Annotated in this window: 27 protein-coding genes and 1 pseudogene; 22 read left to right on the top strand and 6 right to left on the bottom strand. The window is 71.6% G+C overall.

Going from position 1 to position 50,849, the window contains the following annotated elements:
- The coding region (locus tag GT354_RS26620) for a type I polyketide synthase (RefSeq protein ID WP_161358904.1) at positions 1–3,132 on the bottom strand (3,132 nt) is incomplete at its 3' end.
- A 282-nt stretch (positions 3,133–3,414) separates the two neighbouring features.
- Between GT354_RS26620 and GT354_RS26615 the strand changes: the two genes are divergently transcribed.
- The 3 genes from GT354_RS26615 (at position 3,415) to GT354_RS26605 (ending at position 8,853) form a co-directional block, all read left to right on the top strand.
- On the top strand, positions 3,415–4,956 hold the full coding sequence (locus tag GT354_RS26615; protein ID WP_161358903.1) for an FAD-binding oxidoreductase: 1,542 nt from the start codon (positions 3,415–3,417) through the stop codon (positions 4,954–4,956).
- A 318-nt stretch (positions 4,957–5,274) separates the two neighbouring features.
- Entirely contained in the window at positions 5,275–8,076 is a 2,802-nt protein-coding gene (locus GT354_RS26610; protein ID WP_161358902.1) for a LuxR family transcriptional regulator, read from the top strand.
- Positions 8,077–8,202: 126 nt separating this feature from the next.
- Positions 8,203–8,853, top strand: a complete 651-nt coding sequence (locus GT354_RS26605; protein WP_346012185.1) for an NAD(P)H-binding protein — start codon at positions 8,203–8,205, stop codon at positions 8,851–8,853.
- Between the two features lie 64 nt (positions 8,854–8,917).
- On the opposite strand, the gene GT354_RS26600 is transcribed toward GT354_RS26605, so the two are convergent.
- On the bottom strand, positions 8,918–16,804 hold the full coding sequence (locus tag GT354_RS26600; RefSeq protein WP_161358901.1) for a type I polyketide synthase: 7,887 nt from the start codon (positions 16,802–16,804) through the stop codon (positions 8,918–8,920).
- A gap of 694 nt (positions 16,805–17,498) precedes the next feature.
- Between GT354_RS26600 and GT354_RS26595 the strand changes: the two genes are divergently transcribed.
- The 12 genes from GT354_RS26595 (at position 17,499) to GT354_RS26540 (ending at position 37,522) form a co-directional block, all read left to right on the top strand.
- Positions 17,499–18,977: an MFS transporter gene (locus tag GT354_RS26595; RefSeq protein WP_237535477.1), complete on the top strand. Its 1,479-nt coding sequence runs from the start codon at positions 17,499–17,501 to the stop codon at positions 18,975–18,977.
- Between the two features lie 413 nt (positions 18,978–19,390).
- Positions 19,391–19,627 carry a DUF5988 family protein gene (locus GT354_RS26590; protein ID WP_161358900.1) on the top strand — a complete coding sequence of 79 codons (237 nt, stop codon included), beginning with the start codon at positions 19,391–19,393 and terminating at the stop codon, positions 19,625–19,627.
- A gap of 706 nt (positions 19,628–20,333) precedes the next feature.
- The gene (locus tag GT354_RS26585; protein WP_161358899.1) at positions 20,334–22,391 is read left to right on the top strand and encodes an ATP-binding protein; all 2,058 of its coding nucleotides are present in this window, start codon (positions 20,334–20,336) and stop codon (positions 22,389–22,391) included.
- Between the two features lie 408 nt (positions 22,392–22,799).
- Positions 22,800–24,263 carry an acyltransferase domain-containing protein gene (locus GT354_RS26580; RefSeq protein WP_237535480.1) on the top strand — a complete coding sequence of 488 codons (1,464 nt, stop codon included), beginning with the start codon at positions 22,800–22,802 and terminating at the stop codon, positions 24,261–24,263.
- Entirely contained in the window at positions 24,260–30,343 is a 6,084-nt protein-coding gene (locus tag GT354_RS26575; protein WP_161358897.1) for an SDR family oxidoreductase, read from the top strand. The genes GT354_RS26580 and GT354_RS26575 overlap by 4 nt, the downstream gene beginning before the upstream one ends.
- Positions 30,344–30,360: 17 nt before the next feature.
- A complete protein-coding gene (locus GT354_RS26570) occupies positions 30,361–31,374 on the top strand; it encodes a 3-oxoacyl-[acyl-carrier-protein] synthase III C-terminal domain-containing protein (RefSeq protein WP_161358896.1) in 1,014 nt (337 codons plus the stop codon).
- A gap of 8 nt (positions 31,375–31,382) precedes the next feature.
- Entirely contained in the window at positions 31,383–32,849 is a 1,467-nt protein-coding gene (locus GT354_RS26565; RefSeq protein WP_161358895.1) for a cytochrome P450, read from the top strand.
- Positions 32,850–32,859: 10 nt separating this feature from the next.
- Positions 32,860–34,005 carry a Rieske 2Fe-2S domain-containing protein gene (locus GT354_RS26560; RefSeq protein ID WP_161358894.1) on the top strand — a complete coding sequence of 382 codons (1,146 nt, stop codon included), beginning with the start codon at positions 32,860–32,862 and terminating at the stop codon, positions 34,003–34,005.
- Between the two features lie 26 nt (positions 34,006–34,031).
- The gene (locus GT354_RS26555; RefSeq protein ID WP_161358893.1) at positions 34,032–34,925 is read left to right on the top strand and encodes a 3-hydroxyacyl-CoA dehydrogenase family protein; all 894 of its coding nucleotides are present in this window, start codon (positions 34,032–34,034) and stop codon (positions 34,923–34,925) included.
- On the top strand, positions 34,922–35,251 hold the full coding sequence (locus GT354_RS54520) for an acyl carrier protein (RefSeq protein ID WP_161358892.1): 330 nt from the start codon (positions 34,922–34,924) through the stop codon (positions 35,249–35,251). Before GT354_RS26555 ends, GT354_RS54520 begins: the two co-directional genes overlap by 4 nt.
- Positions 35,244–36,353, top strand: a complete 1,110-nt coding sequence (locus GT354_RS26545) for an acyl-CoA dehydrogenase family protein (protein WP_161358891.1) — start codon at positions 35,244–35,246, stop codon at positions 36,351–36,353. The genes GT354_RS54520 and GT354_RS26545 overlap by 8 nt, the downstream gene beginning before the upstream one ends.
- A 59-nt stretch (positions 36,354–36,412) precedes the next feature.
- The gene (locus GT354_RS26540; RefSeq protein WP_161358906.1) at positions 36,413–37,522 is read left to right on the top strand and encodes an HAD-IIIC family phosphatase; all 1,110 of its coding nucleotides are present in this window, start codon (positions 36,413–36,415) and stop codon (positions 37,520–37,522) included.
- A gap of 36 nt (positions 37,523–37,558) precedes the next feature.
- On the opposite strand, the gene GT354_RS26535 is transcribed toward GT354_RS26540, so the two are convergent.
- Entirely contained in the window at positions 37,559–38,221 is a 663-nt protein-coding gene (locus GT354_RS26535; protein WP_161358890.1) for a class I SAM-dependent methyltransferase, read from the bottom strand.
- A gap of 411 nt (positions 38,222–38,632) precedes the next feature.
- On the opposite strand from GT354_RS26535, the gene GT354_RS26530 reads away from it, so the two are divergent.
- The 6 genes and pseudogenes from GT354_RS26530 to GT354_RS26505 all read left to right on the top strand — a co-directional run.
- Positions 38,633–41,521 carry a LuxR family transcriptional regulator gene (locus GT354_RS26530; RefSeq protein WP_161358889.1) on the top strand — a complete coding sequence of 963 codons (2,889 nt, stop codon included), beginning with the start codon at positions 38,633–38,635 and terminating at the stop codon, positions 41,519–41,521.
- 119 nt (positions 41,522–41,640) lie between these two features.
- The gene (locus tag GT354_RS26525; protein WP_161358888.1) at positions 41,641–42,333 is read left to right on the top strand and encodes an alpha/beta hydrolase; all 693 of its coding nucleotides are present in this window, start codon (positions 41,641–41,643) and stop codon (positions 42,331–42,333) included.
- Positions 42,334–42,448: 115 nt separating this feature from the next.
- Positions 42,449–43,777: an FAD-dependent monooxygenase gene (locus GT354_RS26520; RefSeq protein ID WP_202512322.1), complete on the top strand. Its 1,329-nt coding sequence runs from the start codon at positions 42,449–42,451 to the stop codon at positions 43,775–43,777.
- A gap of 408 nt (positions 43,778–44,185) precedes the next feature.
- Positions 44,186–45,094, top strand: a complete 909-nt coding sequence (locus GT354_RS26515) for a hypothetical protein (protein WP_161358887.1) — start codon at positions 44,186–44,188, stop codon at positions 45,092–45,094.
- A 49-nt stretch (positions 45,095–45,143) separates the two neighbouring features.
- Positions 45,144–46,649, top strand: a complete 1,506-nt coding sequence (locus tag GT354_RS26510; RefSeq protein ID WP_161358886.1) for a hypothetical protein — start codon at positions 45,144–45,146, stop codon at positions 46,647–46,649.
- 11 nt (positions 46,650–46,660) lie between these two features.
- Positions 46,661–46,858: pseudogene (locus GT354_RS26505) on the top strand (hypothetical protein); the annotation flags it as partial.
- Positions 46,859–46,958: 100 nt separating this feature from the next.
- Here GT354_RS26505 and GT354_RS52795 read toward each other — a convergent pair.
- From GT354_RS52795 to GT354_RS26495, 3 genes are read right to left on the bottom strand one after another with little or no spacing between them, the layout of a single operon-like run.
- Positions 46,959–47,939 carry an acyl-CoA dehydrogenase family protein gene (locus tag GT354_RS52795; protein ID WP_202512321.1) on the bottom strand — a complete coding sequence of 327 codons (981 nt, stop codon included), beginning with the start codon at positions 47,937–47,939 and terminating at the stop codon, positions 46,959–46,961.
- Positions 47,936–49,078: an acyl-CoA dehydrogenase family protein gene (locus GT354_RS52790; protein ID WP_346012184.1), complete on the bottom strand. Its 1,143-nt coding sequence runs from the start codon at positions 49,076–49,078 to the stop codon at positions 47,936–47,938. Before GT354_RS52790 ends, GT354_RS52795 begins: the two co-directional genes overlap by 4 nt.
- A gap of 1 nt (position 49,079) precedes the next feature.
- Complete coding sequence (locus GT354_RS26495) at positions 49,080–49,868, bottom strand: enoyl-CoA hydratase-related protein (RefSeq protein ID WP_161358885.1); 789 nt, start codon at positions 49,866–49,868, stop codon at positions 49,080–49,082.
- Between the two features lie 700 nt (positions 49,869–50,568).
- On the opposite strand from GT354_RS26495, the gene GT354_RS52785 reads away from it, so the two are divergent.
- Positions 50,569–50,805 carry an aldehyde dehydrogenase family protein gene (locus tag GT354_RS52785; RefSeq protein WP_202512319.1) on the top strand — a complete coding sequence of 79 codons (237 nt, stop codon included), beginning with the start codon at positions 50,569–50,571 and terminating at the stop codon, positions 50,803–50,805.
- Positions 50,806–50,849 lie beyond the last annotated feature (44 nt).

The raw sequence follows: 50,849 nt of genomic DNA, 5'->3' as shown, positions 1-50,849 counted from the left end.
GACGAGCAGCGCCAGGCCCTCCTGGGTCCGCCCGCTCTCGCACGCCCGGCGGAACAGCCCGACCAGCGGCGCCGGGGCCGGCGGGGCACCGAGGTCGGCGGTGAGCCCGTCGTACAGCCGCCGGGTGAGGGCGGCCACGGTGGGGTGGTCGAACACGGCCCCGGCGGGCAGCCGCAGTCCGGTGGCGGCGTCCAGGCGCAGGCGCAGCTCCGAGGCGGTGAGGGAGTTGAGGCCGAGTTCGGCGAACTCGCGCTCCGGGTCGGGCTCGTCGTCGCTGAACCCGAGGACGGCGGCGACGCTGGAACGCACGATGCGTTCCAGTTCCTCGGTCCGGGCGTCGGCGTCCAGCTCGGCGAATCTTGCGCGCAGGGTGGCCGGTTCGGGCTCGGTGGACCCGCGGGGTTCTTGCGGTACGTGATCGTCGCGGGTGCCGGTGGCGGCCCCGTCGAGCCAGTAGCGTCGGCGTTGGAAGGCGTAGGTCGGCAGGTCCAGCGGCGCGAGGCCGCTGCCCACGACCGCCGGCCAGTCCGGGTCGATCCCGCGCGTGAACAGGCGTGCCAACGCGGCCAGTGCGGCCCGGGGTTCGTCCTGGTCGGCGCGCTGGGTCGGGATCGCGTGGAGTGCGGCCGGGTCGGCGGCGCTGTCGGTGGTCATCGGCGTCAGCACCGCGTCCGGTCCGACCTCCAGCACGGTGGTCACCCCCTGGGCCTCCAGGCGGCGTACCACGTCGGCGTACCGCACCGGCCGGCCGACGTGGGCGGTCCAGTGGTCCGCCGTGGCCGGATCCGCGTCCTCGGTCAGCGCCGAGACCACCGGGATCCGGGCCACCCGAAAGGCGATCCCCGCCAGTCCCGCGCGAAAGTCCGCGAGCATCGGGGTCATCAGCGGTGAGTGGAACGCGTGCGACACCCGAAGTCGCTTCACCCGTCGTCCCGCGGCGCGCATCCGGTGTTCCACGTCGGCGAGTGCGTCCGCAGCGCCCGAGACCACCACCGACGACGGGCCGTTGACCGCCGCGAGCCCCGCCCGATCCGCGTAGGGGGCCAACAGCGGGGCCAGTTCCGCCTCGGACGCCTCGACCGCGAGCATTCCGCCGTCCCGGGGCAGCGCCTGCATCAGCCGGCCGCGGGCCTCCACCAGGCGCACCGCGTCCGCCAGGTCCAGCACGCCGCCCACGTGCGCCGCCACGATCTCGCCCACCGAGTGGCCGGCGAGCAGGTCCGGTCGCACGCCCCACGAGGCCACCAGACGAAACAGCGCGACCTCGAACGCGAACAGCGCCGGCTGGGTGTAGCAGGTGCGGTCCAGAGCGGCGCTCGACGCGGTCACCTCGCGCAACGAGCGACCCAGCAGCGGGTCGAACAGCGCGCACACCTCGTCGTGGGCCCGGGCGAACACCGGGAAGGCCGCCCGCAACTGCTCGCCCATCCCGACGCGTTGCGCGCCTTGGCCGGTGAACACGACGGCAAGTCGGCCGCGCACCGCCCGGCCGGTCGGCACGTCGACGCAGGGACGGTCCGCGGCCAGGGCCGCGGTGCCGGCGAGCAGGTCGTGCCGGTCGGTACCGAGCACCACGGCGCGGTGTTCGAACACCGAACGGGTGGCGGCCAGCGAGCGGGCCACCTGGACCGGGGTGGCGCCGGTCGAGGCGGCGAACCGGGCCAGCCGGGCGGCCTGGCTGCGCAACGCGCCGGCCGTCCGACCGGAGAGCACCCACGGCGAGGGGCCGATGTCGTCGGAGGCGGGGGCCGGCTCGACCGGGTCGCCCTGCTCCAGCACGACGTGCACGTTGGTGCCGCTGATGCCCAGTGCCGAGACCGCCGCCCGCCGCGGGCGACCGGTGTCGGGCCACGGGCGTGCCCGGGTCAACAGTTCGACCGAGCCCGTCGACCAGTCCACGAGCGGGGTCGGTTCCTCGACGTGCAGGGTGCGCGGCAGGACGCCGTGCCGCATCGCCAGCACCGTCTTGATCACGCCCGCGACTCCGGCGGCGGCCTGCGGGTGGGCGATGTTGGACTTCACCGAGCCCAGCCACAGCGGCCGTTCGCGGTCCTGCCCGTAGACGGCCAACAGGGCCTGGGCCTCGATCGGGTCGCCCAGATCGGTGCCGGTGCCGTGCGCCTCGACCGCGTCGACCTCCGCCGGTCGCAGTCCGGCGGCGGCCAGCGCCTGCCGGATCACCTGTTGCTGGGCGGGGCCGTTGGGCGCGGTCAGCCCGTTCGAGGCGCCGTCCTGGTTCATCGCCGACCCGCGCACCAGCGCGAGCACCCGCCGGCCGCGCCGGCGGGCTTCGGACAGCCGCTCGACCACCAGTACGCCGACGCCCTCGCCCCACCCGGTGCCGTCGGCCCCCGCGGCGAACGCCTTGCAGCGCCCGTCGCGGGCGAGTCCGCCCTGCCGCGAGAACTCGACGAACGCGGTGGGGGTGCTCATCACGGTCGCGCCGCCCACCAACGCCGTCTCGCAGTCGCCCGCGTGCAGCGCCCGGATCGCGAGGTGCAACGCGGTCAGCGACGAGGAGCACGCGGTATCGACGGTCAACGCCGGTCCGGTGAGCCCGAGTTGGTAGGCGATCCGACCCGACGCCACACTCGCGGCGTTGCCGGTCAACACGAGACCCTCGACGTCGTGGGGCGCGTTGGCCAGCAGTAGCGCGTAGTCCTGGCTGTTGCAGCCGATGTAGGCGCCGGTGCGGGTGCCGCGCAGCGACCGGGGGTCGATGCCGGCGCGTTCGATGGCTTCCCAGGCGGTCTCCAGCAACAGCCGCTGCTGCGGGTCCATGCCGAGCGCCTCGCGCGGAGAGATGCCGAAGAAGTCGGCGTCGAAGTCGGCGACGCCGTCCAGGAAGCCGCCGTGTCCGGTGACGCTGCGCCCGCCGCCGTCGGGGTCGTACAGGTCCTCGGGCCAGCTGCGGTCCCGCGGGAAGGGGCCGACGGCGTCCGTGCCGTCGGCGACCAGCCGCCACAGGTCCTCGGGCGTCTCGACCCCGCCGGGGAACCGGCACGCCATGCCGACGACGGCGACCGGTTCGCTGGTCGCGGCGAGGAGTTCGCGGTTTTGTCGGCGCAGCCGGTCGATTTCCTTCAACGACGATCTGAGCGCGTCCGCATACTGCGCGGTGGATGCGGTCATGAGGTTCTCCCCAGTGTCCGACGGCCGCCTTTTCCCCTCCTGAGGAACGGTCGCGATAGGTCATGGTGCAAGGCCGCAAAGGTTGTCATCAACCCCCTACCGGCCGCCCATAGAAACCCCTACCGCTATTCGTCTCGAATACAACGCGGCGATATCCGGGTACGTTCTCCGGCGGGCCGCCGATATTCCTCGGCTATCGCGTCCCGGTGCCGCCGGCGCCGCGCGATCCACGAATTCCCGCGGCGAATTCCGCTCTGCCGCCATGCTCGGAGGGTGATCCGGATGTCCAGTTCCACACGCACGGTCGAACCGGTCGTCGTGACCCGAGACGACCCCCGCTACGCCGCTCTGCTCGACCGGGGCTACAACCGGCGAAGTCGGGCCAGCCCCGAGCGGATCAGCGTGGTCGGCAGCACCGAGCACGTGGTCGAGGCCGTCGATCGGGCCGTACAGGCGGGGCAACGGATCGGGGTGCGCTCCGGTGGCCACTGCCTGGAGACCCTGGTGGACGACGTCGAGCACCTGATCGACTTCACCAGGATGCGGTCGATCTCCCACGACCCGGCCAGGAACGCGATCGTGATCGAACCCGGCGCCACCATGGGCGAGATCTATCAAACCCTGCACCACACCTGGGGCGTGACGCTGCCGGGCGGCGACTGCAACGCGGTGGCCGCGGGCGGCCACATACCCGGCAACGGCTTCGGCACCATGGCCCGCCGACACGGCCTGATCGCCGACCACCTGTACGCCGTGGAGACCGTGGTGGTGGGTGCCGACGGCGTACCGCGTGCGGTCGTCGCCACGCGCGAGGAGGACGACCCGAACCGCGACCTGTGGTGGGCCCATGTCGGGGGCGGCGGCGGCACGTTCGGCGCCGCGACCCGGTTTTGGATGCGCTCCCCGGGCGCCGTCGGCACCGACCCCGCTCGCCTGCTGCCCACCCCGCCGCGCGCCCAGTGCGCCGTGCAGGCGGTGTGGGACTGGGCGGACCTGGACGAGGACCGATTGGTGCGACTGGCCGCGAACTTCGGTGCGTGGTGCGAGGAGAACAGCGCGCCCGGCTCCCCCGGTACCCGGTTGTACGGGACGCTGGGCATGCGCCGGGTCGAAGCGGGTCAGGTGCGGGTCACCGCGTTCATCGACCCGACCGAGCCGGGCGCCGAGGCGGTGCTCGCGGACTTCCTGGCCCGGGTTTCGGCCGGACTCCTGGTGACACCGAGGGTGTCCCGTTCGGCCTCGGCGGCCTGGCTCACCGCGGCGCTGGCCTTCCCGGACTCCTCGGTCGCGCAGGGTGTTTTGGGCCCGCCCCGGTGGAAGTCGAAGATCGCGATCCTCAACCGGCGGTACACCGACGAGCAGATCGCGACCGCGTTCGGCCATCTCACCCGCCCCGATTACGCCGGCCCGTCGTCGGGGCTGTCCCTGACCACCTACGGCGGCCGGATCAACGCGCCGGCGCCCGGCGCGACCGCGTTTCCCCATCGCGCGGGAACCGTGCTCGCCGGCTTCTTCAGCGTGTGGGACACGCCGGCCGACGACGAACGGCACCTGGAGTGGAACCGGCGGCTGTACCGGGACGTGCACGCGGCCACCGGCGGAGTGCCGGAGCCCAACGGGCACACCGACGGCATTGCGCCGAACTGGCCGGACCTGGACCTGTTGGATGCCGCCTGGAACAGTTCCCCGCTGCCGGTGGGTGCCCTGTACCACAAGGAGAACCTGCTGCCGCTGCGCCGGGCGAAGGCGGCCTGGGACCCGCACTCGGTGTTCCGGCACCCCCTCTCGACGCAGCCGCACGCGGACCCGGCGGCGCCGCTGTGACCTGGGAGGAGTGGGCAACTCCCCTCCCCTACACCCCTATCCGTGCCTACCACGTCACAGAAGGCGACCTCGGTCGACCGGCTGTGTCACACTTTGGAAGTCGTACGGGTCGAGCCGGTCCTTCCACCGCTCGTTTCGGACCGAATGGCTGATTCTCGCCGGCCGGGCCCGTACCGGCGCTGCTCCGTGTCCGCTCGACGACCAGCGACGCTCGTGGCATGTCGCTCCGCCTCTTCCGATTTCACGGACACGGTCCGCCGTCGCCCGTCCTTCGGGCGGAGGGCCTCTCCGGCGTCGTGAATCTGGGGGGTACATCCATTGTCGACCAGCCATTCCGTTCAGGAAATCGTCCTCGCCGAACGTGTCGCCGAACTCGCCGTCCTGCACGACGCCTTCCGGCGATGTGCGGACGGCAAGGACGGGGTGGTCGTCGCAGTGGAGGGGCCGCCCAGCACGGGCCGGACCAGCCTGCTCCGGGCGTTCACCCGACAGATCGCCGCATCCGGCGCTCTGGTGTTGACCGCGACGTGTTCCCGGCTGGAGCGCGACCTGCCGCTTGCGGTCGTGCACCAACTCCTGCAGGGCGGCGAGGCGGACACCCCGGACACGTTGACCGGGCTGGTCGAGGGCGCGATGGGCGAGCCGAACGCGGTGGACCGGCTCATCACGCCTGCGCGGCAGGCGACCCTGGCCCTGCTCCGGCGACTGGTGACGCGGCGCAGACTGGTCGTGGTGATCGACGATGCCCACCACATGGACGCCGCCTCCGCGCACTGCCTGCTGTTCGCGCAGCGCCGGCTGCGCCCGGCCCAGGTGCTGTTCGTGCTGTCGCAGACCGACTCCGCCGCGCACCGCAGGCCGCCCACCCAGAAGGAGTGGGCGGCCCAGCCCGACTACCGCACGATCCGGCTGCGTCGGCTCACCGAGAGCGGGGTGCGCAAGGTGGTCGCCTCCCGACTGGGCGACGTACGACCGCACTTCGCGGCGTCCTGCCATGCGATCACCGGCGGCAACCCCCGGCTGGTGCAGGCGGTGCTCGACGACCACCTGGCGCAGGCCGAGTCGTCCTGCGATCCGGTGGGCCTGCGCGATCCGGAACCCGGCGAGTTCTACGACCGGGCGGTTTTGAACTGCCTGCACCGGGCGTCGCCCGCCGCGCTGCGGATCGCCCGTGCCACGGCGATCCTGACCGACACGTGCGAAAGCGCGCTGCTGGGCAAGCTGGTCGGCCTGCAACCGAACGCGGTCGAGGCCGGTTCGGCCGAGTTGACCGCCACCGGCCTGCTGCACGAGGGCCGCTTCCGGCACGACCGGAGCAGACCGGCGGTCCTGGCCTCGATGACCGCGGTCGAGCGCGCCGAACTGCACCGGCGGGCGGCGGAACTCCTGCACTACGCCGATGCGTCGAACCGCACCGTGGTGGAGCACGTGATCGCGGCGGGCACACCGGCCGCGCCCTGGGCGATCGACGTCCTGATCAAGGCGGCACGGGTGGCGGCGTCCGAGCACGACGCGGAGTTCGCCAAGCACTGCCTGGAGTTGAGTGCGTGCTCGACCACCGACGAGCGGCTGCGCGCCAGGACGCACACGATGCTGTTGGACATCATGTGGCGGATCGACCCGCGGGCCGCCGAACCCTACGTCGCGAGTCTGACCGCGACGATGCGCGCCGGCCGGCTCGACGTGGACGACACCGTGACGCTGATCAAGCACCACTTGTGGTGTGGTCGGATCAGTGCCGCTGCGGACGCCCTGACCTGGTTGAACACCCGGCTCGACGATCCGGAGGCGGCGGCCTCGTCCAGCGTGCGGATCCTGTGGTTGTGGTTGGCGCACTCGTTCCCGAAGCTCGCGCCGCTGCTGCGCGCACCGAGCAGCCGAGCCGACGGCGAGCCCGTCCGCGGCGCGCTGCTCAACGGGATCGACGCCCGGCTGCGGTCGGCCGACACGCTGACTCTGGTACTGGCCAACCGTTCGAGCAGACACGTCCTGTTGGACAGCCGCCAGGTGTTGCAGAGCCAACTGTGCCACGACCTGAGCTTCGAGACCGTGCACTCGGCCCTGCTGACCCTGCTCTACGCCGAGCATGTGGCCGAGTCCGCCGAGTGGTGTGATCTGCACCTGACCAACGCGGCCAAACGCGACGGGTCGCCGTGCCACTTCATCCTGATGGCCCTGCGGGCGGAGATCAGCCTGCGGTCGGGCGATCTGCCGGCCGCCGAGGAACTCGCGCGGACCGCGGTGAGGCTGTTCCGGGAGGGCCGCGGGAGCGCGGTGTCCGAGCTGCCGTTGTCGACCCTGCTCACCGCGCTGGTGCGGTTGGGCCGACTGGACGATGCTGCGGAAGTGGTGCACCGGCCGGTGCCGATGGGGTTCCTGCCCAGCCGTGCCGGGCTCACCTACCGGTGCGCGGTCGGCCAGTTCCGGCTTGCCACCGACGCCCCGAAGGCGGCCTTGGAGGACTTCCTGGACTGCGGAAGTTCCGCGGTGGCCTGGAACCTGGACGCGCCCACGCTGGTGCCGTGGCGCGAGGGTGCGGCGGAGGCACTGCACCGGATGGGGCAGACCGCCCGCGCCGAGGAGTTGCTGCGCGGGCAACTGGAGCTGATCGGCGACCGCTTCCCGCGGGTGCGCGGCACGACGCTGCGGGTGCTCGCGGGCATGTCGCCGCGTGTGGCCGAACGCAAGGAGTTGTTGACCGAGGCCGTCGAGCTGCTGCGCGGGGCGGGCGCCGGGTACGAGTTGGCCCGGGTGATGCTCGACCTGGCAACGGTGTACGGCACGCTCGGCGCGGCCCGTCGGGCCCGGATGGAGACCCGGTTGGCGCACGAGGTCGCGAACGAGTGCGGTGCCACCACGCTGGTGCCGTTCCCGCGCCTGACGCCGTCCGCCGTGGCCGCGCCGGAGCGGCAGCACGAGGGGTTGAGCCACGCCGAGCGACGGGTGGCCTTCCTGGCGGCACGCGGGCACACGAACCGCGAGATCGCCGAGCAGTTGTTCATCACGCGCAGCACCGTCGAACAGCACCTGACCCGGGTGTTCCGCAAGCTCAAGGTCCGGCAGCGGGAGGATCTGCCGCTGAGCCTGGGGCTGCACAAACCCGACCGGGTGTGCCGGTAGGGGACGTCGAACCTGCACGTCGAATCTGCACGTCGAATCTCTACGTGGAATCTCCACGTCGAACCTTCAAGTCCGACTTTCGATTCGAACCTTCGAGTCGAACCTTCAAAGGGACGGGATGACCAAGTGGCCAAAATCTTGATTTTCGGTGCGGGCGGTCGTGCGGGGAAGCGGGTCGTGGCGGAGGCCCTGGCGCGCGGCCATCGGGTGACGGCGGTCGTGCGCGACCCGGCAGGGCATCCGGGGTTGACGGGCGAGGGTGTCGAGGTCGTGGCCGGTGACGTCACCGACGCCGACTCGGTGGCGACGCTGGTCGCGGGCCACGACGCGGTGGTACAGGCCGCGTGGCAACGGGACCTGCCTGTGGTGGAGTTCTTCGGTGGTGCGGCGCGCGCGCTGCTGACCGGGCTCGACCGCGCGGGTGTGGACCGCCTGGTCCTGGTCGGCATCGGCTTACTGCTGGAGACCGAGCCGGGGGTGCGTCTGCTGGACGCCGAGGGTCTGCCCGAGGCCGCCCGCGAATTCTCCCTGGGGCACCTGGCCGAGTTGGAGGTGCTGGCGGACACCGAGTCGGCGGTGGACTGGGTGTTGCTCGCGCCGCCGCCCACCGCACTGGACGAGGAGGCCGAACGCACCGGCGAGTACCGCACCGGCGACAGCACCGTGCTGCCGGCCGCGGCGGGCGACCGACTGTTCTCCTATGCCGACTTGGCGGTGGCCGTGGTGGACGAGGTGGAGCAGGGCAAGCACCACCGCGCCCTGGTTGCGATCGGCTGACGCCCTTCCCACCCGTGAACGAGGGGTGGGTGACCTTCCCGGGTCACCCACCCCTCGTTTCATGTCAGGGCGCGGAGTTCTCGATCGCCAACCGCAGCAGGGACTCGTCGTCCAGGGCGTCGATGTCGACCACGTCCTCGTGCGCCGCCTCCGGCCGGTCCGGCTCGGCCAACCGCAGCACCGCCGCCAACAGCCCCGAGCGGCGCAGTCGTTCGATCGGGATCGTCGACAGCACTCGACGCAGCCCTGCCTCCGCGTCGTCCGCCTCGACCGGCCCGGGCAGCAACTCGGCGCGCAACCGGCCGGTCAGCTCGGCGGGCGTGGGGTGGTCGAACACCACCGACGCGGGCAGCGCCAGACCGGTCGCGGCCTTGAGCCGATTGCGCAGTTCCACGGCGGTCAGCGAGTCGAACCCGAGATCCTTGAACGGCCGATCGGGGTCGACCGCGTCGGGGTCGGCGTGGCCGAGCACGGTGGCGACCTCGCCGCGCACCAGGTCGAGCACCAGCCGGGCCCGTTCCGATTCGGCGACGGCGGCCAACCGGTCGACGAACACGGGCTTCCCGGTGGTCGCCGCCGTGGCGGCCGCCCGCCGGGTGACGCCGCCGACCAGCCCGCGCAGCAGGGCGGGTACCCGGTCGCCGAGCTTGCGCAGGGCGGCGATGTCCAGGCCGGCGGGCGACAGCACCGGGTGGTCCAAGGCCAGGGCCGCGTCGAACAACGCCAACCCCTCCTCGTCGTCCAGGGGCCGAATGCCGGCGCGCGCCATGCGCTGGAAATCCGCGTCGGTGAGCCCGCGCAGCAAGCCGCCGGAGCGCGCCCACAGCCCCCAGGCGAGCGAGGTGGCGGGCAGGCCGCGGACGTGTCGGTGTTCGGCGAGCGCGTCGAGATACGCATTGGCCGCCGCGTAGTTGCCCTGTCCCGCGCCGCCGAGCAGTCCGGCCACCGACGAGAAGAGCACGAAGGCGGACAGGTCCAAGTGCTCGGTGAGCTCGTGCAGATGCCGCGCCGCGACCGCCTTGGCCCGCAGCACCCCGTCGATCCGCTCGGGTGTGAGCGCCTGTACCGTGCCGTCGTCCAGCACACCCGCCGCGTGCACCACGGCGACCAACGGGTGCTCCGCCGGCACGCCGGCCAGCACCTCGGCGAGCGCGTCGCGGTCGGACACGTCGCACGCCGCGACCGCGACGCGGGCTCCGAGACTGGTCAGTTCGGCCCGCAGCTCGGCCGTGCCCGGCGCGGCCGCGCCGCTGCGGCTCACCAGCAACAGGCTGCGCACGTCGTGCCGCACCACGAGGTGCCGGGCCACCAAGGCGCCCAACCCGCTCGTGCCGCCGGTGATCAGCACCGTGCCGCGCGCGTCCCACCGGACGGGCCGCGCCGCGGGGTTCGCCCGGACCAGTCGCGGCACGAACGCCTCGCCTGCGCGGATGCGCAGTTCGGGCTCGTCCAGGGCCTGCACGAGCGGCAGCACGGCCCGCGAGCGCGGGTCGTCGTCGGTGTCCACCAGCACGAACCGGCCGGGGTTCTCCGCCTGCGCGGACCGCAGCAGCCCGCGAGCCGCGGCGCCGGCCGGTGCGGCGGGGGTGGTCACCACCAGTCGCCCACTCCGGGTCAGCCAGTCCTGGGCCAGCGCCAGCGCGCGGTGCGCCGCCTCGTGCAAGTCGCCCTCCAGGGCCACGAGTTCGTAGGGCTCCCCGGCCCCCTCGACCGGCCGCACCAGTACCCACTCCACCCTGAACAGGGCATCGCTACGCCTGTTCGGCGCGGGCTCGGGTGCCTGCCGGAGCACGACCGAGTCGGCGGTGAGAATCGGCCGGCCCGCGCAGTCCGCCAGCAGGACGGACACCGTGCGCTCGGGGGTCGTCGACAGTCGCACCCGAGCGGCGGTGGCGCCCGTGGCGTGCACGGTGACGCCGGACCAGGACACCGGTGTGCCGCCGGCGGACACCGGGCCGCCCGCCGCGTCCAGCAATGCCGGGTGCACGGTGAACCCGTCGCCGTGGCGTTCGGCGGGCAGGTCGACTTCGACGAACAGATCGTCGTCGCGCCGCCAGACCCGAGGCTCGATCTCCGTGGCGCCGGCGGGCGGCCACACCGCGAGTTCCGCGGTCACCGGTGGGCTCCCGATCGCGAGCACGCCGGCGGCGTGCCGCGTCCACACCTCGTCCTCCCCCGCCCGGGAGTGGATCGCCACGGCTCGATCCGCGCCGACGACCACCCGTACCTCGGCGGGCAGCAGCAACGGGGCCTCGCACGCGAACTCGGCCACCCGATAGCAGCCGACCTCGTCACCGGCGGCCACCGCGAGTTCCAACAACGCGGTGTCGGGCAACACGTCGTGCCCGGCCAGCCAGGGGTGCGTTGCGGCCGTCAGCCTGCCGGTCAACACCAGCCCGCCGTCCGGCAGTTCGACGATCGCACCCAGCAGCGGATGCCCGGCGGCGGCCAACCCGGCCGAACCCACGTCCGCCGCCCGACCCGACGCGGTCAGCCAGTAGTGCTCGCGTTGGAACGGATAGGTCGGCACGTCGGCGGGCCGCACACCGTCGAACAGCACCGACCAGTCCACATCGACGCCGCGCACCCACGCCGCGGACACCGACGACAGGAACCGATCGAGCCCACCGTCGTCACGGCGTAGCGATCCGACCACGACGGTGTCGGTGTCGGTGTCGATCGTGTCGACGGTCTCCTCGATACCGACCGTCAAGACCGGGTGGGCGCTGCACTCCACGAACGCGTTGTGACCCTCCGCCACCAGACCCCGGATCGCGTCCTCGAACAACACCGTTTGCCGCAGATTCCGATACCAATAGCCCGCGTCCAACTCCGCCGTGTCCACCCACCCCGCCGTCACCGAGGAGAAGAAAGCCACCTCACCCGACCTGGGCCGAACCTCCGCCAACACCTCTGCCAGTTCGGCTTCGATCGCCTCCACCTGCGCCGAATGCGAGGCATAGTCCACCGGCACGAGCCGGACCCGTACATCCTCCGCAACCAACTCGTCCCGCAACCGCAACAACTCGTCGACCCCACCCGAAACCACCGTCGACGAAGGCCCGTTCACCGCCGCAACCGACAACCCCGCACCCAACCGACCCCGCACCACCCCCACCGGCAACGGCACCGACAACATCCCACCCGAACCCGCCAACGCCACCAACGCCCGACTACGAAACACCACCACCCGCACCGCGTCCCGCAACGACAACCCACCCGCCACACACGCCGCCGCGATCTCACCCTGCGAATGCCCCACCACCGCCACCGGCACCACACCCAACGACCGCCACACCGCCGCCAACGACACCATCACCGCCAACAACACCGGCTGCACCACATCCACCCGACCCAACGCCACCCCGTCCCCCAACACCTCCGACAACGACCAATCCACAAACTCCGACAACACCACCCCACACTCCGCCATCGAAGCCGCGAACACCGGAGACGACTCCAACAACCCCGCCGCCATCCCCACCCACTGCGAACCCTGACCCGGAAACACGAACACCACACGCCGGTCGACAGCCACCCCCGACACCACCGACCCCGACACCAGTTCCGGGCGAGTCGAACCCACCACCACCGACCGATGCCCGAACACCGACCGACCCGCCAACGCCGCACCCACACCCACCACATCGGCGGTATCGAGCCCGGCCAACCGCTCGCCCTGAGCGTGCAGGGCCGCCTCGGTACGCGCCGACAACACCCAAGGAACAGAGGGGAGTTCGCGCGGCCGAACCTCCAGCTCCACCGCCACCGGATCGACGTGCTCCAACACCACATGCGCATTCGTCCCGCTCACCCCGAACGACGACACCGCAGCCCGGCGAGGCTGTTCGCCGGACCACTCGTGGGCCTCGGTCAGCAACGCGACCGAACCGGCCGACCAGTCCACCAGCGGGGAGGGTTCGTCGACGTGCAGCGTCTTCGGCAACAACCCGTGCCGCATCGCCATCACCATCTTGATCACACCCCCGACGCCGGCCGCCGCCTGGGTGTGCCCGATGTTCGACTTCAACGACCCCAACCACAACGGCTTCGCGCGGTCCCGGCCGTACGTGGCGATCAGCGCTTCTGCCTCGATCGGGTCGCCCAACCTCGTACCGGTGCCGTGCGCCTCCACCACGTCGACCTCCGACGCCGACAACCCGGCATTGGCCAGTGCCTGCCGGATCACCCGCTGCTGGGCCAAACCGTTGGGGGCCGTCAAACCGTTCGACGCGCCGTCCTGGTTCACCGCCGAACCGCGCACCACCGCCAGGACCCGATGGCCGTTGCGCCGGGCGTCGGACAGCCGCTCCACCAACAGCAGGCCCACCCCTTCGCCCCAACTCGTACCGTCCGCGGACGCGGCGAACGCCTTGCACCGACCCTCCACCGACAACCCACGCTGCCGGGAGAACTCCACGAACATCCCGGGCGTGGACATCACCGCCGCGCCGCCGGCCAACGCCAACGAGCACTCGCCCGAGCGCAGCGACTGCGCCGCGAGGTGCAGCGCGACCAGAGACGACGAGCACGCCGTGTCGACGGTCAACGCAGGTCCGAGCAGACCCAGTTGGTAGGCGATCCGGCCCGACATCACGCTGGAGGTGGCGCCGGTCAGCACGTAGCCCTCGACCGGGTCGGGCGCCTCGGCCATCCGGGGCCCGTACTCGTTGGCGGTGGCGCCGACGAACACGCCGGTTCGGCTGCCCCGCAGCGACTCGGGATCGAGGCCCGCCCGCTCCAGCGCCTCCCAGGCGACTTCCAGCAACAGGCGCTGCTGCGGATCCATGGCCAACGCCTCGCGCGGGGAGATGCCGAAGAACCCGGCGTCGAACTCGGCCGCGTCGTGCAGGAAGCCGCCCTCGCGCGCATAGGTCTTGCCGGGGCGCTCGGGGTCGCTGTCGAAGAGCGCGTCCAGGTTCCAGCCGCGGCCGATCGGGAACGGCGATATCGCGTCCTTCTCGTCGGCCACCAGCCGCCACAGGTCCTCCGGGGAGGCCACGCCGCCCGGGAACCGGCAGGCCATGCCGACGATCGCGATCGGCTCGTCCAGCGCGACCGCGCCGGGTGTGGCCTCCTCGATGTCGTCGCCGTCCGACAGCAGTACGTCCAGGTGTTCGGCGAGTGCGGCCGGCGTCGGGTAGTCGAAGAGGACGCCGGCGGGCAGGCGCAGGCCGGTGGCCTCGGCGAGGCCGGTGTGCAACTCGACCGTGGCCACGGAGTCCAGGCCGAGCGCGGAGAAGGGCGCCCGGGGGTCGATCGCGTGATCCGGTACACCGCCGAGCACGGCCACGACATGCGCGGACACCAGGGCGGTCGTGTCGACGGAGGTGCGGGCGGGGCGGGTTCGGCGCGGACCGGGCGCCCGGACACCGGCGACCGGCGCGCCGCCGCCGCCGTCGCCGTCGCCGTCGCCGTCGCCGTCGAGCCAGTAGGACCGGCGTTGGAAGGCGTAGCTGGGCAGGTCCGCGCGGCCGGCGCCGCCGACCAACGTCGACCAGTCGACCTCGACGCCGCGCGCGTGCAGGTGACCGAGCGCGGTCACCACGGATTTCGCCTCGGGCCGGTCCACGCGCAGGGAGGGCACGGCGCGGGTCCCGATCAGCGGGGTCAGCACGGGCTGCGGGCCCAGTTCGAGCACGGTGGTGACGCCCGCGTCGTCCAACGCGCGCAGGCCGTCCGCGAATCGCACCGTGTCCCGGACGTGCCGCACCCAGTACTCGGGTGAGGTCGGCCGGCCGACACCGCCCGCGACCATGGACACCACCCGGATGCGCGGCTCGTGGTACGTCACGCTCTCCAACACCGACCGGAAGTCGGTCAGCATCGGGTCCATCAGCGACGAGTGGAACGCGTGTGACACGGGCAGCCGCTTGTACCGGGTCCCCTCCAGGCTCCGGACGAGGGCGTCCAACTCGGCTTGGTCGCCGGCGATCACCACGGCTTCGGGGCCGTTGACGGCCGCGATGCCGACCCCGGGGGTCAGCAGGGGGGTGACGTCCTCCTCGGCGGCTTCGACCGCGACCATGGCGCCGCCGTCGGGCAGCGCTTCCATCAGGTCCGCGCGGGCCCGTACCACCCGGCACGCGTCCGCCACCGACCACACGCCCGCCACGTGCGCGGCGACGATTTCGCCGATGGAGTGACCGCCGACGAACGTCGGCCGCACGCCCCACGACTCGAACAACCGGTAGAGCGCGACCTCGACGGCGAACAGGGCGGGTTGGGCATACCCGGTGCGCCCCAAGGACTTCTCGGTCCGGTCGAACGACACGTCCAGGTGCGCGGCGATGTCGTCCCATGCTCGCGCGAACACCGGGTATGTCTCGTACAACTCCTCGCCTGCGCCGGATCGTTGCGAGCCCTGGCCTGAGAACAGCACTGCCGTCGGGCCGTGTTGCGCCGTCCCGGTCACCGCGTCGGGTGACGGGAGGCCCGCGGTCACGGCATCGAGACCGGCCAGCAGTTCGTCCCGGTCGGCGCCGACGACGACCGCGCGGCGGGCGAACGACGTGCGTTCGCCGGTCAGCGCCCGGCCGATCGCCGCGGCGGAGCTGTCGGCGGTGGTCACGAACTCGCGGAGTTTGCCGGCCTGGGCCCGCAGCGCGGCGTCGTCGGGGCCGGAGACCACCCACGGCACCACCGGCGGTTCCCCGGGCTGCTTGACGTCCGGTCGGGCGCCGTCCGTCCATTCGGCAACGATCACATGGCAGTTCGTACCGCCCATGCCGAACGAGCTGACCCCGGCGGTGAGCGGACGGTCCGGCGCGGGCCACGCGGTGAGTTCGCGTTGCACCGACAGCCGCAGTTCGTCCAGCGGGATATCGGGGTTGCCCCTTTCGTAGTTCAGGCTCGGCGGCAGCCTGCGATGGCCGATGGCCAGCGCGGTCTTGATCAGCCCGGTGATGCCGGCCGCGCCCTCCAGGTGGCCGAGGTTGGTCTTGACCGACCCGACGGCCAGTGGCGTCGCGCGCTCGCCGTAGGCGGCTCCGAGGGCGGCGGCTTCGATCGGGTCGCCGACGGGAGTGCCCGTGCCGTGCAGTTCGACGTACTGGACCTCGTCGGGGGTGACCCCGGCCCGGCGACCGGCGGCCCGCAGCACGTCGCGCTGGGCGGCGACGGTCGGGGTCGTCATCCGCTTGTCGCCGCCGTTGTTGACCGCGCTTCCGCGGATCACGCACAGCACCCGGTCGCCGTCCGCCACGGCGGCGGACAGGCGCTTGAGCAGCAGCGCGCCACCACCCTCGCCGCGCACATAGCCGTTCGCCCGCGCATCGAAGGTGTAGCAGCGGCCGTCCGGCGACAGGCTCCCCCAAATCCCGGACAGGTCCGTGTTCTCCGGAAGGAGAACCAGGTTGACCCCGGCGGCGATCGCCGCTTCGGACTCGCCCGAACGCACGCTCTGCGCCGCCAGGTGCACCGCGACCAGCGACGACGACTGCCCGGTGTCCACGACCATGCTCGGGCCGGTGGCGCCGAGGAAGTGCGACAGGCGGTTGGCGATGATGCCTCGATGCACACCGGTCATCGTGTGCCCGTTCGCCCGGCCCAGACGGTGGGCGAGTTGGGCGTAGTCGTCCCAGATCGAACCGACGAACACCCCGACCCGGCGACCCGCCGCCGACTCGGGCAGTAGGCCCGCGTTCTCCCACACCTCCCAGCCCAGTTCCAGGACCAGCCGCTGGCGCGGATCGGTGGCCGCGGCCTCGCGCGCCGACATCCGGAAGAACGAGGCGTCGAACTCGTCGACCCGGTCGAGGAACGCGCCACGCCGGGTGCTCGGTTCGCCCGCCGGCCACCGGTCCGCCGGGGCTTCGCCCACCGCGTCCCGACCTTCGCTGAGCAACTGCCAGAACGCGGCCGGCGTGTCCGCCCCGGGATATCGGCACGACACGCCGACCACCGCGATCGGCTCGTCCCACGGGCCCAACCCGGTCGCGGCGATCTCCATGACGTTCCTTTCCGCTGTCGGAAGCCTGCACCGGTTCACCGGCGGTGCTCCGTCTCCCCGGCCGCGCCCGATCGGGTGCACCACAGCGCGCAAGTCCCTTCCGTCGGGCCTGCGGACCGGCTCCGCCCACACCCGACGCCCACCCGGATGGTCATCCTTGGCCCGCCCGCTCACCTGTCACAAGCCCCTAACGACCACCCTTGAAAACCCCGATTGCCCCTGTTCACCCCCCTCATCCGGCCCGGCGGCAGCGCCGGTTCAAGGGTTCCGACCACCGGATCGACGGCCCTTGCACCCGGGTCGCGGTCCGCGGCAACCAGGCATCGAACCGCACGCCCACGCCCACGCCTCGGCTGCGCTCACGCGGGGGCCGGGCGGCATGGTCCGGGCGATCGGCGCTACCAGTGGCGTCGGTGACGCGGATTGCGGGTCTCCTCACCCGACGCGGATTGCGGGCCTCCTCACCCGACGCGACGTCGACGAGGTTTCCTTCGCAGCGCGGCGGGAGGCGGCCCGTCGGGCGTCCGCCTGTCGGCGCCGTCGATGTCGCGGGAGGGGGACCGGGTTGGGGGCTCGCACTATCGTTGCGGATACCGAGGAGTCGCCGGATACCTTCGAATTCCCAGCCCGTTATACGGCCCGGCTCCGCGGTGTGTGGTGGAGCCGGGGCCTCCAGGCTTGCGAGGAAACCGGGATGACCGAGATGATTCGCGACACCGACCAGGTCTCGGACGCCGCCGCGGCGCGCCGGGGCAGGCCCGCGATGGCGATCGTGCCGCTTGTCACGGCGCAGCTGATGATCACCCTCGACTCGACGATCGTGTCCGTCGCGTTGCCGTCGATTCAACCCGACGTCGGGCTGAGCGACGCCGATCGGGCCTGGGCGGTCACGGCCTACACACTGGCCTTCGGCGGCTTGTTGCTGCTGGGCGGCAGGATCGGCGATCTGATCGGGCGCAAGCGCGCGTTGGTGATCGGCGTGATCGGCTTCGCGTTGTCCTCGGTGCTCTGCGGGGCCGCGCAGAACGCGGTGATGCTCGTCGGCTCGCGCGGGTTGCAAGGCGTGTTCGCCGCGCTGATCGCACCTTCCACGCTCGCGCTGATCACCTCGACGTTCACCGAGCCGCGTCAACGAACCAGGGCGGTTGGGGTGTACGCGGCGACCGCGATGTCCGGTGGTGCACTCGGGCTGGTCGTCGGCGGCCTGCTCACCGACTACCTCGACTGGCGGTGGTGCATGTTCGTCAACATCCCGATCGCCGCGGTCGTGGTGCTGGGCACCTTTCGGTATGTGCCGAACCTGCCGCGGCATCCGGGCGTGAACCCGGATCTGCCCGGGGCGGCGCTGGTCACGCTCGGCCTGGTCGGCGTCATCTACGGCTTGGGCGTGGCGAGCGATTACGGCTGGGCCTCGGGTCGCACCGTCGGCGCGCTCGTCGCCGGGGTGTTGCTGCTTGCCGCGTTCGGGTGGCGCCAGTCCCGCGCGGCCGACCCGCTGGTGCCGTTGCGAGTGGCGAAGAACCGGGTCGGCGCGGGGTCGTTCCTGGCGATGATGATCTCGGCGTTCTGCACGTTCGGCATGATGCTGGGGATGACCTACCAGTTGCAGACGGTGTCGGGTTACTCGCCGCTGCAGGCGGGGTTGGCGTTCGTCGCCTTCGTGGGCACCGCCGTGCTCTCGTCCACCCAGGTGGGCCGCCGGCTGACGCCGAGGATGCGACCGGGACTGATGATGGCGGCCGGTCTGCTGCTGTACGCGGTGGCCCTGTTGCTGATCGGCCGGTTGACGCCGCACTCGTCATACCTGCCGGACGTCCTTCCCCCGCTGGCCCTGATGGGGTTGGGCGTCGGTGTCCTGACGGTACCGGTGGTCGGTACGGTGATGTCGGCCGGCGAGCCGCGGGACGCCGGCGTGGTGGCGGCGATCGTGAACACCATGCAGCAGGTGGGTGGTTCGGTGGGTGCGGCGCTGCTCAACACGATCTCGATCAGTGCGGCGGCGACGTACCTGGCCGCGCGGCCGAACGATCCGGCGGCCGAGGTCGGCGCGAAGGTGCACGGTTTCGTGGTGGCGTCCCAATGGAGTGCGGGCATCGCGCTGGTGGGCGCGCTGGTCGTCGCCGTCGCGGTGAACGCCCCGGCACCACGTGCCGAGCAGCCGACCGAGGACTGACCCCGGTCGTGGTGGTACGGGTGACCCCGTTCGCGGTCTCCGCCACCCTGACGGACTGCCCGTACAGCCCGTGATCCCTTGTCGCCACACGAGACGCCCGCATGCACCGACCAACGCGCCTGCGCCGGTCGAGCCACGCGACAACCTTCGGTCGTACGCCGGCGCTCGCGACGTGCGCGCTGGTCTTTCGGGCACGAAGAGCGCGGGGAAGCGGTAGTCGACAGCTGTCGCGCCCCTCTCCGGCCGTCCATGCGCCTGCCGTGCGTTCGTACGCCCTGTGCTCGACACCCTGCGTGTTGTTTTCCTTGCAGGACGATCGGCTCCCCGTCCATCCCGTTGTATGGCAACGCACTCCGGGAGTGGCCGCGACCGGGCCGACCCCTTGCGTGGTGACGCATGATGCGAGGTGGACCATGAACAGTGGCATCATTCCCGCACATCCGGACAACGAGCTGCGGGTGGCTCTTACAGGCGGGTTTCCCGAAGTGCCGGCGGTGCTCGTGGTGACTGGGCCCGGCATACCGGAAAAGGTATCCGTAGCTTTTCGAAACGGCCGTGAACACTACGAGTACACCGGCGACATGTTGGACCTGGAGGGCGCGATCCTGCCGCTCTTCCGGTGGAGCTACTCCACGAGGATCGCCGAATAGCCTTTGGGTGATCGGCTGTTCGCCGCTTCGCCGGAGCGCCGCCTTCGCCGGAGCCCCGGAGCGCCGGTTCACGTGGTCCGACCGGACCGCGCGTTCCGGTGCTCCGGGGCTCCGCCGTTGCGCAGCTCCCGGCTCCGGCACTCCGCCGCTTCGGCGTGAGGTGACGGGCCGCCGCTGCCGGTTCCGCAACGGCGACGACGTACGTGCGTGAGACGCCCGGCGGTTGCCCGCCAGGATCGCCCGCCGCCCGAGACGGTTCATCAAGTCCGGGTGCCACGCTCGGCTCGCCTGTCGAAATGGCGACGACGCGAAGTTGCGGGGCGCCACCGAGGCGCCGCCCACCGGCACCGCGTACCACGCGCCGGGCCACCGACTCGTGCCCGCCGGGTCGATCGCGCCTCCTCCGGCAAATCGTCTCCTGTGTGGGTCGGTTCGAGCGACCCGAGCCGCACACGCGTGCCCGGCGTGCGCGCCGGGGTGCGATCGTGAGCCGGTGACCATCTGCGAGAGCAGAGGTACTGTGAGTTGTGAGGGGAATCGTCGAGTTCGCCTTTGGACGCGGGCTCCGCTCGTCGGCGCCGGCCGACCACGACCGCCCTTCCGGCATTGACGAACGTCCGGGGCATTCCGGGGTCCACAGGGGCGCCTTGCCGCCTTGGGGCGCATCCGGTCTGCGCATTGCCCCTCAGCACACAGGAGTCCCACATTGCAGTGCACGCCGGCCGCCGACGGCCACTCGTTCCCCAGCCTCGCTCGACATCTCGAGGCAGCCCGCAACCGCGCCTTCGTCGGGAGGGCACGGGAGTTGGCGCTGTTTCGACGCGCCCTCGCAGGCGAGGCGGGTTCGTTGGCCGTCCTGTTGGTCCATGGGCTCGCGGGCGTCGGCAAGTCGTCCCTGTTACGGCAGTTCGCCGTGGACGCACGTTCGGCCGGGCGGGCCGTGATCGAGATCGGCGGGCGCGTCGGCTCGTCGCCCGCGGCGTTCGAGCTCGCCGCGGCGGAGATGTTCACCCACGACAACGCGGTGCTGTTGGTCGACGACTTCGAGCGCTGTCAGGTTTTGGAGTGCTGGTTGCGGGACCACTTCCTGCCCCGGTTGCCGGTCGGAGCGCTGACCGTCTTCGCCGGGCGCCGGGCACCCGCGCCGGTGTGGGAGACCGACCCGGGTTGGGCCGAAGTGGTGCGCGTGGTGCGGCTCGAAGACCTGTCGCCCGAGGACGCCGCAGCGCTGTTGGAGTCGCGTGGCGTGCCGCACGAACCGTTGCTCGCGTTCGCCGGCGGACATCCGCTGGCGCTCGCCCTCACCGCCGAGGTCGCCCTCCAGGTCGCCCCGTCCGCAGGCGAACTCCCGGCGCAGGAGGTGTACTCCAAGCTCGTGGAGCACTTGGTCGGCGACCTGCCGTCCGCGGCTCATCGGCATGCCTTGGAGGTCTGCTCCCACGCACGGGCCACGACGGAGGAGTTGCTCAGGGCCGCGCTCCCGGGCGAGGACGCGGGGGCTCTGTTCGCCTGGCTTCGTCGGCTGCCGTCCGTGGAGGCCGGGACGGAAGGCTTGGCCCCGCACGACGTCGTGCGCAACGCCGTGGACGCGGATCTGCGCTGGCGTGATCCGCAGTGCTACGCCGCCATGCACGGCCGGATCCGTGATCACCTGCTCAAGCGCGCCGTCGAGGCACGCGGCGTGGACCACACCGACGCCGTCGCTCCGATCATGTACCTGTACCGGGGCGGCGGCTTCCTGGGCGACCTGGTCACGTGGCGAAACCGGGGTGAGGTCCACGAAGAGGAACTGCGACCACCGGACCACACGGCAATCGCGCGGATGGCGGAGCGGGCGGAAGGGCCCCGTTCGGCCACGATCGTACGGCTCTGGCTGGCCCGGCAACCGGAGGCGTTTCGCGTGTACCGGCGCCCCGAGACGGGGGAACCGGTGGGATTCTCCGCGTGGTTGACGCTCCGGGATCCGGACGAGCAGGAGTTGCGTGCGGACCCGGTCGCGGCGGCGGTGTGGAGTCACGTCCAGGCAGCGGGCGGCCTTCGGCCGGGGGAGCACGTGGGGATCGCACGATTCATGGTCTCGTCACGGCCACACCCTTGGCCCTCTCCCGTCATGGACTCGATGGTGCTGCGGATCGCGGCGCAAGTGCTGCTCGTGCGGGGGGCGGCCTGGTCGTTCGTCGCCTCGGCCGACCCCGACCTTCGGAGATCGGCCGCGGCTCACGGCCCCTTCCACCCGACGGGAACGGACGTGGTCGTCGGACGCCACACCCACCGGGTCTTCGGACACGACTGGCGGGCCGAACCGCTGGAATGCATCCTCGACCACACCGGACCACCCCGGAACCTGCGCCCGACGGCGGAGTCGGCCTCCTGCGCGCACAGGGCGGCCGTCATGGCGCGGCCCGAGTTCGACGAGGCCGTCCGCGAGGCGTTGCGGTGCTGGCATCGGCCCGATGCCCTGGCCCGTAACCCCCTGTCGCGCAGCGGGTTGCTCACCGACGCGAGCGGCTCCCTCCGGGACGCACTCGAGCGAGCGATCGACACGCTCGGCGGCGACCCGAGGAGTGTGAAGGCGCACCGGGCCCTGACCGTGACGTTCGTGGACGGCGCCCCGACCCAGGAGGCGGCGGCCAGACGCGTGGAGTTGCCGTTCAGCACCTACCGCAGACACCTCACGCTCGGCATTCGGTACGTCAGCGAACTTCTGTGGCATCAGGCGATGCGGAGCATGTCCCCTGTCGCTCCTGTCATCGCCCGGTCCTGACCTCGGTGCGGACGCGGCTCGCAGGTGCCGTGACAACGCCGTCCTGGCCGGTGTCCCGGCCTCCTCGGCCGGTCCGTCCGTCCGACCCGCCGCAGTGGCGGTCGAGTCGGGCGGGCTCGCGGTGAGCAGAACCGAGCAGCGGATGAGCACAGGATGGTCTGGTCACCTTCCGACGGCGAACCCGAGACTGATGTGCGGCATGGGGATGGCAACCCATTCCCGGTGGCGACAAGGAGTTCGGGACAACGGCGCCGCGTACCCGATCGCGATTCGGCGGCCCTGCCGCCCGGGTATCGCACGACGAATGTCCGCGTGCCGTCGACTTCGTCGCACCGACGTGGCGTTTCAGGACTCCGGCCGCCGGTGAAGCCGTCGGCCGTCGGGACGGAAATGAGGGTGACGCACGTGATGGATTCTGTCTTCGTCATGCCCGGTACGGTGCCTGCCCCGCGCGCAGGCATCCTGAGCGAACTCCACCAGCGCTACGAGACGGTACGCGAATCGTTGTCCCGCATCGACAAGGCGGCCCGGGACATGGGTTTGCCCGAGATCAGTCCCCGGCTGATCGAGGACAACGGGACGAGTGACCGCCGCGGTCCCGAGGTGCAGTATCTGGAGATCTACGCGGTCAGCCTCGCGACGCACCACATGCTGGTCGCCGAGGGGGTCCGGCCCATCGCGATCGTCGGACAGAGCATCGGGGAATTGTGGGCCCTGGCCGCCGCCGGGCACCTGGCCGTGGAGGACGCCGCGCGCCTGGCCGTGGCCCGATCCCAGGCGCTGACCCGACAGGGCTGGGGCGGCAAGATGCTCGCGGTCGGCGTCGACGGCCGCCGAGCCCAGGCGCTCGCCGGGTTGCTCGACCACCCCCACCTGGTACTCGCCTGCGAGAACGCTCCCCGGCAGAGTGTGCTCAGCGGCCCCGAGCCGTTGATCGAGTTCGTGGAACGGGTGGCGGACACCCTGGGTTGGCCGAGTCTGCGGCTGGATGTCCCGCATCCGACGCACACCCCGGCGATGGTGCACGCCGCGCGCGATCTGCGGGCGAGCGCGCCGCGGGTACCGTACGGCACCGGTCGTTGGCGAGTGTGCTCTCCGTGGCTGGGTCGCGACGTCGGCGACGACGACCCGGTCGACCTGGTCGCGGGCGCGCTCACCGCCCGAGTGCGGATGTTGCAGACGATCCGTGACCTGCACGCGGGGGGTGTCGACGCCTTCGTGGAATGTGGCGAGTGGCCGGTCGTCACCAAGTTCGTCGAGGCGTCGGTTCCGGGTGTGCGGTGTGTGGTTCCGCTGAGCGAGGACGATCCGTTCGAGGCGGTACGGGTGTTGGCCGCCGGCCCGTCGCAGGGTGGGCTGTTCCGCGAGCGGGTGTCGGCATCCGCGCCTTCGGCCATCGGCCGCACCGCTCACGCGAGTGTGCCTGCGACCGCCGCGGCGGTCACCGTCCCCGCCTCGCCTCCGCCGCGCTCTGCCGTGGTGCCGGCGCCGACGCCTGCCGTGACCTGCGTGAGCCGCGTCGCCGAGCCGGTGCGCACGATTGCGGCGCCTTCGGTCCCGGCACCCGTGCCGCTCGTCGCCCCACGTGCCCAATCCACGCCCAGCGGGCTCGACTACGAATCGGTACTGGACCAATTGCGGGTCCTCTACGGTGACTTCCTGGGTTACCCGCCGGATTTGCTCGGCGAGGACGACGGCCTGGAGTCCGAGTTGGGGGTGGAGTCGCTCAAGCAGGTGGCCCTGCTCGGGCGGGTGTCCGACCGGTTCGACCTGCCCGATCTGCGGGCGGATACCTCGCTGTTGACCCTGGCCACCCTGCGCCGGATCGCGGAGACAGTGGTACGCGCCCGAGCGGGGGTCGCCGCGCGATGACCGACACCGACCACCTGCGCGGCAAGGTCGCCCTGGTCACCGGCGCGGCGAGAAGCCTCGGCGCGGACATCGTGCGCCGACTGGCGGGCGACGGCGCCCATGTGATCGTCAACTACTTCCACTCCGTCGAGCAGGCGAAGCTGCTTGAAGCCGAGCTGGAACAGGCGGGCCACAGCTTCGAGTTCGTTCGTGCGTCCGTGGCCAAGACCGGGGAGATCGACCGCATGTTCGATCTGGTGGGCGAGCGGCACGCCGGCCTGGACATCTTGATCAACAACGCCGCCGGCGGGGCGTTCCTCCCCCTGCTCGAAATCGACGACACGTACTGGCAACGAGCGTGGTCCACCAACGTGATGGCGGCCTATCACTGTTCACGCCGGGCGGCCGAGTTGATGGTCGGCCGGGAGAACGCGAACATCGTGTGCCTGTCCAGCGTCGGGGCACACCTGCCGATCCCGGGGTACGGCCCCGGCGGGGTCACCAAGGCCGCCATGGAGTCGCTGGTTCGCTACCTGGCCCTCGAACTCCGCACCCGGGGCATTCGCGTCAATGCCGTGCAACTGGGGACCGTGCACAGTGATTTCGTCGACAACCTGGACGATCCGGCGGCCCTCCGCAGCCCCGCCGAGGTGGGCGAATTGATGAGCCGTGCCCTCTCGACTCCGGAGGCGGCGAAGTTGATCGCCCACCTCCTCCACCCGGATTCCGCCTTCGTGACCGGGCAGACCGTCGTCGCCGACGGCGGCATTTCCATCGGCGGCATGCAGGGCGTCCGCCTGCACAGCAGGCTGGCGGACCGGGTGGGCGTGCCCGCCCGCAGCCGGCCCGTGGCGCCGTCGAGCACGTCGCCCGAGGCGAACGAGCCCTCCGTCGACACACCGGAGCCCCTGGTCACGAAGCCACCTCCGACACCGGTCGCCGCACCCGATCCCGCACCCGACCAGGCGCCGTCCACCGACCCGGAAGCCGTCGCCGTGGTCGGCCTGGGCCTGGTCCTGCCCGGCGCCAACTCGACGGACGAGTTCTGGGACCGGCTGCGCGAGGGCACCTTGATCCGCAGCGAGCCGTCCGCGTTCGACCTGACGCACTTCTGGGCCCCCACCCGCGAGGACACCGACGCCTTCTACGTCCGCGAGGCCGGCTACGTCCAGACCTTCGTGCCCGATCCCGCCTCGATCACCGAACCGGACGGCAACGTCGACCATCCGGGGTGGCCGCGCACCAATCGCTGGCTGCGACACTGCGCTGTCCGGGCCCTGGCCGGAGTACGCCGGCGCCCGACCGACCGCTGCTTCGTGGCGACCACCGGGATTCACGACCAGACCGGGCTCGGCCCGCAGGCCGTGGTGCTCGGCGACGAATATCGGCGCATGGTGCGCGAAGCCGTTCCCGCCGATCAGGAGGGTGACTGGCTGGCCGAGTTGGCCGACCACGCGATCAACGCGCACTACGCCGGCGACGGCGGAAACCCGCAGGCGTACCTGCCCGCGTCCGTCTCCCGCAACGCGCTGCGTGGACTGATCCCCGACGACGCACAACACCTCACCCTCGACTCCGCGTGCGCGAGCGGCCTGTTCGCCCTCGACGCCGCGGTCAAGGCGCTGCGTGACGGCTCGTGCGACGTGGCGTTCGCCGGTGGCACCTCGGTGATCGAGCCGATCGGGTTCACCCTCTTCTGTCGGGCCCAGGGCATCTCGATGAGCGGCGACGTACGCCCGTTCGACCAGGCGGCCGACGGGACCGTGATCGGCGAGGGGGCGGTGATGCTCGTCCTGAAGCCGTACGCGCGGGCCGTCGCGGACGGCGACCCGGTACTCGGGGTGGTCAGGGGCAGCGGTCTGGCCGCCGACGGGCGGGGCAAGGGCATTCACGCCCCGGCCACCCGCGGCCAGGAGTCGGCGATCGCGCGGGCCTGGGCCGACGCGGGTGTCGAGGCCGACGACGTGGACTGGATCGTGGCCCACGGCACCGGAACGCCGGTGGGCGACGAGATCGAACTGCGCTCGCTGCTCTCCCGGTTGGGGCCGCGGCGGCGGGCGTGCCTGGTGACGTCCAACAAGCAGGTCTTCGGGCACACCGGGGTGCTGGCGGGCCTGGTCTCGGTCGCCCACGCGCTGGTCGCGTTCGAACGCGAGGCGATTCCCGGGCAGTGTGTGGTCACCGATCCGCACCCGGTGCTCGGCGACGGCTCGCGGCTGACCGTGCCGCTCGTCGACGCGCCCTGGCCGACGGACGACACCCGACCGCGCGTGGTCGGGGTGTCGGCGTTCGGCCTCGGCGGCGCCGACGCACACGTGGTGCTCGCCGACCGTGTGCCACAGGCCGCCCCCGCGACTCGACGCGGCGGGGCGGACATCGCCGACACCGAGGACCTGGTCGTCGTCGGCTGGAACACCCATCTGCCCGGCCTGGATCCGGCGGACGTGCCCGCCTGGCTCACCGGTGGCGGCCCGCACCCGGAGGCCGGCTTCGGGCTGCCGTACCCGCTGCCGTCCCCGCGCCAGGTGCGCATCCCACCGTTGACGATGCGGCACATGGACGCCGCCCACCTGATGACGCTCCAGGCCCTGGGTCCGCTGCTGGACCGGCTCGGCGAGCCGGGCCACCGGCTGCGACCCACGACCGCGGTCGTCGTCGGATCGTCGCTGCCCACCACCCACAACACCCGGGCCGCACTGCGCGTGCACGCCGCGGAGTGCGCCACCGCGTTCGACATCCTGCCCGACCCCGAGCAGGCGCAACGGCTGAAGGAATACCTCGCGAAAGGCATGGCGGAGGCCGCGGGGGTGATCCCCGGCGACCTCAACGAGGACGACTTCACCGGGGCGGTCTCCTGCATCCTGTCCGGCCGGGCCGCGAATTACTACGACTTCCGTGGCATGGGCGTCAGCGTCTACGCGCACCGGGACTCCGCGCACACCGGTGTCGACCTGGCCCTGCGCCAACTTCGGCACCGGGCCTGCGATCTCGCTCTCGTCGGCGCGGTCTGCCTGCGCCCGATCAGCGGTTGGGACCGCCACCTCGCCCACGTGGTGCCCAAGGGTCGATCCATCGCGGAGGGTGCCGCCGTGCTGGCAATCGCTCGACGCTCCACCGCACGCGAACACGAACTGCCGATCCTGGGCACCCTGTCCACCGCACTCACCGGCGACGATCGCACCGCCGCCCCCGCGCACACGCTGCCCGTACTGACCGACGCCGGGCGCACCTACCTCTCACTCGACGCCGTGTTGAAGGTCTTGGCGGCCGTCGTCACCGGAACCGACACCGTCGTCACGCCGGCCGCGTCCGGATCACCGCCCATCCGGTTCACCCCACCGACCACCCCGCGACGGACCCCGTCCCACAAGGCCGCGGAACACACCGACCGCCCGGAGCGCAAACACTCCACCCGTGCCGGGGCCGCGCCGAAGGAACACACCGCGCCGCAGGCACACAGCACCCCGAACGACACCACGCCGAACGCGCACAGCACCCCGGGTCACACCACGCCGGAGCCGCACGCCACCCCCGACCGGGCCGAGCCGAACGCGCACTCCGAGCAATACCTGGGCCGCCGCCAAACCATCCGCCTGGTCCCGACCGCCTCACCCCCCGCCGCGACGACGCCCGCGATCCCCCCGGGCACCGTCGTCATCACCGACTCCCCCGACCTCGCCGCCGCCGCGGCCGGCCCGGACGTCGCCGTCTGGGCCCCGACGCCGGGCATCGGCGCCACCACCCACGTCTCGCCCGAGGAGGCGCCCACCGCGCTGGCCCGCCTTGCCTTCGTCCCCCGCCACGTCCGGATCCTGACCCGACTGCCCGAGGACGACGGCAGCCCCGACGGCGACGGCACCGACGACGCCGAGACCGCCCGGATGGAGGCCCTCCAAGACCTCACGTTCACCACGGTCCAGGGCGTACTGCCCGCACTGCGCAACGGCGGCTCGCTCGCCGCGGCCCTGCTCGGGGCGATCCCGGACGACCTGCCGTCCCCGTCCGGCGCGCTGATCGTCGGCCTCGTCCGTTCCGTCCGAGCCGAGATCCGCCAGTGCGGCGGCGCGGCCCTGCTCACCGACACACCGGACGCGGCGACCGCCCTGGCCCGGCTGGCCCGAGCGGCCGCAGCCCAGGTCCCCACCCACACGCTGGCCTGCCGCGCGGGCACCTGGCTCACCATGGCGGTCGTCGACGACAGCACCGCGCCGACCCCCACCACGCAAGCCCAACTTCCGCCCGGCGCGGTCGTGGTCGCCTTCGGCGGAGCGCGGGGCATCACCCCCGAGATCATGCACGCGCTGGCGAGCGCCGTGGACCGACCCCACGTGTACGTCGTCGGCCGCACCCCGCCCCCGGAACCGGGCGAAACGCTGCCGGCGCAGGCCGAGTTCATCATCGCCGGGCGCCGCGAACGCCCCGACGCGTCGGTAGGCGAGCTCCGCGCCGACTACGAGAAGGCCCAAGCGCGCCTGGAGGTGGGCCGCACGATGCGCCGGCTGGCCGACCTGTGCGGCGCCGATCGGGTGCACCACCGGGTGTGCGACGTCCTCGACGCCGAGCGCACCACCGCGGTCCTCGGCGAAGTCCTGGACCGGCACGGGCACATCGACCTCCTCGTCAACACCGTCCTGGAACTGCGCTCCCGCGCGCTGCACGCCAAGACCCTCGACGACTTCCGGGCGGTCCGGGCCACCAAGGCGACCGGATACCGCAACCTCAAACGCGCCCTGGCCGGCCGGCCACCCCGTACCTGGGTCAACTTCAGCACCCTCGCTGCGCTCGCACCCGCGCCCGGCGACGTCGACTACTGCACCGCCAACGAATACCTCGCGTACGCGAGCGCCCGGGCCCGCCGGCACGCGCCGCCCGAACGGCACGAGTTCGCGATCCTGTGGAGCGGCTGGCTCGAAGCCGGCGTGGCCAGCAGCGTCACCATGCGCGAGACGCTCAAACGCAACCGCATGGACGCGTACATCGACAACGCGCTCGGCTGCGCCCAGTTCCTGGCCGCCGTTGCCCGCCCGCCCGCCGGCGGGGTGACGTTCTTCGTCCGTGCGGAGGAACGCACCCTGCTGCACACCCGCGGGATCGCCGCGCACGGCTCACCCGACGACCTCCCGATGCCCGCCCCCGACGTACCGCCGCCCGCCGCCCCGGATCCGGGCCTGAGCACACCCCTGCTCGACGGCGTCCTGCAGCGCGGCACGAACTGGATCGTCCTGACCAAGACCTGGGATCCGCGCACCCTGGCCGAGCAGGACGGCCGCTGGATGCGCCACCACCGAGTCAACGGCGCGTACACGCTGCCGGGCACGTTCACCCTCGAGGCCGCCGCCGGCGCCGCCGCACTCCTGTGCCCCGAACTCGTGGTCACCGGATTCCGCGACCTCGTCTGCCGCACCTCGATCACGGTCGGGCTCACCGGTGCGCCGCGCACCGTCGCGGTCGAGGCGCGGATCACCAACCGACACCGGGACCACGCCGAGGTCGCCGTCAGGATGACGACCCATCGGATCGGCCGCAACGGACACGTCCTGCGCTTCAACGACCCGCTGTGCGAGACGAAAGTACGCCTGGCCCGGCGGTATCCCACCCTCGACCCACCCCCCGACACGTCGAGCCACGTACCCGAACCCGACTTCGCCATGCCCGTCTACACCCCCGACCCGCCGATCTCGCTCACCGGTCCCTTCGCCGGCACCCGCGATTACGCCCGCGGACCCGACGGGAACAGCGCGTCGTACCGTTTCGACCACGTCACCTGGGCCCCGGCCCTGGCCGGCGCGATCGTGCCGGCCATCCTCCTCGACGCGATGGTGCACCTGCTGTTGCTGCCGCCGGCCGACGAACTCCCGCCCCGGTTCGGCCCGATGGCCGGACTCGGTGAGGTCGACCTCGGCGGGCCGGGCAACGACTGCCGGCTCGGCGCGGAGCATCCGACCATCGACCTGCATTGCGACTTCGCCACCGGCGTACTGACCGCCGCCGCCGACGGTCGCATGCTCGCCCGGATCGCCTCCGCCGGCGCCCACGACCCCGACCATCACGGCGAACTCGTGCGGCCCTTCGCCGACATCCGCCGATCGACCGTTTCGTGACCGCCGAGGAGACAGCGATGTTGTGGCAGGACATCACGATCGCGGGCACCGGCGCCTGGATCCCACCCATCGTCCCGGTACCCGACCCGTTGGAGGCGTCGGCTGCCGCGCCGCGGCAGGCCGCGCTCAACGGATTCACCTCGGCCGCCATCGCGACCGATCACACGCCGACCCGCATGGCCGCCCGCGCCGGCCTCAAGGCGCTGCGGCACGCCGACGTCGCCACCACCGACCTGAGCCTGCTGGTACACGCCAACTTCCAGGACGAGGACCACTACACACCCGGGACCTACCTACAGCGGGTGCTCGGCGGGCCGCACACCACCGGCTACGAACTGTGCGCGGCCAGCGACGGCGGGGCCGCCGCGCTGATCGCCGCCGCCGAACACCTCACCGCCCGTCCCGCCGCGAAGGCCGCCCTGGTCACCGTCGGCGCCCGATTCCCCGAGCAACGCTGGGGCGGCGCCCGGAACATGGGCTATGTGGCCGGCGACACGGGAGCCGCCGCCGTGCTCACCCGAGGCACCGGCTTCGCCCGACTGGCCGCGACCGCCCAGGCCGTGGAGCCGCAGTTGGAAGTGCTGACCCGGGCACGAAAAGCGCACAGCGGGGGCGGCCGGCCGTTTCCCGTCGAGGACAGCGGGCTCATGCCGCACATGGACACGTTGCAACGCGCGACCCGCCGGTGCATCGAGAACGTCCTCGACGAGACCGACACGAAACCCGCGGACGTCACACACGTGGTGGCCATCGCGATCGGATCGATCGTGCTCGACCTCGTACTCGCCGGATCACCGCTGAACCTGCGCTGCCAGGACACCAGTTGGACCTTCGGCCGACACCTCGGCCACGCCGGGCCGTGCGACATCCTGCTCGGCCTCGACCGCCTGTTCCGCTCCGGCACGTCGCGGGCGGGCGACCGCGTTCTGGTGCTGAGCTTCGGGCTCGGCTTCCGCTGGACCACCGCACTGATCGAGGTCACCCGCGACACCACCCCCGGGGTCTCGGCCGCCGGGACTCACCCGGAATGAGGTCGTCCATGCCGGACACGAAAACGGCCACCGCCGCATCGATCCCGTTGGCCCCGCGAGCCCTGCCCCTGCTGGGCCACGCGTTGCAACTGCTGCGTGATCCACTGGCGTTCATCACGTCCCTCTCGGGCTACCGCCGGATGGTCCGCGTCCGTCTGGGACCGAGTTCCGCCGTGATGATCTGCGACCCGGGACTGACTCGGCAGGTGTTCCTCAACGACCGCGTCTTCGACAAGGGCGGCGCGATCTACGACCGCATCCGCGAGGTCATCGGCGACGGCCTGTCCACGTGCGCGTACCCACTGCACCGGCGCCAGCGACGCCTGTGCCAGCCGTCCTTCCACCCCACCCGACTCACCGGATACGGGGAGGTGTTCGCCCGGGCCGCCCAGGCGAAGGCGAGCACCTGGCGCGACGGCGAGGTCGTCGACGTCACCCAGGACATGATGACGCTGACCACACGGGCGACCATGGAGACGATGTTCAGCGGTGCCCTGCCGGAGGAGACCATGCGGCGGGCTTTGACCGACACCTCCACCGTGGTCAGCGCGTTCTTTCGTCGGATGATGACGCCGGCCCTGCTGCGCGGGCTGCCGACGCCGAAGAAGCGACGCTACGACGAGGCCCGACACCGGCTCTCGGCCACCATCGAGGAGATCATCGCCGAGCGGCGCGCCGATGCCACCGACCACGCCGACCTGCTCTCCGCGCTGATCGGCGCGGTGGACGAGGAGAGCGAGGGCGGCGAGATGCGACTCAGCGACTCCGAACTGGCCGACGAGGCCCTGACCTTCTTCCTCGGCGGGATGGAGACCACGGCCATCACCCTGGCCTGGGCACTGCACCTGCTGGCGACCAACCCGCACGTGCAGCACCGCCTCCAGGCCGAGACCGACGAGGTCCTGGCCGACAACGACGGCGCACTCGACACCCGGCACCTGCCGTCGCTGGGTCTGGCGAGCCGGGTGGTGACCGAGACGCTGCGGCTGTACCCGCCCGCCTGGATGATGACCCGCACTCTCCGCGAGGACGCCGAACTCGGCGGCGTACGCCTCAAGGGCGGCAGCACCATCGTGCTCAGCCCCTACCTCCTGCACCGCCGCTCCGACCTGTACACCGAGCCGAACCGGTTCGACCCGGACCGCTGGCTCGGCGTCAACCCCGATCGGGCCACCTACATCCCCTTCGGCGCCGGCCCCCGCAAATGCATCGGGGACCAGTTCGCCCTCACCGAGGCCGTCCTCGCGCTGACCGCCATCGTCGCCCGCTGGCACCTGGCCCCAATCGGTGACGAACCCTTCCGACCCAAGGTGGAGACCAGCCTGAGCTCGCGCGGGCTGCACCTGCGCCTGCACGAACGCCGTGCGAGCGACGCCGACACCACCACCACCGGGGCGCGGGCGCACGCGTCGCGGTCGGCGTCCACCCCGTCCGCCACGAAGCCGGGCGCCGGCGGCTGCCCGATCGACCAGTAGGAGCGATGCCATGAGGCCGCACGTGAAGCCGTTGGTGAAGGGGCTTTTGCGGGCCCGCCGGGTCGGCGCTTGCGGGGCGGCAGCGGCCGACACCCTGCATGCCCCCACCCGCCCGCACCCGAACGGCTGGTTCTGCCTGGCCTTCTCGGACGAGGTACGCCCCGGCACCGTCACCACCCGCACGCTCGCGGGCGCCGAGGTCGTCCTGTACCGCACCACCAAGGGCGTGCTGCGGGCCGTCCACCCCCGGTGCCCGCACCTGGGCGCACACCTCGGGGTCGGCGGGTCGATCGAGGGCGAGGACATCGTCTGCCCCTTCCACCGGTTCGCGTTCGACCCGGCCGGCACCTGCGTGCGCACCGGCTACGGCCAACCACCGCCGAAGGCGTCGCTGACCCGCCACCCGGTGTGCGAGGCCAACGGCTCGATCTACGTCTGGCGGCACGCCCTCGGCCTGCCCCCACAGTGGCAGGTCCCGGTGTTGCCCATGGACGACCGGCAACCGTACAGCCACGACACCTTCGACATCGCCGGCCACCCGCAGGACGTCATCGAGAACGCCTTCGACTGGGGCCACCTGCCCGCGCTGCACGGCCTCGAGGATCTCGACATCGACGGCAAGCCGATGCCCGGGGAGCCGATCGCCACGGTCACCGCGACCGCGCGCGGCACCGTGCTGCGCGGCTTCCGCCAGTCGTACACGCTCACCGTGATCGGCCTGGCCACCATCGCCGCCCGTACGGTCCTGCCCCGGGGCGCGGGCAACCTGTACGTGATGCTCCACGCGACGCCGACCACCCCGGGCCGTATCGACCTGCGCTTCGGCACCAAGCTGGAACTGGGCGGCGTGCCGGGCCTGCCCGAACGGATCGGGCGCGCGGCCACGCTGCCCGTCGCCCGGCTGAGCAGCGTCCTCATTCAGCGGGTGGCGAGTCTGGACACCGGCGCCGACCTGCTGATGTGGAACCACCAGGAACACGTCGAGCAGCCGAAGCTCGCCAAGGGCGACGGACCGATCGGGCGATACCGGCTGTGGGCGCAGCAGTTCTACGCGGGAGTCGAAGGTGTCCGCATGGAGTGCACGGACGCCGAAGACGTCGCCGCGCCATCGGAGGCGGTGGACGCGAAACCTGCGGGCGGCCTCGTGTCCCCGTGACTCGCCGGGAGCGAAAGAGAGACGACATGGCAGCGGAGAACGATACGCACGCGGTCGGGCGACGATTGACCGTGCTCGGGGCGGGAGTGATGGGGACCGGCATCGCCGCGTTGGCCATCGGTCACGGCATACCGGTGTCGCTGATCGACCCGGACCGACGCCGCCTGGCCGAAGCCCCCGCGCGCGTCGAGCGGATGGTGCGGATGGCGCGGCTGATGGACGCGTTGCCCAAGGAGTCCGTCATCGGTGTTCTCGTCACCGCAGCGTCGTTGGCCGAGGACGCGACGGCCGACGACCCGGCTCCCGTCGCGGTGATCGAGGCGGTCACCGAGGACGCCGACGCCAAGGCGAAGGTCATCGCCGAGGTGTCCGCGCTGGTCGCGCCGGGCACCGCGATCGTCTCCAACACGTCCGCGATCCCCATCGACGAACTGGCTCGGGCGACGGCCCGGCCGGCGGAGTTGATCGGCACCCACTTCATGAACCCGCCCCACCTGATCCGCACGGTCGAGGTGATTCGTGGCACGCACACCGGCGAGGCCACCATGGACACGCTGCGGGCCCTGCTCGCCGCGCTGCGCCGGGAGCCGATCGTGGTCGCCGACGCGCCGGGCTTCGTCACCAGCCGCATCCTGCATCCGATGATCAACGACGCGGTCCGGGTGGTGGCGGCCGGTACCGCGAGCGTCGAGTCGGTCGACCGGTTGATGCAGGGGTGCCTGGGTCACCCGACGGGTCCGCTGCGCACGGCGGACCTGATCGGCCTCGACAACCTGGTCGACTCGCTGTGGGTGCTGCACGAGCGGACCGGTGACGAAAGGTGCCGCCCCTGCGACCTGTTGCTGGAAATGGTGCGCGTCGGCCGACTCGGCCGCAAGAGCGGGCACGGCTTCTACGCATACGAGGGAGAAAAGGCATGACTGTGTCGTCCGACTCGTCCGAGTCGTTGGAGTCGCCCGGGCCGGTGGGCCCAAAGCCCGCCGCCGGTCCGCAAGGCATCGACGCGGAACTGCTGCGGTTCCTGGCCCGGCACACGGGGCGGGAGTGGACGATCGACGCCGACGTCTTCGGCCCCGGGGGCCTGTCCTCGCTCTTCGCCATGGAACTGGTGGTGTATCTGGAGCGGACGTACGACATCGCCATCCGCGGCGCCGACCTGCGTATGGACAACTTTCGTACGGTGGTGCGGATGGCCGAACTGGTCGAACGGCTCCGGCGGCCGGTCCCCGGAGGTCCCGGTGCCTGAACCCGTCACCGCGGCGGCGGCCACGGCGGTCACCGAACTGGTCGGTGACCGGGCCTGCGCTTGGGATCGCGCGGGCCGGCTGCCCGACGACGTCGTCCGCAAACTCGGCGCGGCCGGACTGCTCACGGTGCAAATCCCGGAGAAGTACGGCGGGTTGGGGTGGACGAGCGCGGACGGCGGCGAGTTCACCGCACATGTCGGCAGCCTGTGCAGTTCGCTGCGCAGTGTGCTGACCTCGCAGGGCATGGCCGCGTGGACCGTCGAACGGCTCGGTGATCCGGCGCAGGCTGCGGACCTGCTGCCGCGGCTGGCCTCGGGTGACACGGCGGCGATGGCGTTCAGCGAACCCCAGGCCGGCAGCGATCTGTCGGCGGTCGCGACCACCGTCACGGTCGACGGGGACAGCGTGTTGCTCACCGGCCGCAAGAAGTGGGTGACCGCGGCCGAGCACGCCGACCTCTTTCTGGTCGTCGCGCGCATGGGAGAAGACGGGGCGGTGGTGGTCGTGCCGCGAAACACCCCCGGGGTACAGGTGCACCCGGTGGCCGACCCGCTGGGATGTCGGGCGGCCGGACACGCCGAGGTCCGACTCGACCGGGTCCGGTTGCCGCTCGACAGCCTGCTGGGGGGTGGGCGACAGCCGCTGTCCCTGCTGGTGACGACCGCGCTGGCCTACGGTCGGATCTCCGTCGCCTGGGGCTGCGTCGGTATTCTGCGGGCCTGCGTGGCGGCGGCCGTCGAGCACGCGCTGTCCCGAGTGCAGTTCGGCCGACCGTTGGCGCAACACCAGTTGGTCTCCCGCCATTTGGCCGAGTTGTGGACCGCCGAGCAGGTCGCGACCCGGGTCTGCGAGTACGCGAGCCGTTGCTGGGACGAGCATGCGGCGGACTTGGCCGCGGCCGTCGTGCTGGCGAAGTACGTGGGCGCGGAGAACGCGGTCAAGGGTGCCGCCGCAGCCGTCCAGGTCCTCGCGTCGGCGGGCGTGCAGGACGGCCACGTCGTCGCACGGGCGTACCGCGACGCCAAGCTCATGGAGATCATCGAAGGCAGCAACGAGATGTGCCAGTTGATGCTGGCCGACCATGTGCTGGGCCGGCGGTGAGCACGATCGTGGCCGCCGAGGAACCTCGTTACGCCGAACCTCGCGACCGGGAGCCGAACATGCGCGACCTCGCCCGGGCGGCTCGGCCCGTCCTGGTCAAGTGCCTCGTCTGGGACCTCGACAACACGCTCTGGCACGGCACGTTCCTGGAGGACGAGAACGTCGACCCGTTCCCGACGATCCGGGAGGTGGTCGCCGGTCTGGACGCGCGCGGCATCCTGCAGTCGGTGTGCAGCCGCAACGATCACGAGCCGGTCTGGGCGCGGCTGGCGGCGCTGGGGATGACCGACTGCTTCCTCGTGCCGGAGATCGGCTGGGGACGCAAGTCGGAGGGAATCCGGCGGATCGCCGATCGGTTGGGTTTCGCGCCTTCCACGATCGCATTCATCGACGACCAGGCGGCCGAGCGGGCCGAGGTCGCCCACCACCTCCCGGACGTACGGTGCTATCGGGCGGAGGACGCCGCGACGCTGCTCGACCGGCCCGAGTTCAGCCCGAGGACGGTGACCGTCGACGCGCGCCGGCGCCGGACGATGTACCGGGCCGGGGTCCGGCGCACCGACGAGCGGGCACGGTTCACCGGCTCGCACGAGGACTTCCTGCGCTCGCTGGAGCTGGTGATGCGCGTCGGGCGGGCCACGGACGAGGAGTTGTCCCGGGTCGAGGAGTTGACGCTGCGCACCAGCCAGATGAACGCGACCGGGGTGCACTACCCGGACGCGACGCTGCGTGCCCTGCTCGACGACTCCCACCACGAGGTTCTGGTCACCACGCTCACCGACCGCTTCGGGCCGCACGGTGCGGTGGGTGTACTGCTGCTCCGAAAGCACTCGCGCGTGTGGCATCTCAAGCTGCTCGCCACCTCGTGCCGCGTGGTGGCCTTCGGCGCCGGCACGATCATCCTGAACTGGTTGGTCGACCAGGCGGACCGGGCCGGTGTGCACCTGCTGGCGGACTTCCGCGCCACCGACCGTAATCGCATGATGGAGATCGCCTACCGGTTCGCCGGCTTCGACGAGCAACCGTGCGACTGTCGGGGTGCGGTGGTCGAACCGGATTCCCCCGGGGGCGTCCGGGTGCTGCACCTCGTGCCCGAGCGCCGACAACCGTCGGACACGGTCCGGCTGATCGCTCCACGTCTCACCGAGGAGGTGCCGCACCCGCGGTGACCGCGCCGGACCGAACACACGAGGGTGCAGGGGTGGTCACCTTCGGCGGACCAGGGTGATGCCGTCGGCCATCGGAAGCATGCAGATGTCCACCCGCCGGTCGTCTCGAATCCTGGCGTTGACCTCGCGAACACCGACGGTGTCCGGGTCCTCGGCAAGGGGGTCGACGACGCGACCAAAGAAAAGCGTATTGTCCAACACCAACAATCCACCCGGCCGCACGAGGTGCAGGGCAAGCTCGTAGTAGCGCGGATAACTTCTCTTGTCGGCATCGATGAATACGAGACCGAATTCCCCGGAGCGGCCTTCGGCGATCATTTCCTCAAGCGTGTCCGTCGCGGTTCCGATGCGGACCTCGATGCGGTCGAGAACGCCCGCCCGTCGCCAATACTCGGCACCGATCTCGGGCCATCGCGCACTGATGTCACACGTGACCAATCGCCCGTGCGGCGGAAGCGCACGGGCCATGCACAGGGTGCTGTAGCCGGTGAAGGTGCCGATCTCCAGCACCTCGGCAACACCGGTCGCCGCGACCAGCATCGCGAGGAACTGCCCCTCCTCGGGCATGACCTGCATCGTTTCTCCGGCGGGCAACTCCGCTGTCGTGCGCCGCAGGTCGCGAAGAATACTGTCCTCTCTGAGCGAGAACTCCCTGACGTATTCCAGAAGTTCCGATCCCACCGAAATCTGATTCGCCATACCGAAAACCGTAGACGATACTCCGGTGAGAATTCAATACCGCCCGGGGCAGGTCGACTCGACGCGGCAGCCGATGCCGAGTTCGGCGACAACGTGGCGCCGGCGCCTGCGAGTACACCGAGCTGCGTGAGCTTTTTCGGAACAGGCACGCGACGAAACATCGCCATGGTGGTTCGCGTTCGGTGACGTCGTGTCGGCGAACTACCCGGCGGTCTTCGAATACGAGGTCGCCCCGGGTCGGGTTCGCCGCCCGGGGAGGCTCTGCCGCGAGGATCCCGTGCGGGCGGGCGAGGGCCCAAGCGGTGAGGGCGATCGATGGAGAAGCTCCCGTCGGGCCGATCAACCGTTGTTATTCTGGCGGTTCGGGACATATGGCGGGTGGCATGGGCCGCTGCGGGTCGCGGGGGGATGATGTTCGACGCGAAGTACCGCCACGAACGCGGTCGCCACGGCGTGTGGCGTGAGGAACCGGCCGCTGCGGCCGGCATCGGCCCGGTCCCTCTCGTCCGTCCCGGCGGCCTCTTCGGCGTCGCTGCGGCCGGCGACCGTGCGCCCGGCACCGAAGACGGATCGTTGATCGGCCGCGAGGCCGACCTGGAACGGCTCGACGCGTTCCTGGCCGACATCGGTCGCAGCGGCGGGTCGTTGGCGCTGCTGGGCGAGCCGGGCGTCGGAAAGACGGCACTGCTCGCCGCTTTCACCCGGCGGGCCGAGGCTGCCGGGATGCGGGTGCTGCACACCGTGGGCGGGCAGTACCGGGCGCAGACCGGGTACGGCGCACTGCGGCAGTTGCTGGCCCCGATTTTTGATATCCGGTCCAGGGCTGCCGACGTGCCCGTCCTCGCCGCGGCGCTGGACTTCGAACGGGGCGTCCCTCCGGGGCAGGAGGCGGTTGCCGAGGCCGTGGTGTCGCTGCTCGTGGATCTCTCCCGGGCCCGGTCCACCGTGCTCGTACTGGACGACTCGCAGTGGCTGGATCCGGCCAGTGCCGTGGTTCTGGCGCGGGTGGCGCATCGGCTCGTCGGGGCCGGAACGGGCATGGTCTGTGCGGTCCGACTCGGCGACGAGTCCTTCTTCGATCACAGCGGCCTTCCGCTGCACGAGCTGGGTCCGCTCAGCGAGGCCGCGTCCGAGGAACTTCTCATCCGCCGCTTTCCGTCGCTCGTCGCGAGAGTGCGCCGGCGCCTGATGGACGACGCCGAGGGCAACCCGCTCGCGCTGCTCGAACTCCCTGCCTCTCTCACCGACTCCCAGCGAAGCGCCGCCCAGGCCCTGCCGAGACGCATCCCGCTCAGCCTGCGGCTTCAGTCGACCTTCGCTTCGCGGATCACGATGCTGCCGGCGGCCACCCGACATCTGCTGCTCGTCGCGGCGCTGGAAGGCAGCGGGAACCTGCTGGTGGTACGCCGGGCGGTGGCCGGGCGGTGCAGTCTCAAGCACCTCGCGCCGGCGGAGCGGGTGCGACTCGTACACGTCGACGACACGACGGGGCGCCTCGGATTCGGGCACTCTCTCATTCGTTCGGCCGTGGTGGACCTGTCCACCAGCGACCAGCGGCGCAGCGTCCACCGTGCGCTCGCCGAGGCGTGGACCGGGGCGCCCGAGCAGCGGGTCTGGCACCTGGCGCAGGCCGCGGAGGAGCCCGACGAAACCATCGCCGCGCTCTTGGAGGAGACCGCGGAAGCCGGTGCCCGACGCGGCGACGGGCCGAACGCGGTGGCGGCACTGGTGCGCGCCGCCGACCTGAGCCCGGCAGCGACCGAGCAGGCTCGGCGGTTGGCCAAGGCCGCGTACGTCGGCGCGAACATCACCGGCGATCTGCGCGACGTGCCTCGTCTGCTGGAGCACGCACGCCGGGCCGACCCGGGCACCGACTCGCCGGCCGCCACGGTGGCCGCCACGATGTACCTGCTCAACAGCCATGGCGATGTCGACACCGCTCACCGTCTGCTCTCCGGCGCCATCGCCCTCCAGCCCGAACCCTGCGACCTGACCGACCCCACCCTGCTCGAAGCCCTGACCACACTGCTTCTGGTGTGCGCCTACGGCGCCAGGCCGCGGCTGTGGGCGGACTACGACGCGGCGCTGGCCAAGTGCACTTCGGTCCCGGACACGCTGCGGCTGCTGCGGGCCACGTTCGCCGACCCGGCCCGCGCCCGTCCGTGCGACTGGGCGCGACTGGACGCGGCCGTCGCGGCCCTGGCCAACGTTTCGGACCCGGTCCACATCGTGCGGATCGGCACGGCCGGCGCGTATGCCGACCGCCTCGGTGCGATGGAGGAGCCGCTGCTTCGTACGGCCCGGGGCGGAACTGCCGGTGAGAGCAACTTCCCCGCCATCCAGGCCTCGTTCCTGTGGGGCAGCCACGCCTGGTTCACCGGTCGATGGCGCGAACTACGCGAGACGGTCGGTGATGGGTTGGTGCTCTGCGACGAGTTCGACTACCCACTGCGGTCGTGGACCGGGAAGTTCGTGCTCGCGTGCGTGTCGGCGGCCTGCGGCGACTTCCCCACCGCCCGCGCCCTCGCCGACCGGATGGACCAGTGGGGCGGCTCCCGCAGGGCGCACGCCGTCACCTGCTACGCCGCTCACGCCAAGACGATTCTCGCCCTCTCCCAAGGTGACTTCGAGACGGCCTACCACCAAGCCTGCCGGATCTCACCCGCCGGAACACTCGCCCCGTTCGTCGGCCACACGCTGTGGGCGATCCTGGACACCGTCGAGGCGGCCGTACGAACCGGCAGGCACGACAAGGCGCGCAACCACGTCGCCGCCGCCCGAGCAGCCGGGCTGGACGCGGTCTCGCCACGCCTGCGTATCGTCGTGCGCGCGTCCGCCGCCATGGCCTCGCGCAACGACGCCCAGGCCCTGCGGTGGTTCGGTGAGGCCGTGACCGACGAGGACGCCGAACGGTGGCCCTTCGATCATGCCCGTATCCGGCTGTACTACGGCGAACGGCTGTGTGGCAGCGGGGCGTTCGCCCCGGCCCGCTCCCACCTGACCGCAGCCGAGGAGATCTTCGAACGGCTCGGCGCGACGCCTTGGGCGCACCGCGCCGGCCGACAATTACACGCCTGCGACGGGGACCACATCGCGGATCTGCGGGAGATCGGCGCGCTCACCCCTCAGGAACACCGAATCGCGAGCCTGGCCGCAACCGGCCTGACCAACAAAGAGATCGGCGAGCGACTCTTCCTGTCCCCGCGAACGGTCTCCTCTCATCTGTACCGGGCGTTCCCGAAGCTGGGCGTAACCTCCCGGGCAGCACTGCGCGACGCGCTGGAGGGCAGCCGGCAGTGACGACGAGCGTCCTGGATTTGCGTCAAATGACGCAAGAATCCGGGCCGTTCGCATCCCTAGTGTCGGTGCCACGGGCTGGGGCATCAGCGTCGTCAGCCCCGCGGGACTCGGGAGGAATCATGAGCGACAACGCACCGCGCGGGAACGTCGTCCTCGTCCACGGCGGCTTCGTGGACGGCGCCGGCTGGCAGGGGGTGTACGAGGCCCTCACCGAGGACGGCTACCACGTGGCGGTCGCGCAGAACCCCACGATCTCGCTGGACGGCGACGTGGCCGCGGTCCACCGGGTGCTCGACGCGCAGCCGGGGCCGGTCACGCTGGTCGGCCACTCGTACGGCGGTGCGGTGATCACCGAGGCGGGCAACCACGACAAGGTGACGGCGCTGGTGTACATCGCCGCGTTCGCGCCGGACAAGAGCGAGTCGGTGAACACCCTGATCGCCGATCCGCCGTCCGGCGCGCCGGTGCCGCCGATCCTGGCGCCGGTCGACGGCTTCCTGCTCCTGGACCGGGAGAAGTTCCCCGAGTCCTTCGCCGGCGACCTGCCGCCGGCCCAGGCCCGATTCCTGGCCGACTCGCAGGTCCCCTGGGGTTTGGAGGCACTCGGCGGCGCGGTGGCCACACCGGCTTGGCGAACGAAGCCGTCCTGGTACCTCGTGGCTTCCGAGGACCGGATGATCCCGCCGCCGGCGCAACACGCCATGGCCGAGCGGATCGGAGCGACGACGGTCGAGGTGGCCGGCAGCCACGCGGTCTACGTCTCGCGCCCCGCCGCCGTCGCCGACCTGATCAAGCAGGCCGCCGGCTCCTGATCCGGCGCCCGCGCAACCACGGGCATCCACGCGCATCCACGGCGCCCGGCGGCACGGCCTTGCCTACACAGATGAACTCCCGTGACAGCGTTGACGAAAGGCGAGGGGCGGGCGGATGAGAGTCGGCATCGTGGGCGGCGGAATCGCCGGGTTGACCTGTGCCCTGAGTCTGCACGCCGCCGGGTTCCGTCCGTGGGTGCGCGAGGCGGCGCGCACGATCGAAGCGGTGGGCGTGGGCATCAACCTGCTGCCGCACGCCGTCCGGGAACTGTCCGAACTCGGCCTGGCCGACGAGTTGGCCGCCATCGCGGTGCCCCCGCGTCGGCTGAGCTACCACGACCGGGCGGGCGAGCCGGTGTGGGAGGAGCCGCTCGGACTGGCGGCCGGTTACCGGTGGCCGCAGTATTCCGTACACCGCGGCCGCCTGCACCTGATGCTGTTGGCCGCGGTGCGCGAACGTCTGGGGCCGGACGCCGTCCGTACCGGCCTGCCGTTCCAACGCTTCGAGCAGACCGGGGGCGGCGTTCGGGCCCATTTCCTGGACCGGACCGGCGGCGCGCCGACGATGGAGGACGCCGACGTGCTGGTCGGCGCCGACGGCATCGACTCCGCGGTCCGCGCCCGGCTCCACCCCCACGAGGGCGTCCCGCGGTGGAACGGCGTGCACATGTGGCGCGGGGTCGCCCGACACCCGCACATCCTCGACGGCCGTTCGATCGTGGTGGCCGGCGGCACCCCCGGGGCGAAATTTGTCGCGTATCCGATCGAGGACCCGGCGACCGAGGGCGGCGAAACCCTCCTCAACTGGGTGTTGGAGGTACGACACGAGCGCCCCGCCGACCCTCCGCCCCGCACTCACCGCCGCGTCACGACGGCGGAGGCCCGCGCCGCGCTGGCGCGCTGGGACCTGCCGTGGATCGACTCGGCGTGGCCGGCCGAGCGCTCCTCGACGATCCTCGAATATCCGATGCTCGACCGCGATCCGCTGCCCCGCTGGAGTTTCGGCCGGGTCACGCTGCTCGGCGACGCGGCACACCCGATGTTCCCGATGGGCATGAACGGCGGATCGCAGTCCGTCGTCGACGCCCGCGTACTCGCCTGGTGCCTGGCCCGCGACCACGACCCCGTGACCGCGTTGGACCGGTACGACCACCTGCGCCGACCGGCCGTCAACGCGATCGTCCTGGCCAACCGGGACCTGGGACCGGAGGCGATCATCGCCCGAGCCGCAGAGCACGGCGGGCCACTGCCCGCCGGCCGGGCCGAGCGGATCGCGACCCGATACAAAAGACTGGCGCAGGCCACCGTGGCACAGGTCAATACCCACCCGTCGTGGACGGTCCCGCGCCCTGCGCCGGATCCGACCCGCGGAGGAGCACCCGACCCCTCCCCCACGCACGCCGGCGCCGAACGCACCACGCCGCCACCCGGGACGACGGCGTAACGGATGTGCCGTGTGCGTTCGGGCGGTCGCCGACCTCCCACAGGCGTGCGGCGGTGTCCGCGTCGACCGCGTACGGGAGCCTGGTCGTGGGCCGGGACACCCTGTCGGCATCGGCTACGAACCGAAGTCGTCGGTTTTCACGGTCCCTCGGTTGGCGGCCTCGTCGGTGCCTGGCACCGAGCGGACGCTGCGTCGGCGTCGCACGTTCGGCTGTTCACTCGTTCGGCCTATGCCCGGTGGGGGGCACCGGCCGGGTGGCGAAGACTTTGAACAGCGCCTTGCGCTTGGGAGGGGATTCTCAACGGCAGGAGGGTCGCCGTGTTGCCCACCGAGGTCGATATGCGAACCATCGTCGGGGACCTGTCCGCCACCTTGCGGCGTGCAGGAGCCGGTAGCCACAGTTCTGCGATGTCGCGCCCTGCCGCCCACAGGTTGCTGTGCGAGGTCGGCGCCCAGGTGGCCGAGGATTTGTCGGTGTTCTCGATTCGCGACGCTGCGGCTCGCGGCGACCAGTCCTACATCTATTCGGGCTATCTCAGCTTTCGGGCGGTGATGGCTTATCGTCTCGCGCACGCGCTGTGGGAGATGCGCCTGCCGGATGGCGTGCCCGATCGGTTCGCGACCCAGGCACGTCGCATCTCCGAGCACTTCCGGCTCACCACCGGCATCGAGATCCACCCCGGTGCCGGCATCGGCCGTCGATTCGTCATCGACCACGGTTCCGGAACGCTCATCGGTGAAGACGCGGAAGTCGGGGACGATTGCTACTTCGTTCAGAACGTGGTCCTGGGTGCGCGGGACATCGTCTCGAAGGCGAACGGTCGGCCGCAGCCCAGAAGGCATCCGCATGTCGGCAGCCGCGTGCAAATCGGGGGCAACGTCCACCTTTTCGGTCCCGTGAACGTGGGTGACGACTGTCTGATCGACGCGGGCGCGCGCATCACCACCGACATCCCGGCCGGCTCTCGGGTGCGCGTCATCACCACGATCCAGGTCAGCACGTCGCAACCGGCGCCCGTCGTGCACGGACTGGCGTGCGTGGGCGAGCACATCGTGATCTCCGGATCGCGGCTGAACGGGCTGATTCCCGCGATCCTCGACGCGCAGCACACTCCTCGCGCGGCCCTCACCGTCGCCAAGGCGAGCGGCACCGAGATTCACTGCACGCCGGCCGAGCCGTGCCCCGTGCGGCCTGCGGCCGTGGGGCTTCTCCGCGACGGCCGACTGGTCTGCTTCATAGAACCGGCTGCGCACCTCCTGGAGGCGCTCATGGCAGGCGAACAGGCGACCGTCCGGCCCCTACCCCCGATCAGGTAGACACCTCCGGTTCCAGCGGCGCCGCCGCATCAGCAGGAAGGCCGTCGCCATGCCCCAAGACCCTCTCATCCGCCGCATCGACCGTTTCGAAGCCCAGGTGGCGGGCCGGCCCGGCCTGCGGCTGCGGATCGCCTGCCCCTCCCAGGAGTTCTCCGAGCTCGAAATGGAGCAGGGCCTGGGACGCTGGCTCTCGTGTGTGCGCGGCATGTGGGAATCGCTGAGCGTCGCCTGCCGGCCGAACCTGGCTCTGCTCATGCTCCAAGCACCTCCGGTGCCTGCGTCGGTCGAACGGTACCTCCTGACCCTGCGGCCGGCGGAGGGCCGGGACTCCGTTGCCGACCGGCTTCTTCGGCACGCCTTGATCGGCCTGCCGGACACTTCCGACCGGCACCTGAGCGAGAAACTGCTGGAGCGGCCCGAACTCCTGGACCGTGTCCGGGCATTGACGTCTCGGGCACGCGCGCGCGGGCAGGTGGTGGAGCCGTTGTCGTGCTACCAGGCGAGCACCCGCATGGACGAGGTAGCCGAGCGAATCGGCCTGGACTGCGGCGAGACGCCCAGCGCGACTTTGACGTGGGGCTCGAAAGCCGGTAGCCGCAAGGTCTTTCGCACCACCGGCCTGGCCCACGCCCCGGGCAGCTACGAACCGGTCCACGACATGGCCGCCCTCGCCCGGCAGGCGACCGAACTCGTGCGCGTGCACGGGACGAAACGATGGCTCGTGAAAATCAACGACGGCTACGGCTCGGGCCACGGGCTCGCCGTTTTCACCCCCACCGACGCTCGACACCACGCAGTGCTCACCGCCCTGCGGCAGTTGGAACCACTGACCAAAGACATCTCGCGCGACCGATTCCTCGAAGGCATCGCCGCCAACGGGGCGATCATCGAGCAGTACCTTCCGACCCCGCCCCGCGGTGAGAAACGCTCACCGAGCACCTTGATCCACCTCCACCACAGCGCGGGCGGCGGCTTCGACCTGCAATTCCTCGGAACGCACGAACAAGTTTTGGGACCGGACCTGCAGTACCTCGGATGCCGGTTTCCCGCCTCGCCCGACTACCGCGACACTCTCGTCGACATGTCCCTCACCGCCGGCAAGGAACTGGGCTCGGTCGGTGTCCGCGGACATGTCGGCATCGACTTCATCGCCCGCAAGGCAGGCGACGGCCGGTGGGACGTCGACGCGGTCGAACTGAACCTGCGCCAGACCGGCACCACGCACCCCCATCGAACCGTACGCGCCCTCCTGCCGGGCACGTGGCCCGAGGACGGACTCCTGACGCACAAGGGCTCCGTAGTCCACTACACAGGAACCGACGGGCTGATCTCCCCCGCCTACCGGGGCCTCACGCCCACCTCCCTGATCGAGGAATTGCACCATCGGCCCGACCTGGCCTTCGACGCAACGTCCGGCCGTGGCGTCGTCCCTCACTTCTGGACCGCGTTGCAGCCCTACGGAAAAATCGGCGCCACCTTCATCGGCACGTCACAGGAAGAATGCCGTGTCCTCCAGCAAGGATTCACCGAACTGCTGGACGGCATGGCCGGCTGACCCGTCGCACCCGCAAGCGCGCCGGCGTGCGCGACTATCTCACCAAGGAGGGAGACCCTCTCTCCGACGACTCCCTCGCCGAGCGGACCGCCTTCTCGTCCGACCGCTGGACCAAGGACGAGCCGTACAAGCTGACCCCCGCGTACCGGGCACTCCTCGACGACGCCATCGCCTACGCCCGCGATCGCGTCGAGGCCTCCGGTGAACAGGTCACTCGTCATGGGTCGATCCGGTCGATCCGGTCGCGCTGCTCCCACTGCCGACGATCGGGCCGACTCCCGACCCCCGACCATCGGGCGGGTGGGTCGTTCAGGCGGTGAGGCGTTCCCACAGGTGGGCCTCGCCGCCCTCGATGACGTGGGTGCCGAGGAGTCGGGCCCAGGACTCCTCGTGGCCGTCCTCGTCGCGCCAGGCCCACAGTCGGGTGGTGAGGGGGTGCAGGGCGTATTCCCGGGTGACGCCCATCGCGCCGTGCAGTTGGTGGGCGTTGCGGGCGACGGTGTCGGCGGTCCGCGCCGCGACGACGCGTGCGGTTGCCGTGGCGGCGAGCAGGTCTGCGGGGCTCGCCGGGGTGGCCTGGAGGTCCACGGCGCGGTCGACGGCGGCGTCCACTTGGAGCGCGGCGACCTTCATGCCGGCCAGGGAGGCCGCGACCGCGGGGATGTCGATGAGGGGGCCGTCGAACTGACGTCGTTGCGCCACGTACGTACGGGTCAGTTCGTAGGCTCCCGCGCATGCTCCGGCCACGGCCGCGGCGCGCAACAAGCCGGCGCGGGCCCGGATCGCGTCGGCGGGGGGTGCCCCGGCGAGGACGGCGAGGGGAATCTCGTCGAGGCGGACGGTATCCCGCGGTTCGCCGGCCAGGTTGGCGCCCTCCTCGATGCCAGGTCGCCGCCCGGCCGGGTCCGCGTAGCGGATCACGTCGTCCGAGCCGACCACCACCAGCCCGGCGGCGCAGCGTCCCCAGGGCACGGACATCGGGCCGGCGACGAGGGTGGTGTCGAGGACGACCACGAGGGGCCCGGCCGTAGGGAGGGGGTGGCCGGCGAGCGCGAGCGTCCAGGCGGCCACGGCGTGGTCGGCGACGGGTACGGACGCTGCTCGGTGGGCGAGGCGGCGGACCACGGTGACCAGGTCGGCGAGGTCGCCGCCGGAGCCGCCGTCGGCCTCGGGGACGCCGATGGTGTGCAGGCCCAGGGCGGCGACGGTGTCCCAGAGCCGGTCGGGGTCACCGGGTGTGGCGGTGATGTCGTCGACGAGGTCGCGGAGTTCGGCGTGGACACTGCTCATCGGCGGGTCTCCTGTTTGGCGATCAGGGACAGCAGTACGTCGGCGGCGCCGCCTCGGATGGTGAAGCCGGGTGAGGCGAGCAGTGCCTGGTCGAACGCGGTCCGCAGGGCGGGGTCCGGGGTGTGGTGGCACACGCGTCGGGCGAAGTCGACGACGTCGTTCTCGAAGGCGTTGCCGAGGTATTTGAGGGTGGCGGCCTCGACGGCGGGTGCGTGGCCGGCGTCGACCTGTCGGGCGACGTCGAGGGCGAGGCGGCGCAGCGTGGCCAGGCGCGCGGCGAGGCGTCCGAGGTCGGTGTGCAGGTCACGGGCGCGGGCTGGGTCGGCGGCGAGGGTTTCCACGCATCGGGCCAGCAACGGGTAGGTGGACAGGACGCGTTCGGGGCCACCGCGTTCGAACGAGAGTTGTTCCACGACCTGACGCCAGCCCTGGCCGACGGTGCCGAGGAGGCGATGGGTGGGGACGTGGACGTCGGTGAAGGTGATCTCGTTGAAGTGGTGCCCGCCGGCGAGGTCGACGATGGGGGTGACCTCGATGCCGGGGGTGTCCATGTCGACGAGGAATTCGGTGAGGCCGTGGTGCTTGCGTTCGGTACGGGCGGTGCGGGCGAGGAGGTAGGCGTGGGTGGCGTGATGGGCGCCGGTGGTCCAGATCTTGCGGCCGTCGACCTTCCAGCCGCCGGGCACCGAGGTGGCGGTCGTGCGGACGGCGGCGAGGTCGGATCCGGCTTCGGGTTCGCTCATGCCGAGGCAGAAAACGGCCTCGGCGCGGGCGATGAGCGGCAGGATCTCGGCGCGCAGGTCCGGGCTGCCGTGGCGCAGGACGGCGGGGCCGATCTGGCGTTCGCCGATCCAGTGCGCCGCGACGGGGGCCCCGGCGCGCAGGAGTTCCTCGGTGACGGCGAGGCGGGCGACCTGGCCGAGGCCGCTGCCGCCGTGCCGGGTGGGCCAGGCGAGGCCGAGCAGGCCGCGGCGGGCGAGTTCTCGGCTGAAGTCGGGGTCGTAGCCGCGCATCCAGTTGTCGCTGTGTGGGGTGTAGCGGCCTTGCGCGCGCCATTGGGTGGTGAGGTCGCGAACCTGCCGGCGCAGGTCCGCGACGGTGGTGTCGCTCGTGGGGCGGCCGGTCGTGGTGGCGGTCACGTCACGCCCCCGTGTAGGTGCCGGGGCGCTTCGTGCGGAACGCGTCCATGGCCTCGTGGGAGTCGGCTGTGGAGGTCATCACGGCCTGGTGGGAGGAGATCAGGTCGAGCGCGGTGCGCAGGTCCTGGCGTTCGCCTTCGCGTACGGCGCGCTTGATCAGTTGCACGGCCAGGGGTGGGCGGGAGGCCAGCTTGAGGGCGAACTGCCTGGCTGTGTCTCGGAGTTGGTCGTCGGGGTGGACGCTGCTCACGAGGCCGATGGCGAGTGCCTCGGCGGCGTCGACGAAGTCCGCGGTCCACAGCAGCCGCAGGGCGGTGGCGGTGCCGACGATGCGGGGCAGGTACCAGCAGCCGCCGTCGCCGGGCACCAGGCCGACGCGGACGTAGCCCTCGCAGAACCGGGCCGACTCCCCCGCGATCCGGATGTCGGCCATCAGCGCCATGTCCATGCCCGCGCCGACGGCCGAGCCGGCGACGACCGCGAGGTAGGGCTTGGTCAGCGCCTCGGCGGCGAACGCCACCTGGTGGATGCGGGACATGAGTTGCTTCTCCGCCAGCGGGGTGCGCTCGCGCTCGGCGAAGGCGTCCAGGTCCACGCCCGAGCAGAAGGTGCCGCCCGCGCCGGTGACGACGACCACGCGCACCTCGGGGTCGGCCTCGGCCCGCCGCAGGGCGTCGGCCCAGGCATCCACCATCTCCAGGGTGAACGCGTTCTTGCGGTGCGGGCGGTCGAGGGTGATGGTGGCGATGTGGTCGGCGAGGGAGTAGTCGAGTTCGGTGGGGCTGCTCATCGCGTCCTCGGGTTCGGGATGGGTGCGGGGGTTCGGGCGCGGGGGTGCGGGGATGCGGATGCGGGTGCGCGGGTTCGGGCGGTGGGCGGCGTTCAGGGCACGATCGCCGCGCGGAGGACGACACGGTGGCCGGTGGCCCCGGAGCGCGTTGTCGACGGCGTCGACGGCGTCGAGGAAAAGTACGGGAACACCACGCGCGTCCCCGGCTCCGGTGGTTTGCCGTCGGTGTCGCTCCCAGTGCCCTCGGCGGGGGTAACGAGGGCGGCGACGCGCCCGGCGAGCGAGACCTTTGGGACACCGAACGGCGGGTCCGGTGCATCGAACCGGGCGATGCGTCCTTCGAACATGTCGGGTGGTCCGCCTCTCGGTAGGTGCACGAGCCGCACGCTATCTATGTACATGAAATAGATCATCGACCCGACAAATCGTCAAGGGCCAGCGCGCCCGACCGCCGCGCCGGGCCCGCCGCCCTCACCCGTCGGAAGAGCCGCCGAAGGCACCGAGGAAGCACGCAGGATCGCGAACTCGCTCCCACCCCGCCGACCCGCCGCCCCTCCGGCGTGGTCGCGGCCATCACTCCCTGGAACTGTCCGTTGCCGCAGATCGTGGCGAAGGTCATCCCCGCGCCGCCGAGCGGCTCGACCGTCGTACTCGAACCCGGTGAGGTCGCGCCCCCGGCCCGCACCTGCTCGCCGGGGCGGTGGGCACGGCCGGCTTCCCGCTCGGGGTGTTCAATCTCGTCTCCGGCCTCGGCCCGGAGGTCGGCGACGCGCCGGTACGCCACCCCGGCGTCGACATGATCTCCTCCACCGGCTCGACCACCGCCCGCATGGCGATCAACGTCGCGGCCGGACTCAGACGCGTCCAACTCGAACTAGGAAGTGTCTTCAATCTGCTCGGGTTGAGGCATGATGTCGGGTGTGATTCGACGTCATGAGTTGACCGATGCGGAGTGGGACGCGTTGCGGCCGCATCTTCCGT

The sequence above is a fragment of the Streptomyces sp. SID3343 genome (genome assembly GCF_009865215.1).
Classification (GTDB): domain Bacteria; phylum Actinomycetota; class Actinomycetes; order Streptomycetales; family Streptomycetaceae; genus Embleya.
The sequence above is the reverse complement of the archived record's forward strand: the minus strand, read 5'-3'. Positions and strand labels throughout refer to the sequence as shown.

Coding starts and splice junctions, on each gene's coding strand:
- GT354_RS26535 (WP_161358890.1), bottom strand. CDS start 38,221: ATGGCGAATCAGATTTCGGTGGGATCGGAACTTCTGGAATACGTCAGG.
- GT354_RS26575 (WP_161358897.1), top strand. CDS start 24,260: ATGACCGACACCGACCACCTGCGCGGCAAGGTCGCCCTGGTCACCGGC.
- GT354_RS26600 (WP_161358901.1), bottom strand. CDS start 16,804: ATGGAGATCGCCGCGACCGGGTTGGGCCCGTGGGACGAGCCGATCGCG.
- GT354_RS26595 (WP_237535477.1), top strand. CDS start 17,499: ATGACCGAGATGATTCGCGACACCGACCAGGTCTCGGACGCCGCCGCG.
- GT354_RS26615 (WP_161358903.1), top strand. CDS start 3,415: ATGTCCAGTTCCACACGCACGGTCGAACCGGTCGTCGTGACCCGAGAC.
- GT354_RS26510 (WP_161358886.1), top strand. CDS start 45,144: ATGCCCCAAGACCCTCTCATCCGCCGCATCGACCGTTTCGAAGCCCAG.
- GT354_RS26570 (WP_161358896.1), top strand. CDS start 30,361: ATGTTGTGGCAGGACATCACGATCGCGGGCACCGGCGCCTGGATCCCA.
- GT354_RS26540 (WP_161358906.1), top strand. CDS start 36,413: ATGCGCGACCTCGCCCGGGCGGCTCGGCCCGTCCTGGTCAAGTGCCTC.
- GT354_RS26560 (WP_161358894.1), top strand. CDS start 32,860: ATGAGGCCGCACGTGAAGCCGTTGGTGAAGGGGCTTTTGCGGGCCCGC.
- GT354_RS26555 (WP_161358893.1), top strand. CDS start 34,032: ATGGCAGCGGAGAACGATACGCACGCGGTCGGGCGACGATTGACCGTG.
- GT354_RS26580 (WP_237535480.1), top strand. CDS start 22,800: ATGGATTCTGTCTTCGTCATGCCCGGTACGGTGCCTGCCCCGCGCGCA.
- GT354_RS26515 (WP_161358887.1), top strand. CDS start 44,186: ATGTCGCGCCCTGCCGCCCACAGGTTGCTGTGCGAGGTCGGCGCCCAG.
- GT354_RS52795 (WP_202512321.1), bottom strand. CDS start 47,939: ATGAGCAGTGTCCACGCCGAACTCCGCGACCTCGTCGACGACATCACC.
- GT354_RS26590 (WP_161358900.1), top strand. CDS start 19,391: ATGAACAGTGGCATCATTCCCGCACATCCGGACAACGAGCTGCGGGTG.
- GT354_RS26525 (WP_161358888.1), top strand. CDS start 41,641: ATGAGCGACAACGCACCGCGCGGGAACGTCGTCCTCGTCCACGGCGGC.
- GT354_RS26565 (WP_161358895.1), top strand. CDS start 31,383: ATGCCGGACACGAAAACGGCCACCGCCGCATCGATCCCGTTGGCCCCG.
- GT354_RS26530 (WP_161358889.1), top strand. CDS start 38,633: ATGTTCGACGCGAAGTACCGCCACGAACGCGGTCGCCACGGCGTGTGG.
- GT354_RS26520 (WP_202512322.1), top strand. CDS start 42,449: ATGAGAGTCGGCATCGTGGGCGGCGGAATCGCCGGGTTGACCTGTGCC.
- GT354_RS26495 (WP_161358885.1), bottom strand. CDS start 49,868: ATGAGCAGCCCCACCGAACTCGACTACTCCCTCGCCGACCACATCGCC.
- GT354_RS54520 (WP_161358892.1), top strand. CDS start 34,922: ATGACTGTGTCGTCCGACTCGTCCGAGTCGTTGGAGTCGCCCGGGCCG.